This is a genomic window from Actinorhabdospora filicis, from assembly GCF_030269765.1.
In the GTDB taxonomy this organism is placed as follows: Bacteria; Actinomycetota; Actinomycetes; order Mycobacteriales; family Micromonosporaceae; genus Actinorhabdospora; species Actinorhabdospora filicis.
The window spans coordinates 112,272-169,942 of sequence record NZ_BSTX01000001.1 but is presented as its reverse complement, the minus strand read 5'-3'; the positions used below and the strand labels follow the sequence as shown (position 1 = coordinate 169,942).

Annotated in this window: 50 protein-coding genes, 4 tRNA genes and 2 pseudogenes (2 of these 56 cut by a window edge); 39 read left to right on the top strand and 17 right to left on the bottom strand. The window is 72.6% G+C overall.

Annotated elements, in window-relative coordinates:
- From QSK10_RS00845 to QSK10_RS00760, 18 genes and pseudogenes are all read left to right on the top strand, one after another.
- A pseudogene (locus QSK10_RS00845) lies at positions 1-558 on the top strand (MinD/ParA family ATP-binding protein); its annotated part reaches 351 nt to the left of the window's first position; the annotation flags it as partial.
- Between the two features lie 37 nt (positions 559-595).
- On the top strand, positions 596-1,330 hold the full coding sequence (locus QSK10_RS00840) for a hypothetical protein (RefSeq protein WP_285660595.1): 735 nt from the start codon (positions 596-598) through the stop codon (positions 1,328-1,330).
- A 73-nt stretch (positions 1,331-1,403) separates the two neighbouring features.
- Positions 1,404-2,693, top strand: coding sequence for a histidinol dehydrogenase (hisD, locus tag QSK10_RS00835; protein ID WP_285660594.1), 1,290 nt, complete (start codon positions 1,404-1,406; stop codon positions 2,691-2,693).
- Entirely contained in the window at positions 2,690-3,787 is a 1,098-nt protein-coding gene (locus tag QSK10_RS00830; protein WP_285660593.1) for a histidinol-phosphate transaminase, read from the top strand. Before hisD ends, QSK10_RS00830 begins: the two co-directional genes overlap by 4 nt.
- A complete protein-coding gene (hisB, locus tag QSK10_RS00825; RefSeq protein ID WP_285660592.1) occupies positions 3,784-4,395 on the top strand; it encodes an imidazoleglycerol-phosphate dehydratase HisB in 612 nt (203 codons plus the stop codon). Before QSK10_RS00830 ends, hisB begins: the two co-directional genes overlap by 4 nt.
- Complete coding sequence (locus QSK10_RS00820) at positions 4,392-4,565, top strand: hypothetical protein (protein WP_285660591.1); 174 nt, start codon at positions 4,392-4,394, stop codon at positions 4,563-4,565. Before hisB ends, QSK10_RS00820 begins: the two co-directional genes overlap by 4 nt.
- Complete coding sequence (gene hisH / locus QSK10_RS00815) at positions 4,562-5,194, top strand: imidazole glycerol phosphate synthase subunit HisH (protein WP_285660590.1); 633 nt, start codon at positions 4,562-4,564, stop codon at positions 5,192-5,194. The genes QSK10_RS00820 and hisH overlap by 4 nt, the downstream gene beginning before the upstream one ends.
- The gene (gene priA / locus QSK10_RS00810; protein WP_285660589.1) at positions 5,191-5,925 is read left to right on the top strand and encodes a bifunctional 1-(5-phosphoribosyl)-5-((5-phosphoribosylamino)methylideneamino)imidazole-4-carboxamide isomerase/phosphoribosylanthranilate isomerase PriA; all 735 of its coding nucleotides are present in this window, start codon (positions 5,191-5,193) and stop codon (positions 5,923-5,925) included. The genes hisH and priA overlap by 4 nt, the downstream gene beginning before the upstream one ends.
- Positions 5,926-5,927: 2 nt before the next feature.
- Positions 5,928-6,320 (top strand): RidA family protein, encoded by a 393-nt coding sequence (locus QSK10_RS00805; RefSeq protein ID WP_285660588.1) that lies wholly within the window; start codon positions 5,928-5,930, stop codon positions 6,318-6,320.
- A gap of 166 nt (positions 6,321-6,486) precedes the next feature.
- Positions 6,487-8,385 carry a carbohydrate binding domain-containing protein gene (locus QSK10_RS00800; protein ID WP_285660587.1) on the top strand — a complete coding sequence of 633 codons (1,899 nt, stop codon included), beginning with the start codon at positions 6,487-6,489 and terminating at the stop codon, positions 8,383-8,385.
- A gap of 64 nt (positions 8,386-8,449) precedes the next feature.
- The gene (gene hisF, locus QSK10_RS00795) at positions 8,450-9,214 is read left to right on the top strand and encodes an imidazole glycerol phosphate synthase subunit HisF (RefSeq protein WP_285660586.1); all 765 of its coding nucleotides are present in this window, start codon (positions 8,450-8,452) and stop codon (positions 9,212-9,214) included.
- A gap of 32 nt (positions 9,215-9,246) precedes the next feature.
- Complete coding sequence (locus QSK10_RS00790; RefSeq protein WP_285660585.1) at positions 9,247-10,974, top strand: GMC family oxidoreductase; 1,728 nt, start codon at positions 9,247-9,249, stop codon at positions 10,972-10,974.
- A 341-nt stretch (positions 10,975-11,315) separates the two neighbouring features.
- Positions 11,316-13,103, top strand: a complete 1,788-nt coding sequence (locus tag QSK10_RS00785) for an ABC transporter ATP-binding protein (protein WP_285662885.1) — start codon at positions 11,316-11,318, stop codon at positions 13,101-13,103.
- 5 nt (positions 13,104-13,108) lie between these two features.
- Positions 13,109-14,890: an ABC transporter ATP-binding protein gene (locus tag QSK10_RS00780; RefSeq protein WP_432705312.1), complete on the top strand. Its 1,782-nt coding sequence runs from the start codon at positions 13,109-13,111 to the stop codon at positions 14,888-14,890.
- Between the two features lie 17 nt (positions 14,891-14,907).
- Positions 14,908-16,857, top strand: coding sequence for a DUF5107 domain-containing protein (locus tag QSK10_RS00775; protein WP_285660583.1), 1,950 nt, complete (start codon positions 14,908-14,910; stop codon positions 16,855-16,857).
- 88 nt (positions 16,858-16,945) lie between these two features.
- Entirely contained in the window at positions 16,946-17,131 is a 186-nt protein-coding gene (locus QSK10_RS00770; RefSeq protein WP_285660582.1) for a hypothetical protein, read from the top strand.
- Positions 17,132-17,345: 214 nt separating this feature from the next.
- Complete coding sequence (locus tag QSK10_RS00765) at positions 17,346-17,531, top strand: hypothetical protein (protein WP_285660581.1); 186 nt, start codon at positions 17,346-17,348, stop codon at positions 17,529-17,531.
- 169 nt (positions 17,532-17,700) lie between these two features.
- Entirely contained in the window at positions 17,701-17,880 is a 180-nt protein-coding gene (locus tag QSK10_RS00760) for a hypothetical protein (RefSeq protein ID WP_285660580.1), read from the top strand.
- Positions 17,881-17,985: 105 nt separating this feature from the next.
- Here QSK10_RS00760 and QSK10_RS00755 read toward each other — a convergent pair whose 3' ends face one another.
- A complete protein-coding gene (locus QSK10_RS00755) occupies positions 17,986-18,594 on the bottom strand; it encodes a TetR/AcrR family transcriptional regulator (protein WP_285660579.1) in 609 nt (202 codons plus the stop codon).
- A 47-nt stretch (positions 18,595-18,641) separates the two neighbouring features.
- Positions 18,642-19,196 (bottom strand): dihydrofolate reductase family protein, encoded by a 555-nt coding sequence (locus QSK10_RS00750; RefSeq protein ID WP_285660578.1) that lies wholly within the window; start codon positions 19,194-19,196, stop codon positions 18,642-18,644.
- Between QSK10_RS00750 and QSK10_RS00745 the strand changes: the two genes are divergently transcribed.
- On the top strand, positions 19,108-19,620 hold the full coding sequence (locus QSK10_RS00745) for a TetR/AcrR family transcriptional regulator (RefSeq protein WP_349497665.1): 513 nt from the start codon (positions 19,108-19,110) through the stop codon (positions 19,618-19,620). The two genes, QSK10_RS00750 and QSK10_RS00745, sit on opposite strands and share 89 nt — an antisense overlap.
- On the opposite strand, the gene QSK10_RS00740 is transcribed toward QSK10_RS00745, so the two are convergent.
- On the bottom strand, positions 19,617-22,508 hold the full coding sequence (locus QSK10_RS00740) for a glycoside hydrolase family 2 TIM barrel-domain containing protein (protein WP_285660576.1): 2,892 nt from the start codon (positions 22,506-22,508) through the stop codon (positions 19,617-19,619). The two genes, QSK10_RS00745 and QSK10_RS00740, sit on opposite strands and share 4 nt — an antisense overlap.
- Positions 22,509-22,824: 316 nt before the next feature.
- Between QSK10_RS00740 and QSK10_RS00735 the strand changes: the two genes are divergently transcribed.
- Entirely contained in the window at positions 22,825-24,018 is a 1,194-nt protein-coding gene (locus QSK10_RS00735; protein WP_285660575.1) for a trypsin-like serine peptidase, read from the top strand.
- Positions 24,019-24,042: 24 nt separating this feature from the next.
- Here QSK10_RS00735 and QSK10_RS00730 read toward each other — a convergent pair whose 3' ends face one another.
- Positions 24,043-24,318, bottom strand: coding sequence for a hypothetical protein (locus tag QSK10_RS00730; protein WP_285660574.1), 276 nt, complete (start codon positions 24,316-24,318; stop codon positions 24,043-24,045).
- A complete protein-coding gene (locus QSK10_RS00725) occupies positions 24,270-25,235 on the bottom strand; it encodes an APC family permease (protein WP_285660573.1) in 966 nt (321 codons plus the stop codon). The genes QSK10_RS00730 and QSK10_RS00725 overlap by 49 nt, the downstream gene beginning before the upstream one ends.
- Positions 25,236-25,340: 105 nt before the next feature.
- Here QSK10_RS00725 and QSK10_RS00720 point away from each other — a divergent pair, with 105 nt between their 5' ends.
- From QSK10_RS00720 to QSK10_RS00675, 10 genes are all read left to right on the top strand, one after another.
- A complete protein-coding gene (locus QSK10_RS00720; RefSeq protein ID WP_285660572.1) occupies positions 25,341-25,802 on the top strand; it encodes an Lrp/AsnC family transcriptional regulator in 462 nt (153 codons plus the stop codon).
- A gap of 68 nt (positions 25,803-25,870) precedes the next feature.
- Positions 25,871-26,242: a phosphoribosyl-AMP cyclohydrolase gene (gene hisI / locus QSK10_RS00715; RefSeq protein WP_349497664.1), complete on the top strand. Its 372-nt coding sequence runs from the start codon at positions 25,871-25,873 to the stop codon at positions 26,240-26,242.
- Positions 26,239-26,781, top strand: coding sequence for a Trp biosynthesis-associated membrane protein (locus QSK10_RS00710; RefSeq protein WP_285660571.1), 543 nt, complete (start codon positions 26,239-26,241; stop codon positions 26,779-26,781). The genes hisI and QSK10_RS00710 overlap by 4 nt, the downstream gene beginning before the upstream one ends.
- The gene (trpC, locus tag QSK10_RS00705; RefSeq protein ID WP_285660570.1) at positions 26,778-27,587 is read left to right on the top strand and encodes an indole-3-glycerol phosphate synthase TrpC; all 810 of its coding nucleotides are present in this window, start codon (positions 26,778-26,780) and stop codon (positions 27,585-27,587) included. The genes QSK10_RS00710 and trpC overlap by 4 nt, the downstream gene beginning before the upstream one ends.
- Positions 27,584-28,813, top strand: coding sequence for a tryptophan synthase subunit beta (gene trpB, locus QSK10_RS00700; RefSeq protein ID WP_285660569.1), 1,230 nt, complete (start codon positions 27,584-27,586; stop codon positions 28,811-28,813). The genes trpC and trpB overlap by 4 nt, the downstream gene beginning before the upstream one ends.
- Positions 28,810-29,619 (top strand): tryptophan synthase subunit alpha, encoded by an 810-nt coding sequence (gene trpA / locus QSK10_RS00695; RefSeq protein ID WP_285660568.1) that lies wholly within the window; start codon positions 28,810-28,812, stop codon positions 29,617-29,619. Before trpB ends, trpA begins: the two co-directional genes overlap by 4 nt.
- A gap of 9 nt (positions 29,620-29,628) precedes the next feature.
- Positions 29,629-30,612 (top strand): prolipoprotein diacylglyceryl transferase, encoded by a 984-nt coding sequence (lgt, locus tag QSK10_RS00690; RefSeq protein ID WP_285660567.1) that lies wholly within the window; start codon positions 29,629-29,631, stop codon positions 30,610-30,612.
- Entirely contained in the window at positions 30,609-31,742 is a 1,134-nt protein-coding gene (locus QSK10_RS00685) for an FAD-dependent monooxygenase (protein ID WP_285660566.1), read from the top strand. The genes lgt and QSK10_RS00685 overlap by 4 nt, the downstream gene beginning before the upstream one ends.
- 204 nt (positions 31,743-31,946) lie before the next feature.
- Entirely contained in the window at positions 31,947-32,927 is a 981-nt protein-coding gene (locus tag QSK10_RS00680) for an NAD-dependent epimerase/dehydratase family protein (protein WP_285660565.1), read from the top strand.
- Positions 32,928-32,944: 17 nt separating this feature from the next.
- Entirely contained in the window at positions 32,945-33,709 is a 765-nt protein-coding gene (locus tag QSK10_RS00675; RefSeq protein WP_285660564.1) for a WecB/TagA/CpsF family glycosyltransferase, read from the top strand.
- A gap of 70 nt (positions 33,710-33,779) precedes the next feature.
- Here QSK10_RS00675 and QSK10_RS00670 read toward each other — a convergent pair whose 3' ends face one another.
- Complete coding sequence (locus tag QSK10_RS00670; protein ID WP_285660563.1) at positions 33,780-34,235, bottom strand: LppU/SCO3897 family protein; 456 nt, start codon at positions 34,233-34,235, stop codon at positions 33,780-33,782.
- A gap of 290 nt (positions 34,236-34,525) precedes the next feature.
- On the bottom strand, positions 34,526-34,873 hold the full coding sequence (locus tag QSK10_RS00665) for an LppU/SCO3897 family protein (RefSeq protein ID WP_285660562.1): 348 nt from the start codon (positions 34,871-34,873) through the stop codon (positions 34,526-34,528).
- A 357-nt stretch (positions 34,874-35,230) separates the two neighbouring features.
- Here QSK10_RS00665 and gltB point away from each other — a divergent pair, with 357 nt between their 5' ends.
- Both gltB and QSK10_RS00655 read left to right on the top strand, forming a co-directional pair.
- On the top strand, positions 35,231-39,778 hold the full coding sequence (gltB, locus tag QSK10_RS00660) for a glutamate synthase large subunit (RefSeq protein WP_285660561.1): 4,548 nt from the start codon (positions 35,231-35,233) through the stop codon (positions 39,776-39,778).
- On the top strand, positions 39,771-41,237 hold the full coding sequence (locus QSK10_RS00655; protein WP_285660559.1) for a glutamate synthase subunit beta: 1,467 nt from the start codon (positions 39,771-39,773) through the stop codon (positions 41,235-41,237). Before gltB ends, QSK10_RS00655 begins: the two co-directional genes overlap by 8 nt.
- On the opposite strand, the gene QSK10_RS00650 is transcribed toward QSK10_RS00655, so the two are convergent.
- Entirely contained in the window at positions 41,171-42,121 is a 951-nt protein-coding gene (locus QSK10_RS00650) for an ion transporter (protein ID WP_285660558.1), read from the bottom strand. The genes QSK10_RS00655 and QSK10_RS00650 overlap by 67 nt on opposite strands.
- Positions 42,122-42,361: 240 nt before the next feature.
- Between QSK10_RS00650 and QSK10_RS00645 the strand changes: the two genes are divergently transcribed.
- Positions 42,362-44,680 (top strand): RelA/SpoT family protein, encoded by a 2,319-nt coding sequence (locus tag QSK10_RS00645; protein WP_285662884.1) that lies wholly within the window; start codon positions 42,362-42,364, stop codon positions 44,678-44,680.
- A 634-nt stretch (positions 44,681-45,314) separates the two neighbouring features.
- Here QSK10_RS00645 and QSK10_RS00640 read toward each other — a convergent pair.
- The 3 genes from QSK10_RS00640 to QSK10_RS00630 form a co-directional block, all read right to left on the bottom strand.
- Complete coding sequence (locus QSK10_RS00640) at positions 45,315-46,010, bottom strand: nucleotidyltransferase domain-containing protein (RefSeq protein ID WP_285660557.1); 696 nt, start codon at positions 46,008-46,010, stop codon at positions 45,315-45,317.
- 90 nt (positions 46,011-46,100) lie between these two features.
- Positions 46,101-46,997, bottom strand: a complete 897-nt coding sequence (locus tag QSK10_RS00635; RefSeq protein ID WP_285660556.1) for a peptidylprolyl isomerase — start codon at positions 46,995-46,997, stop codon at positions 46,101-46,103.
- A gap of 36 nt (positions 46,998-47,033) precedes the next feature.
- Complete coding sequence (locus tag QSK10_RS00630) at positions 47,034-47,324, bottom strand: hypothetical protein (protein WP_285660555.1); 291 nt, start codon at positions 47,322-47,324, stop codon at positions 47,034-47,036.
- Between the two features lie 202 nt (positions 47,325-47,526).
- On the opposite strand from QSK10_RS00630, the gene QSK10_RS00625 reads away from it, so the two are divergent.
- Both QSK10_RS00625 and hisS read left to right on the top strand, forming a co-directional pair.
- Entirely contained in the window at positions 47,527-48,234 is a 708-nt protein-coding gene (locus QSK10_RS00625) for an MBL fold metallo-hydrolase (protein WP_432705284.1), read from the top strand.
- A 57-nt stretch (positions 48,235-48,291) separates the two neighbouring features.
- Complete coding sequence (gene hisS / locus QSK10_RS00620; protein WP_285660553.1) at positions 48,292-49,617, top strand: histidine--tRNA ligase; 1,326 nt, start codon at positions 48,292-48,294, stop codon at positions 49,615-49,617.
- A gap of 46 nt (positions 49,618-49,663) precedes the next feature.
- On the opposite strand, the gene QSK10_RS00615 is transcribed toward hisS, so the two are convergent.
- The 6 genes from QSK10_RS00615 to QSK10_RS00590 form a co-directional block, all read right to left on the bottom strand.
- A complete protein-coding gene (locus QSK10_RS00615; RefSeq protein ID WP_285660552.1) occupies positions 49,664-50,614 on the bottom strand; it encodes a Rossmann-fold NAD(P)-binding domain-containing protein in 951 nt (316 codons plus the stop codon).
- A gap of 22 nt (positions 50,615-50,636) precedes the next feature.
- Positions 50,637-50,724: transfer RNA gene (locus QSK10_RS00610), tRNA-OTHER, on the bottom strand.
- Between the two features lie 10 nt (positions 50,725-50,734).
- Positions 50,735-50,807, bottom strand: a tRNA-Ala gene (locus tag QSK10_RS00605).
- Positions 50,808-50,829: 22 nt separating this feature from the next.
- Positions 50,830-51,522 (bottom strand): Rossmann-fold NAD(P)-binding domain-containing protein, encoded by a 693-nt coding sequence (locus QSK10_RS00600; RefSeq protein WP_285660551.1) that lies wholly within the window; start codon positions 51,520-51,522, stop codon positions 50,830-50,832.
- A 246-nt stretch (positions 51,523-51,768) separates the two neighbouring features.
- Positions 51,769-51,844, bottom strand: a tRNA-Arg gene (locus tag QSK10_RS00595).
- A 13-nt stretch (positions 51,845-51,857) separates the two neighbouring features.
- Positions 51,858-51,929 (bottom strand) — tRNA-Tyr (locus QSK10_RS00590).
- A 165-nt stretch (positions 51,930-52,094) separates the two neighbouring features.
- On the opposite strand from QSK10_RS00590, the gene QSK10_RS00585 reads away from it, so the two are divergent.
- The 4 genes and pseudogenes from QSK10_RS00585 to QSK10_RS00570 form a co-directional block, all read left to right on the top strand.
- The gene (locus tag QSK10_RS00585; protein WP_285660550.1) at positions 52,095-53,315 is read left to right on the top strand and encodes an MFS transporter; all 1,221 of its coding nucleotides are present in this window, start codon (positions 52,095-52,097) and stop codon (positions 53,313-53,315) included.
- Between the two features lie 64 nt (positions 53,316-53,379).
- A pseudogene (gene aspS, locus QSK10_RS00580) lies at positions 53,380-55,122 on the top strand (aspartate--tRNA ligase); the annotation flags it as partial.
- Between the two features lie 35 nt (positions 55,123-55,157).
- A complete protein-coding gene (locus QSK10_RS00575; RefSeq protein WP_432705311.1) occupies positions 55,158-55,985 on the top strand; it encodes an SDR family oxidoreductase in 828 nt (275 codons plus the stop codon).
- A 104-nt stretch (positions 55,986-56,089) separates the two neighbouring features.
- Positions 56,090-57,671 carry the 5' portion of a HelD family protein gene (locus QSK10_RS00570; RefSeq protein ID WP_285660548.1) on the top strand. The gene runs 398 nt beyond the window's last position, so the window shows 1,582 of its 1,980 coding nt (coding positions 1-1,582); its start codon is at positions 56,090-56,092; its stop codon lies off the right edge, out of view.

Here is a 57,671-nt window from a genome sequence, read left to right as displayed (position 1 = left end):
ATCCCCGTCGAGGCCAGCGGGCCCCAGATCCGCGAGCTCATCGACGACTACCTGCGGCACTCCACCGACGGGTCCTTCGACGTCCTGGCCGGCGACGAGGACCCCAAGCTCGCCGGGAAGCTCGACCCGCACACCGTGCTGCGGGTCCTGGACGTGCTGACCCGCACCCACGACATCATCTGCATCGACACCGGCAACAACGTCGAGAGCCCCAACTGGCGCACCGTCATCGAGGCCGCCGACCAGCTCGTCATCACCACCGTCCCGCGCGAGGACGCCGCCTTCGCCGCCGACTGGATGATGGACCTGCTCATCGAGAACGGGCACAAGGACCTGGTGGCCAACGCCGTCACCATCCTGTCGTGCCCCACCCCGAATCCCGGGGCGCTGCTGACCGACCTGACCGGGCACTTCGCCACCCGCACCCGCAAGGTCGCCGTCGTCCCCTACGACCCGGCGCTTGAGGCGGGCTCCAGCATCGAGTACTCCGCGCTCCAGCAGAACACGCGCGACGCATGGGCCAACGCAGCCCACGCGATCGTGGAACGCATCGGGTGACGGCGCGCCACTGGCGCGCGCGTGGCAGGATCATCGGGTGACCGACGCCTCCCCGGCGCAGCCGGACTCCGCGCCGTCCCCGCCGACCGGCCCCGCCACGGCGCCGTGGACGCCGCCGCCGGTCGTGCCCGCCGAACCGCCCCGCAACCGCCTGGCCGACTGGTCGGCGGCCGCCGGGCTGGTGCTGTTCACCGCGGCCCTGGGCGTTCCCTCGGCGCTGCTGTGGATCGGCCTGGCGCCGCGCGTCGAACTGGTCCGCACCGCCAACGGCTTCGCCTACACCACCGAGAGCCCCGAGGGCTACATCGGCGACGACGGCGTCTTCACCTTCATCGGCCTGGGCGCCGGGCTCATCGTCGCGCTGCTGGCCTGGTTCGTCCTGCGCCGCTTCCGCGGCCCCCTCCAGGCCACCGCCCTGGCCGTGGGCGCCATCGCCTGCCAGATCGTCGCCTGGAAGTTCGGCGAGGCCTTCGGGCGCGCCGGATTCGAGGACACCCTCAACAGCGCCCGGCCCGGCGACCACGTGTACCGCCCGCCGAAGCTGCTCATGGTCAACCTCGACTGGTCCGACGCCTGGTACGCGCTGCGCCACTGGAAGCTCATCGGCGTCTGGGACGACGTCCAGCTCGGCGTCCTGGCCACCATGGCCCTGGCCGCGCTGTTCACGTACACGATCCTGGCCGGCTGGTCGCGCTACCACTCCCTGAACAAGGACACCGAGCCCGTGCCCGCCCACGGCGCCAACGGCGCGAGCGGCGACGCCGGGTACTGACGCGCGCATCCCAGGATGCAGACCACACGTATTCGGGTGGGAGCGTGATCGCCCGCTCGACTAGGCTTCCCACGTGCTGAATCGCATCGACCTCAGGGGTACCGCGTCCATTCCGCGAGGGGTCCTGCCCCGCGCGACCTTCGACGTGGCGGCGGCGCTGGCCGAGATCCAGCCGCTGCTCGACGCGATCCGCCATCACGGGGCCGAGCCGATCCGGCGGATCACCGCCGAACGCGACGGCGTCACACTGGGCGACCTGCGCGTCCCCGCCGCCGCGATCGCCGATGCCGTGGCGAACCTCGACCCCGGGCTGCGCGCCGCCCTCGAAGAGGCCATCCTGCGCGTCCGCAAGGTCCACGCCGACCAGCGCCGGACCGACGTCGTCACCGAGGTCGTGCCCGGCGGGACCGTCACCGAGCGGTTCATCCCCGTCGAGCGCGTCGGCCTGTACGTGCCCGGCGGCCTCGCCGTGCTCGCCTCCAGCGTCATCATGAACGTCGTCCCCGCCCAGATCGCCGGAGTGCGGCAGCTGGCCGTGTCCAGCCCGCCCCAGCGCGCCACCGGCCTGCCCGACGCCACCACCCTGGCCGTCTGCGGCCTCCTCGGCGTCGACGAGGTCTACGCCGTCGGCGGTCCCGCCGCCGTCGGCATGTTCGCCTACGGCACCGACGAATGCGCGCCCGTCGACATGATCACCGGCCCCGGCAACATCTACGTCACCGCCGCCAAGCGCGCCGTGCGCGGCCTCGTCGGCATCGACGCCGAGGCCGGGACCACCGAGATCGCCGTCCTCGCCGACGACACCGCCGACCCGGCGCACGTCGCCGCCGACCTCATCAGCCAGGCCGAGCACGACCCGAAGGCCGCCAGCGTCCTGGTGACGCCCTCGGCCGCGCTCGCCGACGCCGTCGACGCCGCCCTGGCCGTCCAGGTACCGGCCGCCAAGCACCACGAGCGCATCGCCACCGCGCTGTCGGGCGAGCAGTCCGGGGTGATCCTGGTCGGCGACCTGGAGCACGGCCTGCGCGTCGTGGACGCCTACGCCGCCGAGCACCTGGAGATCCAGACGGAGAACGCGCGCGAGCTGGCCATGCGCGTCCGCAACGCCGGGGCGATCTTCGTCGGCCCCTACTCGCCGGTCTCCCTCGGCGACTACGCCGCCGGTTCCAACCACATCCTGCCCACCGCCGGCTGCGCCCGGCACTCCTCGGGCCTGTCGGTGCACAGCTTCCTGCGCTCGGTGCACGTCGTGGAGTACGGCGAGGACGCCCTGCGCGGCGTCGCCGCCACCGTCGTCACCCTCGCCCGCGCCGAGGACCTGCCCTCGCACGGCGAGGCCGTCAGTGTGAGGTTCGCGGGATGACCGGCGAGATCACCGCGCTCCTGCGGGCCGACCTGCGAGGGAAGAGCCCGTACGGAGCGCCGCAGCTGGACGTCCCCGTCCGCCTCAACACCAACGAGAACTCCCACCCGCTGCCCGAGCCGGTCGCCGCCGACATCGAGAAGGCCCTCTCGGAGGTCGTGCGCGGCCTCAACCGCTACCCCGACCGCGACGCCCTCGCCCTGCGCGCCGACCTGGCCGCCTACCTCGGGCACGGGCTGGACGCCACCGGGGTGTGGGCGGCCAACGGGTCCAACGAGATCCTCCAGCAGCTCCTCCAGGCCTTCGGCGGACCCGGGCGCACCGCCCTGGGCTTCACCCCGGCCTACTCCATGCACCCGATCATCGCCGCGTCCACCGGCACCGCGTGGATCGACGGGCGCCGCGAGGCCGACTTCGACCTCGACCCGGCGCACGCCGCCGCGCAGATCGCCGCGCACCGGCCCGACGTGGTCTTCGTGTGCTCGCCGAACAACCCGACCGGCACCGCGCTGCGCCCGGAGGTCCTGGCGGCCGTCCTGGACGCCGCGCCCGGCCTGGTCGTGGTGGACGAGGCCTACGCCGAGTTCGCCCGCGCGGGCACCGACTCGGCGCTGACGCTGCTGGACGGGCGTCGGCGCCTAGTCGTCACCCGCACCATGAGCAAGGCCTTCGCCTTCGCCGGGGCGCGAGTGGGCTACCTGGCCGCCGATCCGGCCGTCGTGGACGCCCTCCAGCTCGTGCGCCTGCCCTACCACCTGTCCGCCCTCACCCAGGCGGCGGCGCGGGCGGCGCTGGCGCACGCCGGGGCCCTGCTGTCCACCGTGGACGGCATCAAGCGCCAGCGGGACCGGATCGTGACGCACCTGACCGGACTCGGCCTGCGCGTGGTCCCCAGTGACGCCAATTTCGTACTCTTCGGCGGCCTGGCCGATTCCCGGGCCGTGTGGCGCTCGTTGGTAGACCGTGGGGTACTGATCCGCGACGTCGGCCTCGACGGCTGGCTGCGGGTCACCGCGGGCACCGAAGAGGAGACGGGCGCCTTCCTGACCGCGATGGACGCGGTCATCGCAGCGGGACAGGAGCAGCGGCAGTGAACCGAACCGCCTCGATCGAGCGGAACACCGGCGAGACCACCATCCGGGTCGCCCTCGACCTGGACGCCAAGGGCGGGTCGGTCGACGTGTCGACCGGCGTGGGCTTCTACGACCACATGCTGCACCAGCTCGGCAAGCACGGCGGCTTCGGCCTGATCGTGCACACCGAGGGCGACCTGCACATCGACGCCCACCACACCATCGAGGACACCGCCATCGCCATCGGCCAGGCCTTCGCGCAGGCCCTCGGCGACAAGGCCGGCGTCCGCCGCTTCGCCGACGCCACCGTCCCCCTGGACGAGGTCCTGGCACGCGCGGTGGTGGACCTGTCGGGACGGCCCTACGTCGTTCACGACGAGCCGCTCGACATGGCCCCCATGATCGGGCCGGAGTACCCGTCGAGCCTGACCAGGCACGTGTGGGAGTCCTTCGGGCACCACGCGCGCATGACCCTGCACGTGTCGGTGCTGCGGGCGGCCAACCCCGGCCAGAAGCCCGACGCGCACCACGTCGTCGAGGCGCAGTTCAAGGCCGTGGCCCGCGCCCTGCGCGACGCGGTCAAGCTCGACGGCGACGCGGGCATCCCGTCCACCAAGGGCGTGCTGTGAACGGCTTCGCGCCGCTGGCGCTGTTCCTGCTCGGCGGGATCCTCATCGGCGGGGTCATCTCCATCCGCAAGAACAAGGGACCCGTCCTGGCGATGATCATCGTGGCGGCGCTGGCCGTGCTCGCCGTCGGCGGCGGGATCCTGTGGCTGCTGCCCGGGGGCGGATCGTGACCGGCCCGCTGGTCGTGGTCGCCGACTACGGGTCGGGCAACCTGCGCTCGGTCGAGCGCGCCATGGCCCGCGCGGGCGCGCGCGTCGTCGTCACCGGCGACATGGCCGCCGCCCGCGAGGCCGACGGCCTGGTGGTGCCCGGCGTGGGCGCCTACGCCGCGTGCATGGCCGGGATCGAGGCCACCGGGCTCGGTCCGGTCGTGGCCTCGCGCGTGGCCGCCGGAGCGCCCGTCCTGGGCATCTGCGTGGGCCTCCAGGTGATGTTCGAGTCGGGGGAGGAGCACGGGGTCGCCACCAAGGGCCTCGGGCTGCTGCCGGGCGTGGTCACGCGGCTGGAGGCGGCGCTGCTGCCGGGCCTGCGCGTCCCGCACATGGGCTGGAACACCGTCGAGCGCGAGGAGGGCGAGCCGCTGTTCGCGGGCATCGCCGACGACGAGCGTTTCTACTTCGTGCACTCCTACGCCGCCCCGCCCGAGGTCCCCGGCGCGCGGGTGGCCACCACCGTCCACGGTGGGCGGTTCCTCGCCGCGGTGTCCTCCGGGTCCCTGTCGGCGACGCAGTTCCATCCGGAGAAGTCCGGCGACGCCGGGGCGGCCCTTCTCGCCAACTGGGTTCGGGAGATTTCGTGACTCTGCAACTTCTTCCTGCCGTCGACGTCACCGAGGGGCGGGCCGTGCAGCTCGTCCAGGGCGTCGCCGGAAGCGAACGCACCTACGGCGACCCCCTGGAGGCCGCCCGCGCCTGGCAGCGCCAGGGCGCCGAATGGATCCACCTCGTCGACCTCGACGCCGCCTTCGGCCGCGGCAGCAACGCGCCGCTGCTGGCCGCGGTGACCGCCGCGCTCGACATCAAGGTCGAGATGTCCGGCGGCATCCGCGACGACGAGAGCCTCCAGCGGGCCCTGTCCTCGGGCGCGGCGCGCGTCAACATCGGCACCGCCGCGCTGGAGGACCCGGCGTGGTGCGACCGGATCGCCGCCGAGTACGGCGACCGGGTCGCCATCGGCCTCGACGTCCGCGACGGGCGGCTGGCCGCGCGCGGCTGGACCCGCGAGGGCGGCGAGCTCTTCGAGGTCCTGGAGCGGCTGGAGAAGGCCGGGTGCGCGCGCTACGTCGTCACCGACGTGCCCTCCGACGGGATGCTTTCGGGACCGAACCTGGCGCTGCTGCGCGACGTCTGCGAGCGCACCGACAAGCCCGTCATCGCCAGCGGCGGCGTGTCCACCCTGAACGACCTGCGCGCCCTGTCGGCCCTGGAGGGCGACGGCGTGGAGGGCGTCATCGTGGGGACCGCGCTCTACGAGGGCAACTTCACCGTGACCGACGCGCTGCGCGTGCTGCGCGAGTCCGCCGGGAGCTGAGGATGACCGTCAGGCGCATCTCCTCCGGCGGCATCTGGGAGCAGCAGTACGGCTACTCCCGCGCGGTGGCGGCGGGCCCGTGGGTGATCACCTCCGGCTCGACGTCCACCGTCAACGGCGTCGTCGCGCACGTCGGCGACGCCTACGCCCAGGCGCGCGAGGCGTTCCGGATCGCGCTGGACTCCCTCGTGGAGGCCGGAGCGGGCGTGGCCGACGTGGTCCGCACGCGCATGTACGTGACCGCGCCCGAGCACGCCGAGGCCGTGGGCAAGGCGCACGGCGAGCTCTTCGGCGTCGTCCGGCCCGTCGCCACGCTCGTGGTGGTGGCGCGGCTGCTGCACCCCGACCACTTGGTCGAGGTGGAGGTTGAGGCGTACAGGGAACCGCGGGACTGAGTTTCCGGTGCACTGAGTCGCTTGTGGACGGCCCGCCTTTGTGGCGGGCCGTTTTCGCGTTCCCACTAGAAACCGTTGCCACTCAACAGATTCCCAAGGCATTGACCGTTGATCTGTGCTGCGGCACCATGTCCCCACCAGCTCGACCGATGTCGAAGGGGACATCATGAAACCGATTACCGGCGTCCTCGTGACCGCCGCCCTCGCCGGAGCCTTAATCCCGGCCGCCGCGCACGCCGACGTGGCGCGCGCCTACTACGTCGACTGCTCCGGCAGTGGCGGCGACGGCACGCAGGCCGCGCCCTACTCGTCCCTCGCCCAGGTCAACGCGCTCACCCTCGCGCCCGGCGACCAGGTCCTGTTCAAACGCGGCGCCGCCTGCTCCGGCGGGCTCAGGCCCAGCGGGTCCGGGACCGCCGCCGCGCCCGTCCGCATCGGCGCCTACGGCACCGGCACCGCCCGCCCCGTGATCAACGGCGGCGGCGCCGTCTACGCCGGTGTCCACCTGTACAACGTGCAGCACTACACCGTCTCCGGCCTGGAGATCACCAACAAGGGCGCCACCGCCGCCGAGCGCAACGGGCTGCTGGTGGAGATCGCCGACATCGGCGTCGGGCGCGGCTACCTCATCGACGACGTCCTCGTCCACGACGTCAACGGCGGCGACACCAAAGCGTCCAACGGCATCCAGATCCGGGTCAGCGGCACCACGACCCCCACCCGCTTCGACGGCGTGGTCGTGCGCAACAGTGAGATCCACGCCGTCGACCGCGAGGGCCTGACCACCGGCTCGTCCTGGAACTGCCGCGCCATCTACGGCTGCACCGCACCGGAGAACTGGACGGCCTCCACCAACGTCGTCTTCCAGGGCAACAAGGTCCACGACATCGCCGGGGACGGCATCGTCATGCGCGTCGCCGACGGCGCGATCGTCGAACACAACGAGGTCTACGAGGTCGCCGTGCGCTCGCCCGGCAACAACGCCGGGCTGTGGACCATCGACAGTGACGGCACGGTGATCCAGTTCAACGAGGTCCACCACGTCAGGCGGATGCCCGGCACCAACGACGGGACCGCCTTCGACTCCGACTACGGCAACCGCGGGGTGGTCTTCCAGTACAACTACAGCCACCACAACGAGGGCGGCTTCATGCTGTTCTGCGGTGCCTGCGGTGGATCGGCCTCCTCGACCGGGACGATCGTCCGTTACAACCTCTCCGTGGACGACGGCTCGCGCATTCTCTACGCCGTGGGCGAGAAGGCGGCACAGATCTACAACAACGTGTTCGTGCTCGGCGCGTCCTCGACCACCGCGATCATCCAGGACGGCTCCGGCAGCACCTTCACGACCTGGACGAACAACGTCATCCACAACCTCGGCACCGGTGGCTACACCGGCGGGAGCGACCACACCTGGCGCGCGAACACCTTCTACGGTTCGCATCCCGCCTCCGAACCCGCCGACCCGGCCAAGAGCACCGCCGACCCGCTCCTCACCGACGGCTACCGCCTCGCCGCCGGTTCGCCCGCGCGCGGCACCGGCGCGACGGTGCCCGGCAACGGGGGCCGCGACTACTACGGCGGGCCGGTCCCCGCCGTCTGCGCGCCCGACCGCGGGCTGCACCAGGCCTCGGCCTTCGACGACGCCACCTGTGCCCGCCCGAACCTGGCCGCCAACGGCGACTTCGAGACCGGCACGCCCGCGGGCTGGTCGGCCGGGGCGAAGCTGTCGGTGACCGCCGCCGCGGCCCACTCCGGCGTGTACGGCCTGCGAGGCGGTCCCGCGCCCGCCTCGGCGGAGCAGACGGTGACGCTCAGGCCGAACACGACCTACGTCCTGTCGGGCTGGGGGCGGGTGTCGGCGAGCGGCACCGAGCTGGTGATCGGTGTGAAGGGCTACGGCGGAGCCGAGGTCCGTGCGCCCGGGTTCACCACGACGGCGTGGGCGAGCGGGTCGGTGACCTTCACGACCGGTGCGTCGAACACGAGTGGGCGGATCTACTGCTACACCCGGGCCGGAGGTGGGGACGGGTACTGCGACGACGTGGTGGTGCGGGAGGTGTGAGGACCCGTTCCACCAGGCGGGCGGTCCCCTCCGGGCCGCCCGCCCACCCCGTACCCTGATCCACATGTCGGTTGCGGTGCGTGTCATCCCCTGCCTGGACGTCGACGCGGGGCGGGTCGTGAAGGGCGTCAGGTTCGCCGAGCTGCGGGACGCGGGGGATCCGGTCGAGCTGGCGCACGCCTACGACCGCGCCGGGGCCGATGAGCTGACGTTCCTCGACATCACCGCCAGCGCGCACGGGCGGGCCACCACGCTCGACGTGGTGCGGCGGACGGCGGAGTCGGTGTTCATCCCGCTGACCGTGGGCGGTGGCGTGCGGGAGGTCGCCGATGTGGACGCGTTGTTGCGCGCGGGGGCCGACAAGGTCGGGGTGAACACGGCGGCGGTGGCGCGGCCGGAGCTGATCGGGGAGATCGCCGAGCGGTTCGGGCGGCAGGTGCTGGTGCTGTCGCTGGACGTGCGGCGGGCGGAGGGGACGCCCTCGGGCTTCGAGGTGACCACGCACGGGGGGCGCACGGGGACGGGCATTGACGCGGTGGAGTGGGCCGAGCGGGCGGCGGGGGACGGCGCCGGTGAGCTGCTGGTGAACTCCATGGACGCCGACGGGACCACCGCGGGCTTCGACCTGGAGCTGATCGCGGCGATCCGGGCGCGGGTGAGCGTGCCGGTCATCGCCAGCGGGGGAGCGGGCCGGGCCGCCGACTTCCCGGCGGCGGTGGGCGCGGGCGCCGACGCGGTCCTGGCGGCCTCGGTGTTCCACTTCGGGACCCTGACCATCGGCGAGGTCAAGGACGCGCTGGCCGCCGACGGGTACCCGGTGCGGCGGTAGACAAACGCCGCGGGCCGGGCCATGCTGGCGCGATGCTCGACTACGACGTGGCCGTCGTCGGCTCCGGTTTCGGCGGATCGGTGGCCGCGCTGCGGCTGACCGAGAAGGGCTACCGCGTCGCGGTCTTCGAGGCCGGGCGCCGGTTCACGCCCGAGACGCTGCCGCGGTCCAGCTGGGACCTGCGGCGGTTCCTGTGGGCGCCCCGGCTCGGCTGCTATGGGATCCAGCGGGTCCACCTGCTGCGGAACGTGATCGTGCTCGCCGGCGCCGGTGTCGGCGGCGGGTCCCTCAACTACGCCAACACACTGTACGTGCCGCCGGAGGCGTTCTTCACCGACCGGCAATGGGCGCACATCACCGACTGGGCCGGTGAGCTGGCGCCGTTCTACGGGCTGGCGAAGCGGATGCTGGGCGTGCGGCCCAACCCGACGGTCACCGCCGCCGACGGGCACCTGCGGGCCGTCGCCGAGGGCATGGGCGTGGGGCGCAGCTTCCAGCTCACCCCGGTCGGGGTGTTCTTCGGCGACGGACGCGACGGGGACGGCGCGCGGCGGGCCGCGCCGGGCGAGGCCGTGGACGATCCCTTCTTCGGCGGCGCCGGGCCGCGCAGGCGCGCCTGCGTCGAATGCGGGGAGTGCATGACCGGCTGCCGCCACGGCGCCAAGAACACCCTCACCGAGAACTACCTGTACCTCGCCGAGCGCGCCGGGGCCGAGATCCACCCGATGTCCACCGTCACCGCCGTGCGCGAGGACGGCGGCGGGCACGTGCTCACCGTGCGGCCCACCGGCGGCGGGCGGGCGCGGGAGGTCCGCGCCGGGCAGGTCGTCCTGGCCGCCGGGACGTACGGGACGCAGAAGCTGCTGCACGCGATGCGCGACACCGGCGTCCTGCCCCGGATCTCCGCCCGGCTCGGCGAGCTGACCCGCACCAACTCCGAAGCTCTCGCGGGGGCGCAGACCTCCACCCGGCGCTACGGGAAACGGCCCGACTTCACCCGGGGCGTGGCGATCACCTCCTCGGTGCACGTCGACGAGCACACCCATATCGAGCCGGTGCGCTACGGGCGCGGCTCCAACGCCATGGGCCTGCTGTCCACCATCCAGGTGCCCGGAGGGGGACGCGGGCCGCGCTGGCTGCGCTTCCTCGCCGCCGCCGTCCGGCACCCGCTGGTCTTCGCGCGGTCGCTGTCGGTGCGGCGCTGGTCGGAGCGGACCGTCATCTGCCTGGTCATGCAGACCCACGACAACTCCCTCACCACGCGGCTGCGGCGCGGGCGGCTCACCTCCGTCCAGGGCGGCGCGCCCAACCCCGGGTACATCCCGCAGGCCGAGGAGGCCGTGCGGCGCCTGGCCCGCGAGATCAACGGATTCCCCGGCGGATCGGCCGGGGAGATCCTGGACGTGCCGATGACCGCGCACTTCCTCGGCGGCTGCCCGATCGCCGACACCCCCGAGCGCGGCGTCATCGACCCCTACCACCGGCTGTGGGGACACCCCGGCGTCCACGTCGCCGACGGCTCGGCGGTCTCGGCCAACCTCGGCGTCAACCCCTCCCTCACCATCACCGCCCAGGCCGAGCGGGCCTTCGCGCTGTGGCCGAACAACGGCGACGACGACGCGCGGCCCGCCCAGGGCGAGCCCTACGCCCGGCTGGACCCCGTCCCGCCGCGCGCCCCGGCCGTCCCCGCCGGCGCTTTCGCCGAATGGCGTACCCACCGGGGTGAGTTCGGTGAGCCGCCGCCGGTATCGGATACCTGACCGAAGAGATGACCTCCCGGGTTGGCACCGTTCGTTAATACGGCGGTAGCCTCGCATCCAGCGCGTGCCCGGGACACGGGCGCGGCATGCCCCGGGACGCCCCCCGGCCTCACCGTCCGTATCGCGGCGCTGCCCGCCGTCGTCCGTCGTGACGCTCTGGCACGCGTCGGCGCGACGCTGTCCGGTAACGACTTCGTCGCACGCCGGAAACCCGGCGTGTTAGTCGTCACGTAAGGACCGATTACGGCTTGCGGTACCGACATCGGGGGGTCAGGATTGCCCGCGGAGATCACCGGAGACCAGGAGGGCGCGTGGCAGACAAGGGAGTCGTCGGCAAGGGCATGAGGGTGCTCATGCGCGCCGTTCGCGAAGAACCGGGGCCGTTCGCCATCGGAGTCGGTGGCGCGGTGCTGCACAGCATCGTCACCATCGGCAGCTCGTACGTGCTCGGCAAGATCGTCGCGCGCATCGCGGTGCCCGCCATCGAGCAGGGCCGCGTCTCGTTCGGCGCGATGGTCCTGGCGGTGGCCGCCGTGCTCGCCGTCAGCGCCCTGAAGGTCGCCGGGATGATCGCCCGCCGCCTCGGCGCCGGGGCCATGCAGTTCCGCCTCCAGGCCTCCTACCGGCGCCAGGTCACCCGCCGCTACCTGCGGCTGCCGCTGTCGTGGCACCAGAAGCACTCCACCGGCGGGCTGCTGTCCAACGCCAACGCCGACGTCGAGGCCGCCTGGTACCCGATCGCGCCGTTCCCCTTCGCCGTCGGCACCCTCGTCATGCTCGTCGTGGCCGCCGTCGCGCTGTTCGCCACCGACTGGGCCATGGCCCTGGTCGGCCTGGCCGTCTTCCCCATGGTCTTCACCCTCAACGTGATCTACTCGCGCCGCATGTCCCCGCGCGTCACCCGCGTCCAGGAACTGCGCGCCGACGTCTCCACCATCGCCCACGAGAGCTTCGACGGCGCCCTCGTCGTCAAGACCATGGGCCGCGAGACCGAGGAGACCGAGCGCTTCGCCGCCAAGGCCGACGAGCTGCGCGACGGCCTCATCCGGGTCGGCCGCATCCGCGGCGCCTTCGACCCGATCATCGACTCCCTGCCCAACATCGGCACCCTCGCCGTCCTCGTCGTCGGCACCTGGCGGCTGTCCACCCACGCCGCCACCCTGGAGGACGTCACCTCCGTGGTCTTCCTGTTCACCGTGCTGGCCTTCCCGATCCGGGCCATCGGCTGGGTCCTGGGCGAACTGCCCCGCTCGGTCGTCGGCTGGGAACGGGTCGCGAAGGTCCTGGCCGCCACCGGCGACATGGAGTACGGCGGCGAGAGCCTCGCCGGGCGCACCGGCCCCGCCGCCCTGGAGTTCGAGGACGTCGACTACGCCTACCCCGACGGCTCCGAGGTCCTGCACGGCGTGACCCTGGCAGTCCCCGCCGGCAAGACCGTCGCGCTGGTCGGCCCCACCGGCTCGGGCAAGTCCACCATCGCCTCCCTCGCCACCCGCCTCGTCGACCCCGACTCCGGCAAGGTCCGCGTCGACGGACGCGACGTCCGCGACCTCGACCACGGCGCCCTGGCCCGCACCATCGCCCTCGTGCAGCAGGTGCCCTTCGTCTTCGACGACACCATCCGCGGCAACATCTCCCTCGAACGCGACGCCGTGCCCGGCGACGACGAGGTCTGGGCCGCCCTGCGCACCGCCCAGGCCGAGGGCTTCGTCGCCAAACTCGACGACGGCCTCGACACCGAGGTCGGCGAACGCGGCCACAGCCTCTCCGGCGGCCAGCGCCAGCGCCTGACGCTGGCCCGCGCCCTGGCCGGCGGGCCGCGCCTGCTCGTCCTCGACGACGCCACCAGCGCCGTCGACCCGCGCGTGGAGGCCGCCATCCTGGGCGCCCTGCGCGAATCGGAGAACCCGGCCTCGGTGCTGGTGGTCGCCTACCGGCGCGCCACGATCGCGCTCGCCGACGAGGTGGTGTACCTGGAGCACGGCAAGGTCGTGGCCACCGGCACCCACCGCGAGCTGCTGGAGAACGTGCCCGGGTACGCCAACCTGGTCACCGCATATGAGCGCGAGGAGGCGGAGCGGGCCCGCGAGGGCGCCTTCGCCGACTCCGAGGAAGGGGTCTCGGCGTGACGACCGTGGAGGCGGCCGTGGCGGCCGAGCAGGGTTCGTGGCACACGTTCAAGCGCGGGCTGGCGCTGTCGCCGGAGCTGCGCTCCGGGCTGGCGGGGACGCTGGCGCTGGCGGTGGTGGCCACCGCCGGGCGCATCGTGGTCCCGGTGGCCATCCAGCAGGGCATCGACCGGGGTGTGGTCGCCGATGGCGGCCCCTACCCGTCGGTGGTGGCGACGGTGGCGCTGATCAGCCTGGCGGTGCTCACGCTGACCATCGCGGCCTCGTACATGATGAACGTGCGGCTGTTCACCGTGTCGGAGACGGCCCTGGCGGGTCTGCGGGCGCGGGCCTTCCGGCACGTGCACGACCTGTCGATGCTGCACCAGCAGTCGGAGCGGCGGGGCACGCTGACCTCGCGGGTGACCACCGACATCGACCAGATCAGCCAGTTCCTGCAGTTCGGCGGGATCATGCTGCTGATCTCCGGCGGCCAGGTGCTGATCGCGACGGTCGTGATGTTCACCTACTCGTGGCAGCTGGCGCTGGTGGTGCTGGTGACGTTCATGCCGCTGATCTGGATCGTGCGGTTCCTCCAGCGGCGCCTGGCGGCCGCCTACAAGAAGTCGCGCGAGCGGGTCGGGACGATGCTCGGCGGCATCGCCGAGACCGTCGTGGGCGCCTCGGTGATCCGCGCCTACGGGGTGCAGGAGCGCACCGAGGAGCGCCTGGACGGCGCCATCGACGGCTACCGCAACGCGCAGTTCAAGGCCCTGCGGCGCAGTGTCTTCAGCTTCTCCTCCGGTGAGATCACCTCGGGCATCTGCCTGTCGGGTGTGGTCATCGTGGGCGTCCTGCTGGGCGTGGATCGCGACATCAGCGTCGGCCAGTTCACCGCGTTCCTGTTCCTGACCACGCTGTTCGTGCAGCCGGTGCAGATGGGCACCGAGATCCTGAACGACGCGCAGAACGCCATCGCCGGGTGGCGGCGCGTCCTGGACGTCATGGACACCGAGCCGGACGTGGCCGACCCGGGCGAGAACGGCACCGACCTGGCGGCCGGCCCGGTCTCGGTGGCCTTCGAGGGCGTCCACTTCGCCTACCCGGGCGGGCCGGAGGTGCTCTCGGCGGTGAACGTCGACATCCCGGCGCAGGCGCGCATCGCGGTGGTCGGCGAGACCGGTTCGGGCAAGACGACCTTCGCCAAGCTGCTGACCCGGCTGATGGACCCCGCCCAGGGCGACGTGAAGCTGTCCGGAGTGCCGCTGACGGGGCTGCGCTTCGCCTCGCTGCGCCGCCGCGTGGTGATGGTCCCGCAGGACGGGTTCCTCTTCGACGCCACCGTCGCCGAGAACGTGCGCTTCGCGCGTCCCGAGATCGGTGATGCCGAGCTGTACCTGGCCTTCACCGAGCTGGGCCTGGCCGACTGGGTCGACGGGCTCCCCAACGGCCTCGACACCGCCGTCGGCGAGCGCGGTGAGGCCCTGTCGGTGGGCGAGCGGCAGCTGGTGGCGCTGGCGCGCGCCTATGTGGCCGACCCGGACCTGCTGGTGCTGGACGAGGCGACCTCCGCGGTCGACCCGGCGACCGAGGTGCGCCTGGCGCGGGCCCTGGACGCCGTCACGCGCGGCCGGACGACGGTGGCGATCGCGCACCGGCTGTCCACCGCCGAGGCCGCCGACCGGGTCCTGGTCTTCGACGCCGGGCGGATCGTGCAGAACGGCTCGCACGCCGAGCTGGTCGCGCAGGCCGACTCGGTTTATGCGAAACTCCACGCCAGCTGGGTCGAGCAGACCCGTTCCAACTAGTTCCCACAGGACCGCACATGCCCGAGCTGCGCATCGAGACACTGTCCCTGCCCATCGCGCCGCTCGGGCCGCCGTCCCCGCTGCCTCCGCTGCCGGGGGCGGGGGACGACCTGCACGCCGAGGCCACGGTGAACGTGCCCGGCGAGTGCTTCGACCTGGCCTACGGGCGTACCCCGAGCGTCCTGCCGTACTCGTGGCAGGACGGCTACGGGCGCGATCGGGAGCCCGGCGAGCTGCGGGTGGCGGTCCTGGAGAACGACCGGCTGCGCGCCACGATCGCCCTCGACCTGGGCGCGCGGCTGTGGTCCCTGGTGGACAAGGAGACCGGCCGGGAGCTGCTGTACCGCAACCCCGTCCTGCAGCCGGCGAACCTGGCGCTGCGCAACGCGTGGTTCTCCGGCGGGGTCGAGTGGAACCTGGGGACCACCGGGCACACCCCGCTCACCTGTGCCCCCATGCACGCCGCCCGCGTCGACACCCCCGACGGGCCGGTGCTGCGGGTGTGGGAGCACGAGCGGCTGCGCGAGATCCCCTATCAGCTGGACTTCGCGCTGCCGGAGGGCTCGCGGTTCCTCTACGTGCACGTGCGGCTGGTCAACACCCGCGACGTGGACGTCCCGGTGTACTGGTGGTCGAACATCGCCGTGCCCGCCACGCCGGGCGCGCGCGTCATCGCCCCCGCCGACGGCGCCTACCGCTTCGCCTACGAGGGTGAGCTGAGCCTGATCGGCGCGCCCGTCCACGACGGCCTCGACTACACCTACCCCGACCGCGCGCCGCACGCCGCCGACTACTTCTTCCGCCTGGAGGAGGGCCGCCGCCCCTGGATCGCCGCCGTGGACGCCTCCGGCACCGGCCTGGTGCAGACCTCCACCGCGCGCCTGACCGGCCGCAAGCTGTTCGTGTGGGGCGAGAACCCCGGCGGGCACCGCTGGCAGGACTGGCTCACCGAGCCCGGCTCCGGGCGCTACCTGGAGATCCAGGCCGGGCTGGCGCGCACCCAGCTGGAGCACCTGCCGATGCCGGCGGGGGAGTCGTGGACGTGGGTGGAGGCCTACGGGGCCGTCGAGGCCGAGGGCGCGCACGGGGACTGGGCCGCCGCCCGGGAGGCCGTGGAACGCGACCTGCGCGAGCGCCTGCCGGTGCCCGCCCTGAACGTCCGCCTGGCCGAATGGGACTTCGACGCGGTGCCCGGCGAGCGCCTGCACACCGGCTCCGGCTGGGGCGCGCTGGAGGAGCACCGCCGCCGCTCGCGGAGCGAGCCGGTGCCCGAGCTGCCCGGCATCCCCTTCGCGCAGGACACCATCGGCCCCGAGCAGGAGGACTGGCTGACCCTGGCCTGGACGGGCTCGCTGCCCGAGCCCGACCCGGCCGTCCCGCCCGTCTCGCACGTCGCCGGGCCCTGGAACCCGCTCTTGGTGGGCGGGGACTGGAGCATGGCCTACCACCGGGGGATCGCCCGCGCCGCCGCCGGTGACCTGGACGCCGCCCGCGAGGAGTTCCGCGAGTCGGCCGCCGTGCGTCCCAACGCCTGGGCCCTGCGCGCCCTGGGGCACCTCGACGGCGACGCCGACGCCTACCTCGCCGCGTGGGAGCTGGCCCCGGGCGTCCGGCAGCTCGCGGTGGAGACCGGCGAGGCGCTCCTGGCCGCCGGGCGCGCGCCCGAGGCCGCCGCGCTCCTGGCCGCCCTGCCGCCGGACATGGCCGCGCACGGCCGCGTCACGGTCACCCGGATCCGCGCCGCCATCGCCACCGGTGCCCTGGAGGAGGCCGCCGCGCTGTTCGCCGCGGGGTTCGACGTCCCCGACCTGCGCGAGGGCGAGATCTCCCTGGACGCGCTGTGGTTCGAGCTGGCCGAGCGCACCGTCGCCGACGCGCTGGGCACCCCCGTCACCGACGAGGTCCGCGCCAAGGCGCGCGCCGACTTCCCGCTCCCGGCCCGCTACGACTTCCGCATGATCGGCTGAGACCGCCGGGCCGCACGTGTGCGGTCCACTGTGCACGCGACCCGTACCGTCCGAAAGGACCTGTACATCCCGTGTACGAGGAGGACCCATGAGCGTCCTGAAATCGGTGAGCGACACGATCCTGCGGGTGTTCGTCCCCAAGGTGGAGGCGTCCGCGCACTGCGTTTTCTGCAGCTTCGCGTGCGTGGACGGGCACTACCTGCGCACCTGCCGCAACCAGTGCGAGGACACCATCGAGGTCGTCGACCTCGGGGCCTGCGTCCCGCCGAAGTAGACGGCCTGTGCGGCCGCGTATGCGGTCGCCGCATAGGCTCGGTGATCAGCGACAACGGGGCCGGGACCGCCGACAGGGCGGGCCCGGCCCCGTTCTGCACGCGCTTTCCGGTTCATCCCTGTACGCGCCATATGCGTTCGTCTGTACACAGTGGACCTACTGTCTTGATCACTCCCCCGTCCCCGGGGAGATCACCTGTGACAGGAGCAATCCCATGAAGGCTCTCGGCAGCATCGCCGACCGCGTCGTGCGGCGGTTCGTCCCCAAGGCGTCCGCGCGCGCCGTCTGCGAGTACCCCGTGGCCGGAACGTGCTTCAACGGCCTCTGGTTCTACTGCTTCCGCGACCGTTGCGACCCCGCCGCGGGCCGCTACTGCACCTTCAGCGGATACGGCTGCTGAGCCCGTCCGTCGCCATGTGGACCGGGAGCCTCCCCCAGGGGCCCCGGTCCTTTCGCATACGCCCGGACGGCCCCGCTGTGCACGCCATATGCGTTCGTCTGTACACAGTGGACCTACTGTCTTGACCACCCCCGTCCCCGGGGAGATCAACGAGACAGGAGCGATCTCAATGAAGACCCTCGGAAAGCTCGCCGACCGCGTCGTCGGCCGCATCGCCCCCAAGACCACCGCCGCCGCCGTGTGCGTCATCAAGACCCACAGCTACTGCCAGGGCACCACCCTGGTCGTGTGCTACAAGGACCGCTGCGACCTCAGCCAGTGGTGCAACTACTACAAGCTCGGCTGCTAGGCCGCACGCCACGTGGACCGGGTACCTCCCCCAAGGGCCCGGTCCTCTCGCCGTCATGGTTCTTGTGGTGTCACGGTTCTTGTGGTGTCATGGCCCTTTGAGATGTCATGGCGCCGAATCGGGCAGCGGGCCCTCGATGTAGCGCTGGATCGTCGGCCCGACCATCGCCACCACCGCCTCCGGCGGCGCGTCCACCATCGGCTCCACCTTCAGGATGTAGCGCGTCAGCGCCAGCCCCAGCAGCTGCGAGGCGACCAGCGAACCCCGGAACGGCGCGTGGTCGATCTCCACGCCCAGCTCCCGCACCGCCACCCGCAGGATCCGCGAGATCAGGAACTCCCGCAGCAGCCGCAGCATCAGCGGATGCGACAGCGCCGAGCGCAGCAGCACCGAACCGCGCGCGCCCGCCGGGCCGTCCCACACCCCGACGAAGGCGCGCACGAGGCGCTCGCCGACGCCGTCCAGGCCCGGGCCGATGATGCCGGGCAGCACCTTGCCGGGATCGAAGGGCGCGTCGATGGTGGCCAGCAGCAGCTTGTCCTTGCTGCCGAAGTAGTGGTGGACCAGCGCCGGGTCCACGTCGGCGCGGCGGGCGATCTCGCGGATGGTGGCGCGGTCGAAGCCCACTTCGGCGAAGGCGTCGCGGGCGGCGTCGAGGATCTGCGCGCGCGTGTCGGGATTGCCCTTGCGCCGTCCGGTCCGGCCGTTGCTCACACGATGACCTTACGTGAGCGGGAGGGCCGGACCGGACGCCGAGATCATCACCGGGCCGTGGGGCGGACGAAGCGGGTCAGGGTGACGCCGTTGGCGAAGGCGGTCCGCTCGGCGGGCTCGAAGACGGTGGGGCCGAAGGCGCCCTCGAAGACCGGGACGCCCGCCCCGGCCACCACCGGGTAGCTCTTGATCAGCAGCTCGTCGATCTCCGGCAGCAGCGCCGCCGCGAGCCGCCCGCCGCCGCACAGCCAGATGTCCATGCCCTCCTCGCGCTTGAGTTCACGGGCGAGGTCGAGCGGGTCGCCGGAGAACAGGCGCACCGGGTCCGCCGTCCCGGCGAGGCTCGTGGAGACCACGTACTGGCGCAGGTGGCCGTAGGGACTGGCGAGCCCGGCGTCGAGGACGACGCGGTAGGTGGCGGCGCCCATCAAGACGGTGTCGAAGCGGCGGTTGGGCACGCCGGCGAGCCCGGCCGGTTCGCGGTAGGCCGTCGGGACGGTCTCGGGGTAGAGGGTGTTGACCAGGGAGGTGCTGGCCGCCGAGGGAGCGCGTGGACTGACCTTCCGCGCGGTGGACGCCGCCGCGGCCGTGCCGCCGGGCACCGTGTCGAATTACTTCGGCAGCCGCGACGACCTGCTGACCCAGGCGGGCGCGCGGGTGTACGAGCGGCTCATCCCCGACGGTGCCCCCGCCGCCGAGCCCGGCGATCGGGCGCGGGCGATGCGCGAGCTCGTCGAGCGGATCGCGGCCTTCCGCTCGGGCTACCTGGCGCTGCTGGAGCTGCGGCTGGAGGCCACCCGCCGCCCGGAGTTGCGCGAGGTCCTCACCGCGCGCGTGCGCGCCGACATCGACGCCACCGTCGCCGGGCACGCCGCCGCGGGCCTGCCGGGCGACGCCACGTCGGTGAGACTGCTGTACCTGGCCATGAACTGGCTGATCGTGGAGCGGCTGACCCTCCCCGGCGTGTTCACCGGGGAGGAACGTGACGCCCTCGTCACCGCCGCCGTCGAGCGGCTGGCGGGCTAGCCGAGCGGGCGCAGCCAGACCGCGAAGCTCGCCGGGGCGGCCGGGAGCTCGTGGCGCGGCAGGACGTCCGGCCCGCAGGACGCCGAGCCCAGGCCCCGGTGGGCGTGGTCGATGTGCAGCCACAGGCGGCCCGAGTCGGCCAGGTCCACGGTGTGCCGGGCGGCGGCCAGGTGCCGGGTCGTCCAGTGGCGGGCGGTCAGCGAGAACAGCGGCTCGCCATGCAGCTGGAGCCCGCCGGAGGGGCCGGTCACGCGGGCCCAGCGGACCTCGGCGCGCGCGCCGTTCTCCTGCGGGCGCACGTACGGCGTCTGCATCCGGTCCACCGTCTCCGTCCAGTGCCCCACGCGGGCGGCGGCGGTGCTGTCCGGGTAGGCCTCGCCGGGGCCGCGCCCGAACCACTCCACGGTGTCCCAGTCGCCGGGCAGGCCGATGCTCACCCCGACGCGGCCCAGCGGGACGGTCCAGTCGCCCTCGGGCAGGACCGTCACCTCCAGCCGCAGCCACGGCCCGTAGGCCTGCCAGCGGAAGGTCGTGGCCATCGAGGCCGCCGAATTGGCCGGGGACACCTCGGTGTGCGCCACGACCGACTGGTCGTAGGTGCCGGCCCGGATCAGCCGGTGCCGCAGGTCGTCCAGGCCCACCGCGGCCCACCGGCCGGCGACCGAGGGGTGCTTGCCGCGGTCGTTGTCGGTGGGCGCTCGCCACAGCTCCAGCTTCGGCGCGTCGACCTCGAAGCCGCCCAGCCGCAGCAGCGTGCCCTCGGCGGTGAACTCCGCCGGGCCCAGGACGATCCGGTCGCGCCCGGCGATCAGCGCCACCGGCTCGTCGGCGTCGAAGGGGCGCTCGGCGATGACGTCGTCGGTGCGGCCCTGGTGCCAGGCGATCTCGTGCCCGGCGGGGGCCCAGTCGGTGTCGGTGGCCAGCTCGGCGCACACGGTCCACCAGTGCTCGAAGGGCGGGATCCCGGCGCGTTCGGCGCAGTCGAAGGGGAACTCGACGTCGGCGTGCTCGCCGGGCAGCAGCACCGGCACGTCGAGGGGGCCGCCGTCGACGTACTGGCCGTCGAAGGCCAGCTCCCAGCGGAAGGCCAGGTGCGAGGTGTCGGCGAAGTCGTGGCGGTTGACCACCCGCAGGCGCCCGTCGGCGGTGGTCTCGAAGCGGACGGGCTCGATGACCTTCTTGTACTCCTCCAGGCCGGGGGAGGGCGTGCGGTCGGGGAAGACCAGCCCGTCGACGCAGAAGTTGCCGTCGTGGACGGTCTCGCCGAAGTCGCCGCCGTAGCCGTAGTACCGGCGTCCGTCCGGTGTGGACAGCGGCAGGCCGTGATCGATCCACTCCCACACGAAACCGCCCGCCAGGCGCGGGTAGGCCTCGAAGAGGCGCTGGTACTCCGAGAGGCCGCCGGGGCCGTTGCCCATGGCGTGGGCGTACTCGCACAGCACGAACGGCATCGCGCGGCGGGCGGCGTCCAGCGCGGGGTCGGGGAGGGGCTCCTCGATGCGCTTGCCGATCCGCTCGACCTCGCCGACGCCGGCGTACATGCGGCTGTAGACGTCGACGTGGGCGCAGGTCAGGTCGCCCTCGTAGTGGATGGGGCGGGTGTCGTCGCGGCCCTTGGCCCACGCGGCCATCGCGGCGAGGTTCTCGCCGGTGCCCGACTCGTTGCCCAGGGACCACATGATCACCGAGGGGTGGTTCTTGTCGCGCTCGACCATGCGGCGCATGCGGTCCAGGCACGCGTCGCGCCACATCGGCTCGGCGGTGGGGTTGCGGCGCCAGCCGAGGGGCTCGAAGCCGTGCGTCTCCAGGTCGCACTCGTCGACGACCCACATGCCCAGCTCGTCGCACAGGTCCAGGAACGCCGGGTGCGGCGGGTAGTGGCTGGTGCGGACGGCGTTGATGTTGTGGCGCTTCATGAGCAGCAGGTCGGCGCGGTCGGTGTCGCGGCCGATCGCGCGCCCGGTGGCGGGGTGGAACTCGTGCCGGTTGACGCCGCGCAGCAGGATCGGGCGGCCGTTGACCAGCAGCCGCGCGTCCTCGATGGTCACCGTCCGGAACCCGGCGCGCACGGTGGTGGTCTCGGCGGGGGTGTAGACCTCGGCGGTGTAGAGGCGCGGGATCTCCGCGCTCCACGGCTCGACGCCGGGGACGAGGGTCTCGCGCCCGGCGGGCACGTCCAGGTCCAGCTCGGGCACGCGGACGCGGGTGCCCTCGGCGGCCTCCAGCAGCAGGGTTCCGGCGCCGGTGAGGTGGTCGAAGCCAGCGCGCAGGAAGAAGTCGCCGAGCCCGCCCTCGGGCCGGTGCAGCAGCGTCACCTCGCGGAAGATCCCCGACATCCACCACTGGTCCTGGTCCTCCAGGTACGAACCCGACGACCACTGGTGGACCCGCGCGGCCAGCACGTTGCGGCCGGGCCGCAGGACGGCGGTGGCGTCGAACTCCACCGGCAGGCGGCTGCCGCGCGAGACGCCCAGCTCGGCGCCGTTCAGCCAGACCCGCAGGGAGGAGTCGGCGCCCTCGAAGCGCAGGACGCTGCGCCCGCCCTCGGGCCACTCGCCCAGGTCGAAGGCGAGGCGGTGGTCGCCGACGGGGTTGTCGTGGGGGACGCGCGGGGGATCGACGGGGAAGGGGTAGGTGACATTGGTGTAGGCGGGCGACCCGTGCCCGTGCGTCTGCCAGCAGGAGGGGACCGGGATCGTCGTCCAGGCCGCGTCGTCGAACCCGGGGTCCCAGAAACCGTCCGGCGCCTTGTCATCGCTTCCCGCGAGGTGGAACCGCCAGTGGCCGGACAGGTCGCGGACGGCCGAACCGCCGCGTCCGGTCGCCCGGGGCGGCAGCGCTCCGAAGCCGGGTGAGGGGGCCTCGAAGTACGCCAGGGGTCGTGTCATCGCGGGTATGCCTCTTCTCGCCGGGTCGCGCCTTACGGCAGGCAAGTATTCGTCGGAGCGCGGTGGGTGTCAAACAAAGGGAATGCCGCCGGAAAGGCTACCGTCCGTGCTCGGGCGAACTCACTGTGTGGCCGGATGTCCGACACTTCCACGGACCGCTCGCGGGGCCCGCAACCATGATGCGCCCGGAGCGGAGGCCGTTGTCGCGCTTCGCGAATGTTCCCGATTCTTCCGGGGTTCCCCCTCGGTGTCCGATCGGATACCCTCGGCTGCGGGTCCGGCGCATAACGGACCCAACCCGGCGAAAGGAACGATCATGAGACTGGTGCCGTTATCCCGGATCCTCGCCGCGGGGGTGCTCGGCGCGGCCGCGCTGAGCGTCCTCAGTGGAGGAACGACCGCCGCCCCCGAACCCACCGCCGCCGCCCCGCAGCAGCTGGAGAGCGTCGGCGAGGAGCGCGCCGCCGCCATCGAGCTGGTGGCCGGCGCGGGGCGGGCCGACGCCACGACCGTACGTCATCCCGGCGCGACGTACGTCAAGGTGCACTTCTCCGAGCTCTCGCTCTCCACCGGCGATTACGTCACGGTGAGCGACCCGGCGGGCAATGAGAAGTTCGTCTACCACGGCGCGCCCGGTCGCGGATACCGCGACGCGGAGGACTCCTCCTACACACTGCACGGGGACAAGGGCTTCGCGGCCATGTCCGTCGAGGGCGACACCGCCGTCATCACCGTCCACCGCGCGAGCGAGTTCGACGTCGCCGCCCCGGTGGTCCGCGTCGACAAGTACTGGCGCGGCTGGGACGCCAGGGAGCACGCCGCGGCCAACATCGGCCTCAACAGCGTGTGCGGCGCCGACGCCCGCAAGGACGTCGTCTGCTACCAGACCACGTTCCCCACGCAGTACGCCCGCTCCAACGCCGTCGCCCGGCTCCTCATCGGCGGCACCAGCGCCTGCACCGGCTGGCGCGTCGGCGACACCAACCGCATGCTCACCAACAACCACTGCACATCCACCGCGGCGGGCGTGCAGAGCACCGAGTCCCAGTTCAACTACCAGTGCGCCACCTGCGGCGGGAACAACCCGTACACGCCGGTGAAGGTCTCCGGGGCCACCCTCGTCAAGACCAGCGCCAGCCTGGACTACACGCTCTACTCGGTGAACAACTTCGCCACCATCACCTCCTTCGGGACCCTCTACATCGAGTCCCGGCAGCCTGTGCTGGCCGAGAAGATCTACATCCCCGGCCACGGCGACGCCACCGCGAAGCGCCTGTCGATCTACGAGACGACCGGTGGCGCGCTCTGCGACATCGACACCGTCAACCTCGACTCGATCAACACCGGCTACCTGTGCGACACCTCCGGCGGCAACTCCGGCTCGCCGGTGCTGGCCACGTCCTCGCACAAGGTCATCGCACTGCACCACCTGGGCGGCTGCCAGAACGCGGGCACCCGGATGAGCAAGATCTACCCCGAGATCATCGCCCTCATCGACAACACGCCCTGATGCGCGTACGGCGCCCGTTTCGGGCTACGGGCGCCGTCGGGCCGGTGCGCCGACGAGTGGCCTCCATCGCGCGAGGAGGCCCAGGGACAACGCCGCCGGCGCGGCCAGGTACCAACCGCAGGTGAGCAGGACCGCTGAGGCGAGCCCGCTCGCCACGGCGGCGAGCACCCGCCCCCGTCCGGTCGGCAACCGGACGGCGGCGGCGCAACCGGCCAGGGTCACCGCGGCCAGAAAGGCCACGGTGACCCGCATCAGCTCCTCCACACCGACCGGCAGCGCCACGAACACCGCGGTGGGCACCGCCAGCGCCGCCAGCGCGCGGCGCGGGGGACCGTCCTGGGCCAGGACGCGGGGGAGATCACCGCGCCGGGCCAGCGCGTCCGCCAGCCGCCCGGCCCGGCGAGATAGGCGTTGACCGCGCCGAAGGACAGCGCGAGCGCCGCGACCGCGGTGACCGGGCCGGTGGCGTCCCCGAGACCGAAGCGCAGCAGCGCCGACAGCGGCGCCGGCTCGCGCGCCGCGGCGTCCCCCAGCGCGCCGACGACCACGATGGACAGTCCGATGTAGATGACCGCGACGACGGCCAGCGACAGCGCGGCCACCCGCGGCAGCATCCGCCGCGGGTCGGCGAAGTCCCCGGACAGGTGGGTGGCCGCCTCCCAGCCCACGAAGGCGAGGAACAGCACCCCCACCGCCCCGGCGACCCCTCCGGCGCCGTGCGGCGCGAAAGGCGTGAAGTTGCCCGCCTCGACGTGCGGCGCGGCCACCGCACACGCCGCCACCAGCAGCAGCGCCAGCACCCCCGCCATGGCCAGCTGCGCGCCCCCGGACAGCCGCAGCCCGGCGTGGTTGGCCGCGAAGGCCGCCACCAGCAGCGCCACCGTGACCCACGCGCTCCCGCCCACGTAGGCCGCGCCGGTCTTGGCGCCCGCCGCCACCCCCGGCGGGATCGCCGCGATGAACCACCACCCCGTCACCGCCGCCGCGCGCGGCCCGAACGCCCTCGCCACGAAACCCGAGACGCCGCCACCGCCCGGATACCGCGCCCCGAGCATCGCGAAGGTAGCCGCCACCGGCGCGCTCAGCACCAGCAATGCCAGCCACGCCGCGATCGACGCCGGCCCGGCCGCCTCCGCCGCCAGCCGGGGCAGCACCAGCACCCCCGGCCCCAGCACCGCGCCCACGTACATCGCCGCGCCCCGCCACAGTCCGAGCATCGATCCGGCCTCCCGTTCGCCATGAGGCCGTCAAGCTACGCATTCGTCGGGTCAAAGCAGGCCCCGATCGAACGATCGTCCGGAATCGGTGCCAGTATCGGAGCCGTGGACGAACTCGACGCGCACATCCTGGAACTCCTCCAAACGGATGCGCGGCTCTCCAACCGCGAACTCGCCCGCCGCCTCGGCGTGGCCGCCTCGACGTGCATCGAGCGCGTCAAATCGCTCACCCGGCGCGGCGCCATCGGCGGCTACCACGCCGACGTCGACCTCAAGGCCCTCAACCGCGGCACCCAGGCCTTCGTCGCCGTCGACCTGCGGCTGCCCACCCGCGCCGTCATCGACGCCTTCAAGACCACCGCCCGCACCTGGCCGGAGGTCCTGTCGCTGTCGGTGGTCTCCGGCGGCGACTGCTTCGTCCTGCACGTGGCGGTCCAGAGCCCCGAACGCCTGCACGCGTTCCTGGTGGACCGGCTGGCCACCCACAAGGAGGTCGCCCGCTTCCGCACCACCCTGATCTTCGAGCGCACCTACACCAAGGTCCTCACCGCGCTCCCGGCCGAATAGGCGACGCCCGCCTCACCCGCGCCCCCCGGTGCCCGGCCCCCGCGCGGGACACGACACAATCGGTCTTCATGGCGCCACCCTCAGCCCTCGATCCGGCGATCGCCGCCCGACTCAAGCGCGATTCCGCCGGGCTGGTCGCCGCCGTCGTCCGCGAGCACCGCACCGGCGAGGTGCTCATGCTCGCCTGGATGGACGACGAGGCCCTCCACCGCACCCTCACCACCGGCGACGCCACCTACTGGTCCCGCAGCCGCGGCGAGTACTGGGTCAAGGGCGCCACCTCGGGGAACACCCAGAAAGTCGTCTCGGTCGCCCTCGACTGCGACGGGGACGCCCTCCTCGTCACCGTCGAGCAGACCGGCCCGGCCTGCCACACCGGGACCCCCACCTGCTTCACCGGGAGGGAACTCCCACTGGCCGCCCCACCGGAACGGCCATGAACCCGCGCAGGCAGCTCACCCTCGCCGTCCTGGGCGGCGTCCTCGGCGGCGGACTCGCCTGGTACGCCGCCACCCGCGTGTGGTGGACCGAGGTCATCACCCGCGCGCCGTTCCCCGACAAGACCGTCGAACACGACGGCACGAGCCTCGCCGCCTGGGTCCTGCCCCTCGCCATCGTCGGACTCGCCGGGGCGCTCGCCCTAGTGGCCACGCGCGGGGTGGCCCGGACGGTCGTCGGCGCGCTGGTAGCGGCCAGCGGCCTGGGCGTCGCCGCAGGTGGCGGCTATGGCCTGGCCGAGCAGCCGGGCGTGTGGCCGGCGGCCACCGCGCTGGGCGGGCTGCTCGTCCTGGCCGCCGGCGCGGCCGCCCTGCGGTCGGGCCGGACGTGGCCGCACATGTCCAGCCGCTACGAGCGGCCCGCCAAGGCCGCTCCCGTATCAGACGATCCCGCCGCGCTGTGGAACGCCCTCGATCGCGGCGAGGATCCGACATCGCTTAACATCGGCCAAAAGGCACCCGGAGAGGGGAGTTCCGGATGAGCGTTCTCGACGAGATCGTCGCCGGCGTCAAGGAGGACCTGGCGCGACGGCAGGAACGGGTGTCGTTCGACGAGATCCGCGACCTCGCCCAAGCCGCGCCGCCCCCATTGGACGCCCTCGCGGCACTCAAGGCCCCCGGTGTCGGGGTCATCGCCGAGGTGAAGAGGTCATCGCCCTCCAAGGGGCGCCTGGCCGAGATCCCGGACCCCGCCGAGCTGGCCGCGGAGTACGCCGCGGGCGGCGCCCGGGCGATCAGCGTCCTCACCGAGAAGGACTACTTCAAGGGGTCCCTGGAGGACCTGGACGCCGTGCGCGAGCGCGTGTCGATCCCGGTGCTGCGCAAGGACTTCATCGTCTCCACCTACCAGGTCCACGAGGCCCGCGCGCACGGCGCCGACCTCGTCCTGCTGATCGTGGCCGCCCTGGACCAGAACACCCTCAGCGGGCTCCTGGACCGGATCGAGTCGCTCGGCATGACCGCGCTGGTGGAGATCCACACCGAGGAAGAGGCCGACCGGGCCCTGGCCGCCGGGGCGAAGGTCATCGGCGTCAACGCCCGCGACCTGCACACCCTGGAGGTCGACCGCTCGGTCTTCGAGCGCATCGCCCCCGGCCTGCCCAACGAGGTCGTGAAGATCGCCGAGTCGGGCGTCCGCGACGCCCGCGACCTGATCCGCTACGCCGGTCACGGCGCCGACGCGGTCCTGGTCGGCGAGGGCCTGGTGACCAACAAGAACCCGCGCGACGCCGTCGCCGACCTGGTGACCGCCGGAAGCCACCCCGCCACGCCCCGGCCCGTGCGATGAGCGCGCAGCCGGACCCGACGGGGCACTTCACCGCCCAGGGGATCAACTTCGGCGGCCGGTTCGTGCCCGAGGCGCTCATCGCCGCCCTCGACGAACTGGACGCCGCCTACCGCAAGGCGTTCTCCGACCCGGTGTTCCTCGGCGAGTTCGAGCGGCTCCAGCGCGAGTACGCGGGCCTGCCGTCGATGCTCTACGACGCGCGCCGCCTGTCGGCGACCGTCGGGCGGCGGATCCTGCTCAAGCGCGAGGACCTCAACCACACCGGCGCGCACAAGATCCGCAACGTGCTCGGGCAGGCCCTGCTCACCAAGCACATGGGCAAGCCGCGCATCATCGCCGAGACCGGCGCCGGGCAGCACGGCGTGGCCTCGGCGACCGCGGCGGCGCTGTTCGACCTCGAATGCACCGTGTACATGGGCGCCGAGGACACCCGCCGCCAGGCCCTGAACGTGGCCCGGATGCGGATGCTGGGCGCCGAGGTCGTCCCGGTCACCACGGGCTCGCAGACCCTCAAGGACGCGATGAACGAGGCCCTGCGCGACTGGGTCTCCTCCGTCGACCGCACCCACTACCTCATCGGCTCCGCCGGTGGCCCGCACCCGTTCCCGGCGATGGTCCGCGACTTCGTGCGCGGCATCTCCGTGGAGGCCCGGCAGCAGTGCCTGGACCAGGTCGGGCGGCTGCCCGACGCGGTCGCGGCCTGCGTCGGCGGCGGCTCCAACGCCATCGGCGCCTTCCACGCCTTCATCCCCGACGAGTCGGTGGCGCTGTACGGCTTCGAGGCCGGTGGCGACGGCGTGGAGACCGGCCGCCACGCCGCGACCCTGACCGCCGGGTCCCTGGGCGTCCTGCACGGCGCGCGGACCTACGTGCTCCAGGACGCCGACGGCCAGACCATCGAGTCGCACTCGATCTCGGCGGGCCTGGACTACCCGGCCGTCGGGCCCGAGCACGCGTTCCTGCGCGACACCGGGCGCGCCCACTACGAGGCCGTCACCGACGCCGAGGCCATGGCCGCCATGCGCCTGCTCACCCGCACCGAGGGCATCATCCCGGCGATCGAGAGCGCCCACGCCGTCGCGGGCGCCCTGCGGATCGCCCCGTCGCTGCCGGAGGACGCGGTCATCGTGGTGTGCCTGTCGGGCCGCGGCGACAAGGACATGGACACCGCCGCCACGTGGTTCGGCCTCTACGACGAGACCGGCGATTCTGGAGAGCAGGCATGAGCGTCACGCCCACCCTGGAGAAGACGCGGGCGGCCGGGCACGCCGCCCTCGTCGGCTACCTCCCCGCCGGGTTCCCGACGGTGGCCACCGCCACGGCCGCCGCGCGCGCGATGGTCGAGGCCGGGGCCGACATCGTCGAGATCGGCTTCCCGTACTCCGACCCGGTCATGGACGGCCCGGTCATCCAGCGCGCCGCCGAGCGCGCCCTGGCCGGCGGCCTGCGCGCCGCCGACGTCCTGCGCACCGTGGAGGGCGTCGCCGAGACCGGCGCGCCGGTCCTGGTGATGACCTACTGGAACCCGGTCCTGCGCTACGGCGTGGACGCCTTCGCGCGCGACCTCGCCGCCGCCGGCGGCGCCGGGCTCATCACCCCCGACCTGATCCCCGACGAGGGCGAGGACTGGCTGGCCGCCTCCGACGCCCACGGGCTGGACCGGGTCTTCCTGGTCGCGCCCAGCTCCAGCGAGGAGCGCATCGCGAGCACCGTCGCGGCCACGCGCGGGTTCGTCTACGCGCAGAGCGTCATGGGCGTGACGGGCGCGCGCGAGCACACCTCGTCGGCGGCGCCGGACCTGGTCACGCGCACCCGCCGGGCCACCGAGCTGCCCATCGGCGTGGGTCTCGGCGTCCGCAGCGGCGCCCAGGCCGCCGAGGTCGCGGGGTACGCCGACGCCGTCATCGTCGGCTCGGCGCTGGTGAAGTGCCTGCTGGACGCGGGTGACGAGAAGGAGGGCATCGCCGCCGTCCGCGCCCTCACCGCCGAACTGGCCGAAGGCGCGCACGCGGGAGCACGCCCGACCCGGTAGCCTCACCGCGTGGACCTCGCCTCTATCCCCAGCCCTTCGAAGAGCGTCTGGTACCTCTTCGGGACGATTCCGCTGCGCGGCTACGCGCTCTGCATCATCGCGGGCATCATCCTCGCCTGCGTGATCACCGAGGTCCGGCTGCGCCGCCGCGGCGCACCCCCCGGGACGGTCATCGACATCGCCCTGTGGGCGGTGCCCTTCGGCATCGTCGGCGCGCGGATCTACCACGTGATCACGTCCCCGGAGGCGTACTTCGGGCAGGGCGGCAGCCCCGTCAAGGCGCTCTACATCTGGGAGGGCGGCCTCGGCATCCCCGGCGCGATCCTGGCCGGCGCGATCGGCGCCTGGATCGGCGCGCGCCGCCTGGGCATCCCGCTGAGCATGGTCGCCGACGCCCTCGCGCCCGGCCTGCCCGTCGCGCAGGCCGTCGGCCGCCTCGGCAACTGGTTCAACCAGGAGCTCTACGGCGGCCCCCTCAACGCGTGGTGGGCGGTGGAGATCTCCCCGGAGAACCGGCTCCCCGGGCACCTGAACGAGGCCACCTACCACCCGACGTTCCTCTACGAGCTGCTGTGGAACCTCGGCGTGGCGCTGCTGGTGTGGCTGCTGGACCGCAAGTTCAAGTTCGGCAAGGGCCGCGCCTTCGCCCTCTACGTCCTCGCCTACGGCATCGGCCGCTTCTGGATCGAGGGCGTGCGCATCGACCCCGCCGAGGCGTTCCTGGGCCTGCGCACCAACCAGTGGATGAGCGTCGTCATCGTCATCGGCTCGCTGGTGTACCTGTTCCTGGTCCGCGGCAAGCGCGACGTCCTGGTCACCGGCGAGGACGGCAGGCTCGTCGCGGTCGCCTACGACAGCCCCGAGGCCACCGCCGCGCCCGCCGCCACCGAGAAGACCGGCGTGGCGAAGGACGAGGCGGAGGAGCCCGCCGGGGACGAGCCCGAGGACGAACCCGCGGACGGGAAGACCGCCGAGGACGGGAAGGTCTTATGAGCGAGCGCTCCGCCGTCGTCGTCGGCGCCGGAGTCGGCGGCCTCGCCACCGCCGTGGCGCTGACCGGCGCGGGGTGGCGCGTCCAGGTCCTGGAGCGGCACGAGCGGCTGCGCGCCGACGGCGCCGGCCTCCAGCTGTGGGCCAACGGCGTCCGCGCCCTGGGGGCCCTCGGCATGGGCGGCGCGCTGGACGCCATCACCGACCGGCGCTCGCGCGGCCCCGCCGGGCTGCGCGCGCCGGACGGGAAGTGGCTCGTGCGACCCGACCAGGCGCCCGGCGAATCGGTCTTCGCGCACCGCCAGGACCTCCACGAGGCCCTCGTCGCCGCCCTCGGCGAAGGCGTGGCCGTCCGCACCTCGGCGACCGTCACCGGCCTGCGCCTGGGCGACGCGCCCGCCGTGCGGCTCGGCGGCGAGACCATCACCGCCGACCTCGTGGTCGGCGCCGACGGCGCCAGCAGCCTCGCCCGCACCAGCGTCGACAACCACGCCCGGCTCGTCGGCGCCGGGCGCGTGGCGTGGCGGGCGGTCGTCCCGTCCTTCCGCGCCCCCGAACTGTCCGGGGCGTGCGAGACCCGCGGCGACGGCCTGCGCTTCGCCTACGCCGGTCTCGGGCACCACGGCGTATACTGGACGGCCGAGGCGCAGGGCAGCGTCCGGCCCGAGTCGCCCGCCGGGCAGCTCGACCTGCTGCGCCGCTGGTTCGCCGGATGGCACGAGCCGGTCGGGCAGCTCATCGCCGCGACCCGGCCCGAGGAGCTGCTGCAGAACCCCGTGGAGTACCTCGACCCGCTCCCGCGCGCCTTCGCCCACGCCGGGTCCACCGCCGGGGTCGCGCTCGTCGGCGACGCCGCCCACGCCCTCACCACCGACCTCGGGCAGGGCGCCGGCCTGGCCCTGGAGGACGCCGTGACGCTCGGCGCGTGCCTGCGCGGCCGCACCGTCCCCGAGGGCCTGCGCCGCTACGACGAACTGCGCCGCCACCGCGTGACGCGCCTGGCGAAGGCCTCCCGCCGCGCCGGTGCCGCCAAGGGCGGAGCGCTGCGGACGGCGCTCATGCGCGCCCTGCCGGACCGCGCCCAGGCCAAGGGCTCGCCCGCCGTCACCGACTGGACTCCTCCCGAGGGGTGACCGGCACCCCACCGGCGGTGGGCCATAATGGGACACATCGGCACGGGACGTCTCCGGCCGTTCACCTAGATGTAAGCCACGTGAACGCAACCAAACGCGCCTGCGACGGCGTCTTCATGCCTGGGTATCCTTGCGGCACTGTGGGCGTTACCCGGCTGTAATGTAGCCCCGCGTGCAGCCCGAGAAGCGAATTGGAGCGTGACGATGCCAGCGTTCGATGCCGTGGTCGCCGGAGCCGGAGGGTTCATCGGCGGGCACCTGGTGCGTGCACTCATCGCCGAAGGCAAGACGGTCCGCGCGGTCGACATCAAGCCGCTGGAGCGGTGGGACCAGGTGCACGGCGACGCGGTGAACCTCACCCGCGACGTCGGCCTCCTGGAGTCGGCGCGCGAGGTCCTCGACGGCGGCGCCGGAGAGGTCTACAACCTGGCCTGCAACATGGGCGGCATGGGCTTCATCGAGACCCACAGGGCCGAGTGCATGCTCTCGGTCCTGCCCAGCACCCACATGCTCATGGCCTCCCGTGACGCGGGCGTCGGCCGGTTCTTCTACTCGTCCTCGGCGTGCGTGTACGCCGGGTACAAGCAGACCGACCCGAACCTGACCGCCCTCAAGGAAGAGGACGCCTACCCCGCCGACGCCGAGGACGGCTACGGCTGGGAGAAGCTGTTCAGCGAGCGCATGTGCCGCCACTTCCGCGAGGACTTCGGCCTGGAGACGCGCATCGCGCGCTACCACAACATCTACGGCCCGCAGGGCACCTGGGACGGCGGCCGCGAGAAGGCCCCCGCCGCCGCGTGCCGCAAGGTCGCCATCGCCGCCCTCACCGGCGAGCACGAGGTCGAGATCTGGGGCGACGGCCTCCAGACCCGCAGCTTCACCTACGTCGACGACTGCGTCCACGGCAGCCGCATGCTGACCCGCGGCCACTTCGCCGACCCGATCAACGTCGGCAGCTCCGAGATGGTCAGCATCAACGAGCTGTACCAGATCGTCGCCGAGATCGCCGGGGTCGACATCAAGCTCAAGCACGTCGACGGGTTCCTGGGCGTGCGCGGCCGCAACAGCGACAACACGCTCATCCAGAAGGAGTTCGACTGGGAGCCGTCGATCTCGCTGCGCGAGGGCCTGACGCACACCTACCGCTGGATCCACGACCAGGTCGCCGCGAAGCTCGGCAAGTAGCGCGGGTGAAGGCAGAGATGGGTACCGACCGCATCCGGCGCGTCGACGTCCTCGGGGTCGGCATCAGCGCCATCAACCGCGACATGGCCGTCGACGAGGTCACCCGCTGGGTCGACACGCGCGAGCGCCACTACGTGTGCGTGACCGGCGTCCACGGGGTCATGGAGTCGCAGCGCGACCCCGACCTCATGCGCATCCACAACGAGTCGGGGCTCACCACGCCCGACGGGATGCCGATGGTGTGGGCCGGGCACAAGGCCGGCGCGGAGTGGATGGGGCAGGTCTTCGGGGCCGACCTCATGCAGACCGTGCTGGCGCGCGCCGCCGAGCGTGGCTGGTCGTCGTACCTGTACGGCGGCAAGGAGGGCGTCCCGGAGCTGCTCGCGGCGCGGCTGACCTCGCGCTTCCCCGAGCTGAAGATCGCCGGCACGTACTCGCCGCCGTTCCGTGCCCTCACCGACGAGGAGGACGCCGAGATCGTCGCGCGCATCAACGACTCCGGCGCCGACCTGGTGTGGGTCGGGCTGTCCACGCCGAAGCAGGAGCGCTGGATGGCCGCCCACCGCGACCGCCTGCACGCGCCCGCGCTGTTCGGGGTGGGCGCCGCCTTCGACATGCACGCCGGTCTCGTGAAGCGCGCGCCGGACTGGATGCGCGAGCACGGGCTGGAGTGGAGCTACCGGCTGGCGAAGGAACCGCGCCGGCTGTGGCGGCGGTATTTGCGGAACAATCCGGCCTTCGTGGCCGCGATACTGCGCAATCCGCCGCGACTGCGCGATTGACGCCTCGCGCCGCCTGAGACCGAAGAATGAACGGCCCCTCCCACCCGGGAGGGGCCGTTCTTCCGTTCGCTTACTTGACCGGGGCCAGGCAGTAGACGGACTTGACCTTGCCCTTGCGCTTGAACGCCACGTAGTCGGTGGCGTCGGTGCCCTCGCAGGACTTCTCCGGGTCGTAGCGGTCCGGGGAGTAGTCGATGGAGACGACCTTCAGGCCCGCCTTCGCGTCGGTGCAGGCCACGACCTCGATGTCGTCGGGGTCCTGCTGGTCGGTGACGCAGTCGCCGACCTTGCTGTCGTCGATGCCGGGGGGCTGCATCGCGTCGTAGACGAAGAACCCGCCGACCACGACGACCATGATCACGATGGTGACGATGACGCGCAGGACCGGGTTGCCGCGCCGGCGCGGCGGCGCGGGCGGCGGGGGAGGCGGGTAGGCGCCGTACGGCTGCGGCGGCGGGTACTGCCCCGGGGGAGGCGGGTAGTGGCCGGGAGGCGGCGGGTACGGGGACTGCGGGGGGTGGGACATGGGGGAGTGGCTCCGGGGGGCGGGCGGACGGGGCCGCCGGTGGATCTTGGACTCGGCAGAGCCTATGCGGGTGGTGGAGGTGGTGAGTCCCGGGTCCGTGCCATCAGGGGGAAGCGTGCCGGTCTCGTCCCCGGGACGGTGAATGCGGCGCGTTGACCGGTTCGGCCGCGCCTGTTCCGCTTGCGCCCGCGCGCGTTTCGCCGTTCCGGCGGATAGATGCGTGAACGGCCCCCGGATGACTCCGGAGGCCGTTCAGGTCGTGCGTCTCGCGGCGAGCGTCCCGATGGGCGTCAGGACGTCGGGCCGAGGCAGAGGACGTAGTCGATGTTGCCGGACTTGTCCTCCTGCCACAGCATGTCGGTCGCGCCCTTGTCGGCCGAGGCCTCGCAGGCGGCCTGGGCGGTGTCGTCCGACGTGCCCTTGTCGGCGGGGTTGTCGACGCGCTCGATGACCTTGTAGGCGGCCTCGGCGTCGGTGCACTCGACGATCTTCATGTCCTCGGCGCGGGCGGCGTTGGTCACGCAGTCGCCGGTCTTGGCCGTGTCCGGGTCACCGGTCAGGTTCTTGACGATCCAGCCGCCGAGGGCCAGGACGCCGATGACCACGACACCGATCACGATGCGGACCACGATGCTCATGCCGACCGCCTTGGCGGCGCCGCCGGCCTTCGCCCCGAACCCGGGCTGGGGCGGGGGCGGCGGGAAACCGCCGGGGGGAGGCGGGGTGGGCTGACCGGGCTGTCCGGGCGGCGGGTACTGGCCGGGGGGTGGTTGCTGTGCCATGTGAGTTGAATTCTCCTGTAAGGGGTCACCGCATATCGCGGTTCTGGGGCGTTGCGAGAGTAATACGCGCGTGCGACATTCGCGCCACCTGGTGGGAGGAACTGGAGATCCACACACCGGATCCCCTACACTTGCCGGACCGATGTCACCGCTGTGCGATAAAGATGTTGCGGAGCGGTAAAGAAAGCCGGGCCATCGTCGTCCCGAGATGGAATGCGACGGGTTTTGAGTCGAACCCCGTCCGAGACGACTGGAGGTTCCGTGGCGTCGACGCCTATCCGTGCCCATCGGGATCTGTACCGGCCCGCGTACGAACACGACGCGTGCGGGGTCGCGTTCGTGGTGGACGTGAAGGGACGCGGGTCCCATCGCATCGTCGAAATGGGCCTGTCCGCGCTGTGCCGCATGGAGCACCGTGGCGCCAGTGGCGCCGATGAGGCCAGTGGGGACGGCGCCGGGATCATGATCGGCGTCCCGGACCGCTTCTACCGCGAGGCCTCCGGGATCCGCCTGCCCGAACCCGGCGCGTACGCCACCGGGCTGGTCTTCCTCCCGCGCGACCCCGAGCGGGCCGCGCACGCCATGCGCATCGTGGAGAAGTACGTCATCGCCGAGGGCGCGATCCTGCTCGGCTGGCGCGACGTCCCCGTCGACGCCACCGGCCTCGGCGAGGGCGCGCGCGACGCGATGCCCGCGATCACGCAGGTGTTCATCGCCGCGCGCACGCTCACCGACGGGCGCGTGCTCAGCGGCGTCGAGCTGGACCGGGTCGCCTTCTGCGTCCGCAAGCAGGCCGAGCGCGAGACCCGCGAGCGCGGCCTGGACGTGGCGTTCCCGTCGCTGTCGTCGCGCACGATCGTCTACAAGGGCATGCTGACGCCCGATCAGCTCGGCACGTTCTACCCGGACCTGACCGACGCGCGCCTGGAGTCGGCGATCGCGATCGTGCACAGCCGCTTCTCCACCAACACGTTCCCGTCGTGGCCGCTGGCGCACCCCTACCGGATGGTCGCCCACAACGGCGAGATCAACACCATCCGCGGCAACCGGAACTGGATGAGCGCCCGCGAGGCGCTGCTGGACAGCGAGCTGATCCCCGGGCGCATCAAGCGCCTGTACCCGATCGTGACGCCCGGCGCCTCCGACTCGGCGAGCTTCGACGAGGTCGTGGAGCTGCTGCACCTGGCCGGGCGGTCGCTGCCGCACGCGATGCTGATGATGATCCCGGAGGCCTGGGAGAGCGACGAGCGCATGGACCCCAAGCGCCGGGCGTTCTACCAGTACCACGCCAGCCTCATGGAGCCCTGGGACGGACCGGCGTGCGTGGCCTTCACCGACGGCACGCAGATCGGCGCCGTCCTCGACCGCAACGGGCTGCGCCCGGGCCGCTGGTGCCGCACCGGGGACGGCCTGGTGGTCCTGTCCAGCGAGGCCGGGGTCATCGACCTCGACCCCGCCACGATCGTCCAGAAGGGCCGTCTGCGCCCGGGCCGGATGTTCCTGGTCGACACCGCCGAGGGCCGTGTCCTCGACGACGACCAGATCAAGGCCGACCTGGCCGCCGAGCAGCCCTACGCCGACTGGCTGCACGCCGGGCTGATCCGCCTGGAGGAGCTGCCCGAGCGCGAGCACGTCGTCTACACCCACGACTCGGTGCTGCGGCGGCAGCGGACCTTCGGCTACACCGACGAGGAGCTGCGGCTGCTGCTGGCGCCGATGGCCCGCGACGCCGCCGAGCCGATCGTGTCGATGGGCACCGACACGCCCGTCGCGGCCCTGTCGGGACGCCCGAAGCTGCTCTACGACTACTTCACGCAGCTGTTCGCGCAGGTCACCAACCCGCCGCTGGACGCCATCCGCGAGGAGCTGGTCACCTCGGTGGCGACCACGATCGGGCCCGAGCACAATCTGCTCGACCCGGGACCGGCCAACTGCCGCCAGATCCAGCTGCCCTACCCCGTCATCGACAACGACGACCTGGCCAAGATCCTGTCCATCGACGAGGACGGCGACCTGCCCGGCTTCCAGGCGGTGCGCGTGTCGGGCCTGTACCGCGTCCGCGACGGCGCCGAGGGCGTCCGCGACCGCCTCGTGGAGATCTGCCGCCACGTCTCGGAGGCCATCGAGGACGGCGTGCGGATCCTGGTGCTGTCCGACCGCGACTCCACCGCCGACCTCGCGCCCATCCCCGCGCTGCTGCTGACCGCCGCCGTCCACCAGCACCTGGTGCGCGAGCAGACCCGCACGCAGGTCGCGCTCGTGGTCGAGGCCGGGGACGCCCGCACCGTCCACCACGTGTCGGTGCTGATCGGCTACGGCGCCGCCGCGGTCAACCCGTACCTGGCCTTCGAGTCCATCGAGGACCTCATCGCCACCGGCGCGCTGCCCGGCCTCACCCCCCGCCAGGGCGTGGCCAACTACGTCAAGGCGCTCGGCAAGGGCGTCTTGAAGGTCATGTCGAAGATGGGCATCTCCACGGTGTCCTCCTACTGCGGCGCGCAGGTCTTCGAGGCCCTGGGCCTCGACCCGGGCTTCGTCACCCGCTACTTCACCGGCACCGACTCCCGCGTCGGCGGCGCCGACCTGGGCGTCCTCACCGGCGAGGTCGCCGCCCGCCACACCGCCGCCTACCGCATGGTCGACGCCGACGCCGCGGCCGACGACGGCACCGAGCTCCTCGAACCCGGCGGCGACTACCAGTGGCGCCGCGAGGGCGAGGTGCACCTGTTCAACCCCGAGACGGTGTTCCTGCTCCAGCACTCCACCCGCACCGGCCAGTACGGCGTGTACCGCCGCTACACCGCCGAGGTGGACCGCCTCACCGCCGCCAACGGCGGCCTGCGCGGGCTGCTGCGCCTGCGCGCCGAGGACCGCTCGCCGATCCCCGTCGACCAGGTCGAATCGGCCGGGGACATCGTCAAGCGCTTCAACACCGGCGCCATGTCCTACGGCGCGATCTCCGCCGAGGCCCACGAGACCCTCGCCGTCGCCATGAACCGCCTGGGCGCCAAGTCGAACAGCGGCGAGGGCGGCGAGGACGTCGAGCGCCTCTACGACCCGCTGCGCCGCTCGGCGGTCAAACAGGTCGCCTCCGGCCGCTTCGGTGTCACCGCCGAGTACCTGGCCACCGCCGACGACATCCAGATCAAGATGGCCCAGGGCGCCAAGCCCGGCGAGGGCGGCCAGCTGCCCGGCAACAAGGTCCACCCGTGGATCGCCAGGACCCGGCACGCCACCCCCGGCGTCGGCCTCATCTCGCCGCCCCCGCACCACGACATCTACTCCATCGAGGACCTCGCCCAGCTCATCTACGACCTCAAGCACACCAACCGCGACGCGCGCGTCCACGTCAAGCTGGTGTCGGAGGCCGGGGTCGGCACGGTCGCCGCCGGCGTGGTCAAGGCCCACGCCGACGTCGTCCTCATCTCCGGGCACGACGGCGGCACCGGCGCCGCGCCCGCCAACTCCATCAAGCACGCCGGGACGCCCTGGGAGATCGGCCTCGCCGAGACCCAGCAGACCCTCATCCGCAACGGCCTGCGCGACCGCGTCACCGTCCAGGTCGACGGGCAGCTCAAGACCGGCCGCGACGTGCTGATCGCCGCCCTCCTCGGCGCCGAGGAGTACGGCTTCGCCACCGCGCCCCTCATCGTCGCCGGATGCGTCATGATGCGCGTCTGCCACCTCGACACCTGCCCCGTCGGCGTCGCCACCCAGGACCCCGTCCTGCGCGAGCGCTTCACCGGGAAGCCGGAGTTCGTGGAGAACTTCTTCCGCTTCATCGCCGAAGAGGTCCGCGAGCTCCTCGCCTCCCTCGGGCTGCGGAGCCTCGACGAGGCGATCGGCCGCGTCGAGCTCCTCGACACCGCCGAGCTCACCGGCAAGGCCGCCACGCTCGACCTGTCGGCCGTTCTCGCCACCCCCGTCGACGGGCCCCGCCGCCGCCTCACCGGCCAGCACCACGACCTCGACGGCACCCTCGGGCACCGCCTGGTGGACGCCGCCGAACCCGCGCTGGCCCGCCGTGAGCCGGTGGAGCTGAACCTGCCGATCCGCAACACCGACCGCTCGGTCGGGGCGATGCTGTCCGGCGCGGTCACCCGCGCCCACCGCGAGGCCCTGCCCGAGGACACCGTGGTCGTGCGGCTGCACGGCACCGCCGGGCAGTCCTTCGCGGCCTTCCTGGCGCCCGGGATCACCCTGCGCCTGTTCGGTGAGGCCAACGACTACGTCGCCAAGGGACTCTCCGGCGGCCGGGTCGTGGTGCGGCCCGACGCGCGGGCACCCTTCGCCGCCGAGGACAACATCATCGCCGGGAACACCGTCCTGTACGGCGCCACCAGCGGCGAGCTGTACGTGCGCGGGCAGGCCGGCGAGCGCTTCGCCGTCCGCAACTCCGGCGCCACCGCCGTCGTCGAGGGCGTCGGCGACCACGGCTGCGAGTACATGACCGGCGGCACGATCCTGGTGCTCGGCCCGACCGGCCGCAACTTCGCCGCCGGGATGTCGGGCGGAGTGGCCTACGTCCACCGCCTCGACCCCGCCAAGGTCAACCACGAACTGGTCGACCTGGACCCCCTGGGCGCCGCCGACATCGACGTCATCGGGCAGCTCCTCCAGCGGCACGAGCGCGAGACCGACTCCACGGTCGCCGCCACGCTGCTCGCGGACTGGCCGCGCGCCGCCGCCGGTTTCACCAAGGTCATCTCACGCGACTACAAGGCCGTGCTCGCGTCGCTTCAGGGAGGCTCGCATGCCTGATCCGACCGGCTTCCTCAACCACGGCCGCGAACTGCCCAAGAAGCGCCCGGTGGCGCTGCGGCTGCTCGACTGGCGCGAGGTCTACGAGCCCTCCTCCACCGAGCTGACCAAGCGGCAGGCCTCGCGCTGCATGGACTGCGGCGTCCCGTTCTGTCACCACGGCTGCCCGCTGGGCAACCGCATCCCCGAGTGGAACGACCTGATGCGCACCGGCCGCACCGGGCAGGCCGTCTCGCAGCTGCACGCCACCAACAACTTCCCCGAGTTCACCGGGCGGCTGTGCCCGGCGCCCTGCGAGGCCGCCTGCGTCCTCGGCATCGGCGACGACGCGGTGGCGATCAAGCAGATCGAGGTCGACATCATCGACCACGCCTGGGGCGAGGGCACCGTCGTCCCCCAGCCGCCGCTGTCGCTGACCGGGCGCTCGGTCGCGGTGGTCGGCTCCGGGCCCGCCGGGCTCGCCGCCGCGCAGCAGCTGGCCCGCGCCGGGCACGCCGTCACCGTCTACGAGCGCGACGACGCCATCGGCGGGCTCCTGCGCTACGGCATCCCCGACTTCAAGCTGGAGAAGCGGCACATCGACCGGCGCCTGGCGCAGCTGCGCGCCGAGGGCGTGGAGTTCGTGACGTCCTGCGAGGTCGGCGTGGACGTGTCGGTCGGGCAGCTGCGCCGCCGCCACGACGCCGTCGTCCTCGCCGTCGGCGCGCTCCAGGGCCGCGACACCGGCCTGCCCGGACGCGCGCTCGCCGGGATCCACCTGGCCATGCCGCACCTCGTCGGCGCCAACCGCGTCGTCGCCGGGCGCGCGCCCTTCGCCCCGATCGACGCGCGCGGCAAGCACGTCATCGTCATCGGCGGCGGCGACACCGGCGCCGACTGCGTCGGCACCGCCCACCGCCAGGGCGCGGCCTCGGTCACCCAGCTCGACCTGTACCCCGAGCCGCCCGCCGAGCGGGACGGCGCGAAGGACCCGTGGCCGACCTGGCCGGCGATCCTGCGCACCTACCCCGCCCACGAGGAGGGCGCCGAGCGCGTCTTCGCGGTGGCCGCCTCCGAGTTCACCGGCGAGGACGGCCGGGTGACCGGCATCCGCGTCAGCGAGGTCGCCGTCGACAAGAGCGGCGGACGCCGGGAGGTGCGCCCGGTGCCCGGCACCGAGCGCGTCCTGCCCGCCGACCTCGTCCTGCTCGCCATCGGCTTCGAGGGCACCGAGGACCAGCCGCTGCTGCACCACCTGGGCATCGAGCGCACCCCGCGCGGGACCGTCGACTGCGGACCGGACTGGCAGACCGGCGCGCCCGGCGTGTTCGTCTGCGGCGACGCCCACCGCGGCGCCTCGCTCATCGTGTGGGCCATCGCCGAGGGCCGCGCGGCGGCCGCCGGCGTGCACGCCTACCTCGGCGGGGCGAACCCGCTGCCCTCGCCGGTCGCCAGCGACGCCGCCCCGCTGTCCGTGTAGGCGTCGACCTGGCGCTGGTCGTCCTCGTCCCAGCGCTGCCGGGAGCAGCACGGCTCCGGGCAGCGCTGGTGCGCCAGCGAGCGCACCGTCGCGTGCAGGGCGTCCAAGCGGTCCACGACCGGGTCGGCGGGCATCGCGTGCTTGGGCGACTCCTCCTCGGCCTCGATGCGGCGCGCCTCCTCCATCGAGTTCAGCACGACCCCGATGAGGATGTTGACCAGCATGAACGCGCCGAACAGCACGAACGAGACGTAGTAGACCAGGCTCCACGGGGAGATCGCCAGGCCCTCGGTGACCAGCTCGCCGAGGCCCTCCAGGGTCAGCAGCAGGAACAGGGTCAGCCCGGCGGCGCCGATCGTCCCGAAGCGCTCCGGGTCGGCCTTGCCGAAGGCCAGCCAGCCGACCATCCCGTACAGGTAGAGGACGACGGCGGCCACCGCGAACAGGCCCAGCGCGCCCGGCAGGCTCCGCCACACCGCCACCACGATGATCCGCAGCGTCGGGAACACCCGCACCAGCCGCAGCACGCGGGCCAGACGTGCCAGCCGCAGCAGCGTCACGTTCTCGCGGATGCCCGGCACGAACGCCGCGGTCACCACGATGAAGTCGAAGACGTTCCAGCCGGACTTGAAGAACTCCTGCGGCCGCGAACCGAAGGACGCCAGGCGCAGCACCAGCTCCACGACGAAGAAGCCGATGAAGAACGTGTCGACCACGTCCAGGAGGTCCCCGTAGCGTGCGTCCATCCACGGGTAGGTGCCCAGGCCGAGGACGACGGCGTTCCCGACGATCGCCAGGCTCGACAGCGACTGGAACCACTTCGCGTCCACCAGGCGGCGGCAGGAGTCCGGCAGGCTCCGGGAGATCGGCGGCGCGGTTACCACGCGCTCACCCGCCGTCGAGAGAAGTTTCCGGCATCGGGGGAGAAATCCAGCATTTCGCCACTGTACGAAATGCATGGCCGTGAATGCGTGTTACACCACCGGCGTGCCACGGCGCCGAACCGACGCCAACCGGGGCCCCCGATGGGCCGGACGGCTAACATTGGCGTCTGACCTGACCTCCTACACCGACGGGAGCAGTTGGTGGGCAACGACGTCGCACCGGAGAACGGACGCGGGGCCGTGCCAACGGTCCCGTCCAGGCCCACGGGCGAGACGGGAGGCGGCCTGGGGGCCGCCCCGACCGGCCGGCGCGTACGCGCGCGCCTGGCCCGCTTCAACGCGCCCTGGCAGGCGCAGCAGGTCTCGGAGGTCCTCGAACCGCTCGTCGCCACGCACCGCGCCAGTCACCCGCGCGCCGACGTCAAGCTGCTCCAGCGCGCCTACGACACCGCCGCGCGCTGGCACACCGGGCAGTACCGCAAGTCCGGCGACCCCTACATCACGCACCCCCTCGCGGTGGCCTCCGTCCTCGCCGAGCTCGGCATGGACACCACCACGCTCATCGCCGCGCTGCTCCACGACACCGTCGAGGACACCGACTACACCCTTGAGCAGATGGAGAAGGAGTTCGGCGGCGAGGTCGCCCTCCTCGTCGACGGCGTGACCAAACTGGACAAGGTCAAGCTCGGCGACGCCGCCAAGGCCGAGACGATCCGCAAGATGGTCGTCGCCATGGCCAAGGACCCCCGCGTCCTGGTCATCAAGCTCGCCGACCGCCTCCACAACATGCGCACCCTGACCTTCCTGCCCCGCCCCAAGCAGGAGCAGAAGGCCCGGGAGACCCTGGAGATCCTCGCCCCCCTCGCCCACCGCCTGGGCATGAACACCATCAAGTGGGAGCTGGAGGACCTGTCCTTCGCGACCCTGTACCCCAAGCGGTACAGCGAGATCGCGCGCCTGGTCGCCGAGCACACCCCGCAGCGGGAGATGCTGCTGGCCCGCGTCACCGACAAGGTCAACGCCGACCTGCGCGCGGCCAAGGTCAAGGCGATGGTCAGCGGGCGCCCGAAGCACCTGTACTCGATCTACCAGAAGATGATCGTGCGCGGCCGCGACTTCTCCGACATCTACGACCTGGTCGGCATCCGGGTCCTGGTGGACTCCCTGCGCGACTGCTACGCCGCCCTCGGCGTCATCCACGCGAACTGGCAGCCCGTCCCCGGCCGGTTCAAGGACTTCATCGCGATGCCCAAGTTCAACATGTACCAGTCGCTGCACACCACGGTCATCGGCCCGACCGGCAAGCCCGTCGAGATGCAGATCCGCACCTGGGCCATGCACCGCACCGCCGAGTACGGCATCGCCGCGCACTGGAAGTACAAGGAGACCAAGGGCGCCACCATCGTCGGCCCGCCCGCGCACATCGACGAGATGGCGTGGCTGCGCCAGCTCCTCGACTGGCAGCGCGAGGCCGCCGACCCCTCCGAGTTCCTCGACGCCCTCCGCTTCGACCTGTCCTCCAGCGAGGCCTACGTCTTCACGCCCAAGGGCGACGTCATCGCCCTCCCCAAGGGCGCCACCCCCGTCGACTTCGCCTACGCCGTCCACACCGAGGTCGGCCAGCGCTGCATCGGCGCCCGCGTCAACGGCAAGCTGGTGCCGCTGGAGTCGCAGCTGGTCAACGGCGACGTCGTGGAGATCTTCACCTCGAAGTCGGAGACCGCCGGGCCCTCCCAGGACTGGCTCGGCTTCGTCCGCTCGCCCCGCGCCCGCACCAAGATCCGCCAGTACTTCAACCGCGAGCGCCGCGACGAGGCCATCGAGCAGGGCAAGGACCTCATCACCCGCGCCATGCGCAAACAGGGCCTGCCCCTCCAGCGCATGCTCACCACCGACGGCCTCACCGCCATCGCCCGCGAGCAGCACCTCACCGACGTCACCGCCCTCTACGCCGCCGTCGGCGAGAACCAGGTGTCGGCGCAGACCGTCGTCCAGCGCCTCGTCGCCTCCTACGGCGGCACCGAGGGCGCCGTCGAGGACATCGCCGAGACCGCCGTGCCCTCCAAGCCCGGCCCCCGCGAGCGCGGCAAGACCCACGACACCGGCGTCGTGGCCGCCGGCGTGGAGGACTCCAACGTCCCCATCAAGCTCGCCCGCTGCTGCACCCCGGTTCCCGGCGACGAGATCCTCGGCTTCGTCACCCGCGCCGGCGCCATCTCCGTCCACCGCACCGACTGCGAGAACGCCGACGACCTCCTCGACCAGCCCGACCGCCTCGTGGAGGTCAGCTGGCGGCCCTCGTCCGACAGCACCTTCCTGGTCGCCATCCAGGTCGAGGCCCTCGACCGCCACCGGCTCCTGGCCGACGTGACCAAGGTGCTGTCCGAGGAGAAGGTGAACATCCTCTCCGCGACCGTCACCACCACCCGCGACCGGGTGGCCGTCAGCCGCTTCACCTTCGAGATGGCCGACCCGAAACACCTCGGCCACCTCCTGCGCGTCGTCCGGCGCGTGGAGGGCGTGTACGACGCCTACCGGGTGACCTCCAGCGGGGGATAGCGACACGAAGAAGGGCGGGCCGAGGCCCGCCCTTTCGGGTGTCAGTCGCGCGCGGAACAAAGGCAGGACCCGGGCCACCCGCTATGCCCGTGCACGAAGCACGCCCGAGGACAGGGGCGAGACGCAGGGCAGACCCGGGTGCGACTCGCAGCCAAGAGCGAGGGAACTAACCCGGGCAAGGTGACTGGCTGGCTACGGGGTCAAAACCCGGGCCACGACCGAAGCTTGTTGTTTTAGATCCGGGCATGGTGACTGGCTTGCTACGGGGTCAGAACCCGGGCACCAAACGAAGCTCGTTGTAGTAGAGCCGGCCCGAGACGGCCCGCAACCCGCCGACAAACCGCGACCCCGAGACCAGATCCGCTGAAGCTGTCTCGGGATAGGAGAGGATCCTCCCTCGGTCGGCCGGATGGTTCTTCGAACGAGGGTTCTCGGGGTGTCAAGACACGCTCTACCGTCTTGACACCCCGGGGTTCCTCGTTCACCGTCGCAAAGGCCGAACGCGGGTGGAGCCTCCCGAGAGAGGTCCGGCGTCCAGGGGCCGCACCCCTGGTCGGGTCCCAGGGGTGAAACCCCTGACCAGACGGCGATGGGAACCCACCGCCAACCCGACGAGCAGCCCAGGGGCGATCGCTCAAACGGCCGACCCCCGCACCGCGATCAAGAACTTCTCCACCCGCCCCCGATCCGGCACCTCCGGCAACCCCGACCCCACCACCGCCGCGTCCACCCGCCCCCGCAGCCCCGCCGCCAGCGCGTCGAACTCCGCCCACGCGACCTCCCCGTCCCGCACCGCCAGCAGCAGCTCCCGCTCGTCGGACACGTCCACCAGGACCTCGCCGGTCTCCAAAACGTGCGCGGCCGCGCGCAGCAGCCGGAGCATGTGCATCGCCTGCTTCCAGCGGACCTCGCCGGTGCGCTGGTACCTGGCCGTGAGCTTGCGCAGCTGCGCCTTGGCGTACAGCCCGTAGGTGTCGGCCACACGCAGGGACAGGAACGCCCTGCGCAGCTCCAGCAGCTCCTCGCCGACGGGCGTGACCATGACGCGCAATGGCGACCACAGGCACTCCAGGACCGTCGGATTCGCCGCGAGGGCCAGTTCGCAGAGGCGTTCCAGTTCCCACGAGAACAGCTCGGCGCCGGGGGAGGAGGGCCCGTCCACGTGGGTGGGGGGTTTGTCGAAGCCCCAGAACAGCGGTGTGGGCGCGAGGTAGACGCCGCGTTCGTCGATGTCGCTGCCGTCGCGGGCGAGTCCGTACGCGCGGGAGCCGACCACGCACCGGTAGACGGTGTGGCCGGCGACGAGGCCGTGGGGGTCGATCGAGGTCACCGCCGCAGGCTACTGCGAAGGGCGGGCGGGCTCGCGCGAATATGCGGAAGGGCCCGGACCGATCACGGTCCGGGCCCTCCGGGAGTTCGGCTAGCTGCCGCTGCTCGGCTCGGTGCTCGGCGAGCCGGAGGTGGCCGGCTGCGACCACGGGTTCTGCGGGACGCCGTCGGGGTTGACCGGGCCCACGACGGTGCCGGTGACCGTGACGGTCTCCTTCGGCGTGCCGTCGCCGTTCTCGGCGGCCTTGGTCGGGTCCTCCTTGGTCACCGCGCCCTTCTCGGCGATGGCCTTGACGACGTCCAGGCCGCTGCTGATGAAGCCGACGCGGGTGTACTTCGGCTGGAGGGGGGTGTCCTCGTAGCAGATGAAGAACTGGCTGCCGGGAGTGCCGCTGCCGCCCTCGGCCATCGCCACGGTGCCCGCCGGGTACATGTACGTCCCGTCGGGGCCGGCCTCGGGGAGGTTCTCGTCGGCGATCTCGTAGCTGGGGCCGCCCGCGCCGGTGCCGGACGGGTCGCCGCACTGCAGGACGTAGATGCCCTGGGTGGTGAGGCGGTGGCAGACGGAGTTGGTGAAGTAGTTCTTCGAGGACAGGAACGCGAAGCTGCCCGCGGTGCAGGGCGCCTTGTTCAGGTCCATCTGGACGACCACGTCACCGGTGTTCAGCTTCAGCGTGAAGTCCTGGGTGCCCTTGCCGGGCTGCGTCCCCGGGGGCTTGCCCGTGGCGACCATGTTCTGGTTGAAGCCGCCCTGGTTCTCCGGGGTGATGTACTTCGCGTCGCAGTTCCCGGCCACGGGGACGGCGGGCTTCGGCTTGAAGATCAGGTAGCCGATGAAACCGGCCGCCGCGAGCACGAGGACGGAGAGCGCCGATGCGATCACTGTGCGCTGGAGCTTCTTGCGCTTCGCCGCGGCGGCGTTCTTTTCGGCCATGTGCTGTACAAGTCGCGCGCGTGCCGCGTCGCGCTTGTCCCGGGCTGGAGACACCCTTACTCCTTAATCAGTACTGCTGAGAGGTCGTGGTCACGCGGCGCCGGACTCGCCCGCGGAGGGCTCCGACGGCTGGTCCGAGGGCGCGTCGCTCGGCTCGCTCGACGTGGAGGTCGCCGGAGCCGGGTTCTCCGGCTTCGGGTCGCTGTCGAAAACGCCCCAGAGCCACAGCCCACCGACGACGATGACGGCGATGAGCCCGATGATCACACCCGCGGTGATCTGGCGGCGCTTGCGCTCGGAGGCTGCCCGGCGGGCAGCCTGGCGTTCCGCCTTGGCGCGGGCGAGCTCGCGCTCCCGGGCCTTGCCCTTGGTCGACGGCACGTGCACTCCTCGAATGCGTTCGGACGCGTGCCCGCCCCCCGAATGTGGGGAGGGGCACAGCACAGGGGTTCTTGTCTGCGACGTCGGCGAGTGTATACGGACATACTCGATTCATCGCCGCAGCGGGAGTCGGTAGTCTGTTCGCCGAACGGGACGTTTTCGCCCGCCGAAGCCCGCGGAACGGTACGGAAAGGGATGAATGGTGCTCGTCGCCAGTCTGATCGCGGACGCGTTCGCCACGAATTGTTATGTGGTCGCGCCCGCCGCCGGCGAGGAATGCGTCATCGTCGATCCCGGTATCGGCGTGGACGCCCGCCTCGACGAGGTCCTGGCGCGCCACCGGCTCAAGCCCGTCGCGGTCCTGCTCACCCACGGTCACCTCGACCACACCTTCTCCGTGACGCCGGTGTGCGGCGCGCGCGGCATCACCGCCTACATCCACCCCGAGGACGCCGCGATGCTCGCCGACCCCATGAAGGGCCTGTCGAGCGACCTGCGCGCCCTGTTCGGCGGGCGGCTGACCTGGACGGAGCCCGAGGACGTCGCGCCGCTGGCGGACGGCACTCCGGTGCGCCTGGCGGGGATGGATTTCACCGTTTCACACACCCCCGGCCACACCCGCGGCTCGGTGGTGTTCGGCCTGCCCGGCGAGGGCGAGGACACCGGCACCCTGCTGTCCGGCGACGTCCTGTTCGCCGGGTCGATCGGCCGCACCGACCTGCCCGGTGGCAGCATGGACGCCATGCGCGCCACCCTGCGGGGGAAGATCCTCACGCTCGACGACGGCGTCCGCGTGCTGCCCGGCCACGGGCAGGCGACCACGATCGGCCGTGAACGGCGGACCAACCCCTTCCTCACCGAGGAGTTCCTCGGCACCGGCCATATGTCGGCGCCGGGACGCGGTTTGTGATCCGCGTGCCGGCGCCTGCCCGCGCCCGGCCGAACCCGATCGAAGAGGAACGTGAAAATGGAACGTCCGACCCCGCTGTCCGGTTTCCCGGAATGGCTTCCCGCGCAGCGCATCGTCGAACAGCGCGTGCTGGCCAAACTGCAGCGCACTTTCGAGCTCTACGGTTTCGCGTCGGTGCAGACGCGCGCGGTGGAGCCGATGGAGCACCTTCTCGCCAAGGGCGAGACCTCCAAGGAGGTCTACGTCCTGCGCCGTCTCCAGGCCGACGCCGGTGACGACTCCGACGCCCGCCTCGGCCTGCACTTCGACCTGACCGTGCCCTTCGCCCGCTACGTGCTGGAGAACGCCGGGAAGCTGCAGTTCCCGTTCCGGCGCTACCAGATCCAGCCCTGCTGGCGCGGCGAGCGTCCCCAGGAGGGCCGCTACCGCGAGTTCTGGCAGGCCGACATCGACATCGTCGACAAGGACGGCCTGCCGCCGCACTACGAGATCGAGCTGCCCCTCGTCATCGCCGACGCCCTGCGCGGGCTGCCGATCCCGGCGATCCGGATGCACGTGAACAACCGCAAGGTCTCCCAGGGCTTCTTCCGCGGGCTCGGGCTGTCCGACCCCATGGAGGCCATCCGCGTCGTCGACAAGATCGACAAGATCGGTGACGACGGCGTCGGCAAGCTCCTGGCGTCCACCCTCGGCGCCACCGGCGACCAGATCGAGGCGTGCCTGGCGCTGGCCCGCATCTCGGCGCCCGACGCCTCCTTCGTCGAGCGCGTCCGCGCCATCGGCGTCGAGGACGAACTGCTCGACGAGGGCCTCGCCGAGCTCGCCGCGGTCGTCATGACCGCCGCCGAAGAGGCACCCGGCCTCGTCCTCGCCGACCTGCGCATCGCGCGCGGCCTCGACTACTACACCGGGACCGTCTACGAGACCTTCATGGACGGCTTCGAGCACCTCGGCTCGGTGTGCTCCGGCGGCCGCTACGACACCCTCGCCTCCGACGGCAAGAGCACCTACCCCGGCGTGGGCCTGTCCATCGGCGTGTCCCGCATCCTCGGCGCGCTCTTCGGCGCCGGGAAGCTGACCGCCACCCGCGAGACGCCCACCGCCGTCCTGGTCGCCCTGCCCTCCGAGGACGACCGCCGCGCCTGCGACCGGCTCGCCCGCCGCCTGCGCGAACGCGACATCGCCGCCGAGGTCGCCCCCTCGGCGCAGAAGTACGGCAAGCAGATCCGCTTCGCCGAACGGCGCGGCATCCCCTTCGTGCTGTTCCCCGGCGAGGACGGCCCGCAGATCCGCGACATCCGCACCGGCGAGCAGGTCCCGTGCGACGTGGACGCGTGGGAGCCGCCCGCGGCCGACAGGGTCGCGGGGATCGTGGGGGAGTAGTTCGCGCGGTGGAGTGAGTTGAGGGGCGGCCAGAGGGCCGCCCCTTTCACGTGGCGCGCGGGAAGGCCGCGACGAGCGGGGCGTAGAGGGTGGCGGCGGCGTCCTCGGCGTCGAGCGGCGGCACGGGTGAGCGGTGGTCGGGGACGCCGGGGTCGACCGCGTGGAACGTCACGCCCACCCACACCGGCGCTTGGAGCACGGCCGGAGCGGCGGTGATGACGTGGGCACCGCCGGGGGACGCGACGAGCGCGGGCCGCAGCCGCTCGGTGAGCCAGCCGGGGACGACGGTGTTCAGCGTGGCCTCGGTCAGGCGGCGGTCCCACGGGCCTTGAGGGTCGAGGGGCGGTGTCGCGGTGTGCACGAGCACGGACAGCCGCCCGCCCGACAGCCGCGCGGTCTCGGCGGCCAGCGCGCGCACGTCCCGCTCGCCGGAGAGATCGGCCTCGACGACGTGCAGCCGGTCGAGAGCGCCTTCGCCGCGCCGCATCGCCTCCCAGCGCTCGCGGTGGGCGAAGGCGTGGCCGAAGCGGCGCAGGGTGCGCTCGGGCTCGGGGGCGGCGGTGATGACCGTGGCGCCGTCGCGGAGCAGCCGCCACGCCAGGGCGAAGCCGGGGCCGTCGTGGGCGTGGGTGACCAGGGCCGTCCGGCCGTCGAGCGCCGCGTGGGTGTGGCGGCGTTGCCAGTGAGCGTGGGCGCAGGCGGGGCACAGGTGGTGGTAGGGGTGATGCGCCTGGTGGTACTTGGCCGCGCACAGGGCGCAGCGGCGGGCCCGGCGGTAGAGCGTGCCGCGTTCCAGGTACGACGTGGGCGCGGCTGGCGGTGTGAAGGCGTCCCGGGCGGCGGTGTCGGCGCGGCGGTCGGCACCGCGGCGGCGCTTGCGCCCGTCGCGGGCGAAGGCGGCGGCCGCGCTCTCCGCGCGCAGCCGCGCCGGGTCGTCCGGCGGCAGCGCGCGCAGCTCGCCGAGCAGCCGGTGGAAGTGCTCGATGCCGTCGTCCATGCCGCCTCCGAGATGGGTGGAACACCCCCGGCCGGAGTCGAACCGGCGTCCTCCCGGTCCACCGATCTTCAGTGGGAGCCGGGCGCGACGACCTCTGCGCTACGAGGGGTGTCCTGGAACATCCGGGGGCGGGATTCGAACCCGCGGCCTCCGCCCTGCGGGAACGGCGCGCTGCCACCTGCGCCACCCCGGATGTGGCCGAGACGATACCGGGTTCACGTCGCGCGAGGGAACGCGGCCACGAGCGGCGCGTACAGAGTGGCTGCGGCGTCGATGTCGTCCAGGATCCCGCGCGGCGGCGTGGCGGGGACGATGTCGTGACGGTGGATGCGCTGCGCCGGCAGCGCGTCGATCCGCCCCGGGGCGACGGTGATGACGTGGCCGCCTCCGGGCGCCTTGGACAGGGAGGCGTGGAACTTGTAGACGAGCAGCGTGGGGACCACGTACCTGGCGGCCGCGGCCTCCAGCTGCGACCTCCACATCGCGTAGGGCGCCTGGGCGACGTGCGCGGTGTTGACCAGGATCGACAGGCGCCCGCGGTACCGGTCGTACATGTCCCGGCCGAGCACGTCGACGTCGTACTGGCCGGACAGGCCGTTGACCAGGACCGTCAGCCGGGAGTCCGGCGCGGTGCGCGCCTCCTGCTCCAGCCGGGCGCGGTTGCGCTCCGATCGCGGGTCGGTCACCACCGCGACCTCCGCTCCGTCGCGCAGCAGCATGCGCGTCAGCTCGTAGGAGGCGTCGTCGGCGATCCCGGTGACGAGGGCGAGGCGACCGGAGAGGTCGGCGCGGGCGGTGCGGCGGGTCCAGTGGGCGGCCGCGCAGGACGGGCACAGGTCGCGGTAGTGGCCGTGGGCGTGGCGGAACTTCGCCGCGCACAGGGCGCACGGGCGGGCGCGGCGGTACATCGGGACGGGTGGCGCGTCCGGCCCGCGGGGGGTGTTCCGGACCGCGCGGTCGGCGGCCCGGTCGGACGCGGCGCGCCTGCGGCGGCCGTCGCGCGCGAAGGCCGCGGCGGCGCTCTCGGCGTGCCGCCGGGCGGGGTCCTCCGGCGGCAGGGCGCGCAGGCGGCCGAGCAGGTCGTGGAAGCGGGCGAGGTCGTCGGCGTCGATGGTGTCCTTCTCAGCGATGTCAGTCCTCCTCGGAAGAGGGAACGCGCCCGGGCCGGAGTCGAACCGGCGTCCTCTCGATCAGGCGTCGAGCGCGACGACCGTCTGCGCTACCGGGCGCGTCCTGGTGTCCCTCCCGCGGTGGGACTCGAACCCACGATCTCCGTCTTTACATGACGGCGCTCCTGCCACCTGAGCCGCGCGGGTGAGCGGCCGTCACTGTATCCGGAACACGCTCCGGGGAATCTTCTCCAGTGGGTCCCTCGTTCGCCGTTCAAGTCCACCGATCTTGGTGAGGGGGATCACCGCCCGCGCGGGCGACAATCGTCGTAGCCACCCGCGAGGATGGACCGCGGAGGTCACCACCACTCATGAATCTCACCCCTTACAAGCGGGTCCTGTCGCTCCCCGGCGTCACGGCCCTGATCATCGTCGGTTCCGCCGCCCGGTTCCCGGTCGCCGCCATGAACATGGCGATGCTCTTCCACGTCCGCGAGGGCCTGCACGGCAGCTACCTCCAGGCCGGGCTCGTCTCGGCCCTGCTGACCGTGGGCGCGGCCGTGGGCTCGACGGTGAACGGGCGGCTGATCGACCGGGTGGGACTGCGGCCGGTGCTGGCGGTGACGGGGGTGGCCACCGCGGTGTTCTGGACGACGGCCCCGCTCATGTCCTACCCGGTGCTCGCCGCGTGCGCGCTGCTGGCGGGACTGGCGGCGCTGCCGGTGTTCGGCACGATCCGGCAGGCGCTGGCCGCGATGGTGCCCCCCGACCAGCGGCGCACCGCCTACTCGCTGGACGCGATGGGCGTCGAGATCGCCTTCATCGTCGCACCGGCGGGCGCGATCTTCATCGCCAGCGCGAACTCCGAGGCGGCCCTCTACTGCGTCGCCGGGCTCGCGGCGATGGCCGCGCTGATGTTGTTCCGGCTCAACCCGCCCACCAAGAACGCCGAGGAACTGGCCGAGATGGCCGGGCAGGCCCGCCCGGCGCGCCGGACGTGGCTGCGCGGGCCGATGGTCGCGATGCTCATCGCCGCCGTCGGCGCGACCATCGCCCTCGGCGGCGGCGAGGTGTCCATGGTGGCGATGCTCAAGGCGCACGGGCAGGAGTCGCAGTCGGCGATCGTGCTGGGCCTGTGGGCGGCGTTCTCGCTGATCGGCGGCTTCGTCTACGGCGGCCTCAACCGCGAGGTCCACCCGCTGCTCCTGCTGCTGGGCATGTGCGTGGCGCTGCTGCCGCTGGCGCTGACCACGACGTGGTGGGCGATGGCGCTGGTCCTGATCCCCGCCGGGATGCTGTGCGCGCCCTCGCTGAGCGCGATGAGCGACAAGGTGAGCAAGCTCGTCCCCGCCTCGGTGCGGGGAGAGGCCATGGGCATGCACGGCTCGGCGATCACCGTCGGCGGCGCGATCGGCGCCCCCATCGTCGGCGCCATCATCGACCACCTGGGCGCGCCCTGGGGCTTCGTGGCCGCCGGTGGCGGCGGGGCCCTGCTGGCCTTCGCGGGCTGGCTGCTCATCACCCTCGACCGCACGCCGGCGCCCGCGGAGGAGCCGGCGCGCGCGGCCGAACCGGTCCTCGACACCGCCTGAAACGGCTCGACACCGCCTGAAACAATGAGGGGCGAATACACGACTCGAACGAGGAGAACGTCCCTTGTACCGGACCCATGAGGCCGGCACCCTGCGTGCCGCGCACGTCGACGAGCAGGTCACCCTCGCGGGGTGGGTGGCGCGCCGCCGCGACCACGGCGGTGTCGAGTTCATCGATCTGCGGGACGCCTCGGGCGTGGTCCAGGTCGTCTTCCGCGAGGGCGAGGTCGCCGAGGCCGCCCACGCCCTCCGCAACGAGTACTGCGTGCGGATCACCGGCACCGTCCAGGCCCGCCCCGAGGGCAACGAGAACCCCGAGCTGGCCACCGGCGCCGTCGAGATCGTCGCCGACGAGCTGACCGTGCTGTCGGTCTCGGCGCCGCTGCCGCTGCCCATCGACGACAACGTCGAGGTCGGCGACGACATCCGCCACCGCTACCGGTACCTCGACCTGCGCCGCACCGGCCCCGCCGCCGCGATGCGCCTGCGCTCGGAGGCCAACCGCATCGCCCGCGAGCTCCTCCACGAGCTGAAGTTCACCGAGATCGAGACGCCGACCCTCACCCGCTCCACCCCCGAGGGCGCGCGCGACTTCCTGGTCCCCGTCCGCCTCAAGCCGGGCGCCTGGTACGCCCTGCCGCAGTCGCCGCAGCTGTTCAAGCAGCTGCTGATGGTCGCCGGCATGGAGCGCTACTACCAGATCGCGCGCTGCTACCGCGACGAGGACTTCCGCGCCGACCGGCAGCCGGAGTTCACCCAGCTCGACATCGAGGCGTCCTTCGTCACCGAGGACGACATCATCGCCCTCGGCGAGAAGATCGTCCGGGCGCTGTGGCGTGAGCTGGCCGGATTCGAGATCCCCGGCCCGATCCGCCGTCTCACCTGGCACGACGCCATGAACCGCTACGGCTCCGACAAGCCCGACCTGCGCTTCGACCTGGAGATCACCGAACTCACCGGCTACCTCAGCGGCACCGAGTTCCGGGTCTTCGCCCAGGCCATCGAGACCGGCGGCTACGTCGGCGCGGTCGTCATGCCCGGCGGCGCGTCCCAGACCCGCAAGCAGCTCGACGGCTGGCAGGACTGGGCCAAGGCGCGCGGCGCCCGCGGCCTGGCCTACGTCGTCCTCGACGCCGACACCGGCGAGGCCCGCGGGCCCGTCGCCAAGAACCTCTCCGAGGCGCACCTGGCCGGGCTCGCCGACGCCGTGGGCGCCAAGCCCGGCGACGCCGTGTTCTTCGCCGCCGGCCCCAAGCGCGTCGACGCGCAGGAGCTGCTCGGCGCGGCCCGCCTGGAGATCGGCCGCCGCTGCGAGCTGATCGACGAGAACGCGTGGTCGTTCCTGTGGATCGTCGACGCCCCCATGTTCGGCGAGACCGACGAGGGCTGGACGTCCCTGCACCACCCCTTCACGTCCCCGAACGCCGACTGGGCCCAGAAGTTCCAGGACGACCCGGGTGCCGCCCTGGCCTACGCCTACGACATCGTGTGCAACGGCAACGAGATCGGCGGCGGATCCATCCGTATCCACTCCGCCGAGATGCAGCGCCGGGTCTTCACGACCCTCGGCATCACCGACGACGAGGCCGCCGACAAGTTCGGCTTCCTCCTCGACGCCTTCCAGTACGGCCCCCCGCCGCACGGCGGCATCGCCTTCGGCTGGGACCGCATCTGCGCCCTGCTCACCGGTGAGGACTCCATCCGCGAGGTCATCGCCTTCTCCAAGAGCGGCGGCGGCCACGACCCGCTGACCGGCGCGCCGACCCCCATCACGCCCGAGCAGCGCAAGGAGGCCGGCGTCGACGCCGTCTTCGAGAAGAAGACCGAGACGGCCGAGGCCTGATCCCGGTGACCCTGCTGGTCACCGGGGCCAGCGGCTACGTGGGCGGCCTCGTCGCCCGGCGCGCGCACCGCGCCGGGCACGAGGTCGCCGCCACGTATCTGCGCGCCCCCGGTGACGCCCCCTACGCCTGGGAGCGCCTCGACGTCCGCGACCGGGGCGCCGTGGACGCCCTGTTCCGGCGGCTGCGGCCCACCGCCGTCGTGCACGCCGCCGTCGGCGACCTCGACGACTGGGCCTGCGTCGCCGACGGCGCCGCCTACATCGCGGTGGCCGCCGCCCGCGAGGGCGCCCGGCTGGTGCACCTGTCCAGCGACGCCGTCTTCTCCGGCCGCGCCGCGCCCTACCGCGAGCAGGACCGGCCCGACCCCGTCAACCGCTACGGCGCGGCCAAGGCCGCCGCCGAGACCGCCGTCCGCGCCGTCCACCCCGCCGCCACCGTCGCCCGCACCTCCCTCGTCCTCGGCGACGGGCGCAGCAAGCACGAGGGCTTCAGCCTGGAACTGGCGCGCGGCGAGCGTCCCGGCGCGCTGTTCACCGACGAGGTCCGCAGCGCCGTCCACCCCGGCGACCTGTCGGCGGCCCTCCTCGAACTCGCCGAGGGCGAGCACGCCGGTGTCATCCACCTCGGCGGCGCCGACGCCCTCACCCGCCACGAGCTCGGGTGCCTCGTCGCCGCGCGCGCCGGACTCGACCCCGCCGCGGTGCCCGCCGGGCGCGGGGCCGACCTCGGCGTCCCCCGCCCGGGCGACACGACCCTGGACAGCGGCCTGGCCGCGCGGCTGCTCACCACCCGCCTGCGCGGAGCGAGGGAATTCCTCGGCGGGTAGGATCTCTGATCCCCGTCGCAGCCGGGCGAGCCGGACGTCCACCACACGGCCGGGCCTAAGGCAGTGGGTTCCCTCTTCCGATCGGCACCGAAGGCGGATTCTCCATGCCCGCAGTCAACACGACCACGACCGACACCGCCCTCGACGCCGAACTCGGCGCCGAGCGCGACCACCTCGCGGCCTCCCACGTCGCCCTCGCGCGGATGCGCGACCGCACCAGCGGCCTCGTCGACGCCGGTGGCAACGCCTACTCCTCCGAGGCCCTCGGCAAGGCGCGCGCGCTGCGCCTGAAGGACCTCGCCGACCTGCCCGACGTGCCCCTGTTCTTCGGGCGCATCGACTTCCCGGCCGAGCACGGGGGTTTGGAACACTGGCACGTGGGGCGGCGGCACGTGGTGGACGAGACCGGCGAGCCGCTCGTCCTCGACTGGCGCGCCCCCGTCTCGCGGCTGTTCTACCAGGCCAGCGTGCGCGAGCCCATGGACGTCACGATGCGCCGCCGCTTCGGCTTCGCCGGGGGCCACCTCACCAGCTTCGAGGACGAGAACCTCGCCTCCGGCGTCGAGACCAGCAGCGCCATCCTCGCCGCCGAGATCGAGCGGCCCCGCGTCGGCCCCATGCGCGATATCGTCGCCACCATCCAGCCCGAGCAGGACGACCTCGTCCGCGCCGGGCTCGCCGACTCCGTCTGCGTGCAGGGCGCCCCCGGCACCGGCAAGACCGCCGTGGGCCTGCACCGCGCCGCCTACCTGCTCTACACCCACCGCGACCGCCTCAAACGCAACGGCGTCCTGGTCGTCGGCCCCAACACCGCCTTCATGTCCTACATCGACCAGGTCCTGCCGACCCTCGGCGAGGTGGACGTCACCCAGGTCACCGTCGCCGAACTCGTCGAGGGCCTGGTCGTCAAGGGCACCGACGCGCCCGAGGCGGAGGTCCTCAAGCACGACGAGCGCATGGCCGAGCTGCTGCGCCGCGCCGTGTGGTCCCACCTCGCGCGCCCCGAGGGCACCCTCACCGTCACCGACGGCGGGTGGCGGCACCGCGTCGGCGAGGAGGACCTCACCCGCGCCGTCGACGACACCCGCCGCGAGGGGCTGCCCTACCACGTGGGGCGCGAGCGCGTCCGCGCGCTGATCGTCGCCGCCGTGCAGCGCAGCATCGAGCGCCGCACCGGCGAGTCCCCGGCCGAGGGCTGGCTGCGCAAGCTCGGCCGCGCCAAGAGCGTCACGGGCGTTCTGGACGCGGTGTGGCCGCCGCTGGACCCGAAGAAGCTGCTCACCCGCCTGTTCACCGACGCCGATTGGCGCGAGGGCCTCAACCGCGACTTGTTCACCGGCGACGAGCTGGCGCTGCTGGCGTCGAAGACGAAGACCCCGCGCTTCACCACCGCCGACGCCGTCCTCGCCGACGAGATCGCCGGGCTGCTGGAGCGGCCCGCCGGGTTCGGGCACGTCGTGGTCGACGAGGCCCAGGACCTCTCGGCGATGCAGTGCCGCGCCATCGCCCGGCGCAGCGCCCACGGGTCCATCACCGTGCTCGGCGACCTCGCGCAGGGCACCTCGCCGTGGGCGGCCCGCGACTGGGCGGTCTCCATGGCGCACATGGGCAAGCCCGACGGGCGGGTCGTCGCGCTGACCACCGGCTTCCGCGTGCCCGAGTCGATCATCGAGCTGGCCAACCGGC

Bases quoted from the DNA above. Each gene is read 5' to 3' on its own strand.
- QSK10_RS00615 (WP_285660552.1), bottom strand. From the start codon at position 50,614: ATGGACGACGGCATCGAGCACTTCCACCGGCTGCTCGGCGAGCTGCGC.
- QSK10_RS00760 (WP_285660580.1), top strand. From the start codon at position 17,701: ATGAAGACCCTCGGAAAGCTCGCCGACCGCGTCGTCGGCCGCATCGCC.
- hisF (WP_285660586.1), top strand. From the start codon at position 8,450: ATGTCGGTTGCGGTGCGTGTCATCCCCTGCCTGGACGTCGACGCGGGG.
- trpA (WP_285660568.1), top strand. From the start codon at position 28,810: ATGAGCGTCACGCCCACCCTGGAGAAGACGCGGGCGGCCGGGCACGCC.
- QSK10_RS00685 (WP_285660566.1), top strand. From the start codon at position 30,609: ATGAGCGAGCGCTCCGCCGTCGTCGTCGGCGCCGGAGTCGGCGGCCTC.
- QSK10_RS00790 (WP_285660585.1), top strand. From the start codon at position 9,247: ATGCTCGACTACGACGTGGCCGTCGTCGGCTCCGGTTTCGGCGGATCG.
- QSK10_RS00830 (WP_285660593.1), top strand. From the start codon at position 2,690: ATGACCGGCGAGATCACCGCGCTCCTGCGGGCCGACCTGCGAGGGAAG.
- QSK10_RS00680 (WP_285660565.1), top strand. From the start codon at position 31,947: ATGCCAGCGTTCGATGCCGTGGTCGCCGGAGCCGGAGGGTTCATCGGC.
- QSK10_RS00765 (WP_285660581.1), top strand. From the start codon at position 17,346: ATGAAGGCTCTCGGCAGCATCGCCGACCGCGTCGTGCGGCGGTTCGTC.
- QSK10_RS00740 (WP_285660576.1), bottom strand. From the start codon at position 22,508: ATGACACGACCCCTGGCGTACTTCGAGGCCCCCTCACCCGGCTTCGGA.
- QSK10_RS00725 (WP_285660573.1), bottom strand. From the start codon at position 25,235: ATGCTCGGACTGTGGCGGGGCGCGGCGATGTACGTGGGCGCGGTGCTG.
- QSK10_RS00675 (WP_285660564.1), top strand. From the start codon at position 32,945: ATGGGTACCGACCGCATCCGGCGCGTCGACGTCCTCGGGGTCGGCATC.
- QSK10_RS00585 (WP_285660550.1), top strand. From the start codon at position 52,095: ATGAATCTCACCCCTTACAAGCGGGTCCTGTCGCTCCCCGGCGTCACG.
- QSK10_RS00785 (WP_285662885.1), top strand. From the start codon at position 11,316: ATGAGGGTGCTCATGCGCGCCGTTCGCGAAGAACCGGGGCCGTTCGCC.
- QSK10_RS00775 (WP_285660583.1), top strand. From the start codon at position 14,908: ATGCCCGAGCTGCGCATCGAGACACTGTCCCTGCCCATCGCGCCGCTC.
- hisS (WP_285660553.1), top strand. From the start codon at position 48,292: ATGGAACGTCCGACCCCGCTGTCCGGTTTCCCGGAATGGCTTCCCGCG.
- QSK10_RS00655 (WP_285660559.1), top strand. From the start codon at position 39,771: ATGCCTGATCCGACCGGCTTCCTCAACCACGGCCGCGAACTGCCCAAG.
- QSK10_RS00735 (WP_285660575.1), top strand. From the start codon at position 22,825: ATGAGACTGGTGCCGTTATCCCGGATCCTCGCCGCGGGGGTGCTCGGC.
- trpC (WP_285660570.1), top strand. From the start codon at position 26,778: ATGAGCGTTCTCGACGAGATCGTCGCCGGCGTCAAGGAGGACCTGGCG.
- QSK10_RS00770 (WP_285660582.1), top strand. From the start codon at position 16,946: ATGAGCGTCCTGAAATCGGTGAGCGACACGATCCTGCGGGTGTTCGTC.
- QSK10_RS00670 (WP_285660563.1), bottom strand. From the start codon at position 34,235: ATGTCCCACCCCCCGCAGTCCCCGTACCCGCCGCCTCCCGGCCACTAC.
- gltB (WP_285660561.1), top strand. From the start codon at position 35,231: ATGCGACGGGTTTTGAGTCGAACCCCGTCCGAGACGACTGGAGGTTCC.
- QSK10_RS00600 (WP_285660551.1), bottom strand. From the start codon at position 51,522: ATGTACCGCCGCGCCCGCCCGTGCGCCCTGTGCGCGGCGAAGTTCCGC.
- QSK10_RS00800 (WP_285660587.1), top strand. From the start codon at position 6,487: ATGAAACCGATTACCGGCGTCCTCGTGACCGCCGCCCTCGCCGGAGCC.
- trpB (WP_285660569.1), top strand. From the start codon at position 27,584: ATGAGCGCGCAGCCGGACCCGACGGGGCACTTCACCGCCCAGGGGATC.
- QSK10_RS00805 (WP_285660588.1), top strand. From the start codon at position 5,928: ATGACCGTCAGGCGCATCTCCTCCGGCGGCATCTGGGAGCAGCAGTAC.
- QSK10_RS00710 (WP_285660571.1), top strand. From the start codon at position 26,239: ATGAACCCGCGCAGGCAGCTCACCCTCGCCGTCCTGGGCGGCGTCCTC.
- QSK10_RS00665 (WP_285660562.1), bottom strand. From the start codon at position 34,873: ATGAGCATCGTGGTCCGCATCGTGATCGGTGTCGTGGTCATCGGCGTC.
- hisI (WP_349497664.1), top strand. From the start codon at position 25,871: ATGGCGCCACCCTCAGCCCTCGATCCGGCGATCGCCGCCCGACTCAAG.